This is a genomic window from Pseudomonas psychrophila HA-4 (assembly GCF_000282975.1).
Taxonomy (GTDB): Bacteria; Pseudomonadota; Gammaproteobacteria; order Pseudomonadales; family Pseudomonadaceae; genus Aquipseudomonas; species Aquipseudomonas psychrophila_A.
Genome location: NZ_ALJC01000038.1, coordinates 55,461 through 113,131 on the forward strand (window position 1 = coordinate 55,461; position 57,671 = coordinate 113,131).

Consider the following 57,671-nt stretch of genomic DNA (forward strand, 5'->3'; position numbering starts at 1 on the left):
GCCAATCCGCGCTCGCGCAGCGCTGTCATGCGCGTCGCGGAGAAGCTTCGTTGAACAAGCTTTACGCCAAACCACTTCCCGGCGGAAGTTTCTTCATGCTGCTGCTGTTTGTTGCCGTGCTGGTTTCGGCGGTGGGCGTTGCTTACAGCGCGCACTGGAACCGTCAATTGCTCAATACCCTGTACGGGGAGCTGAGTGTGCGTGACAAGGCTCAGGCCGAATGGGGGCGTTTGATCCTGGAGCAAAGCACCTGGACGGCGCATAGCCGCATCGAAACCCTGGCCAGCGAACAACTGAAAATGCACATTCCAAGTGCAGCAGAAGTTCGGATGGTGGCGCCATGATCAAACTCGAAGGCGCACTTTATCCGTGGCGTTTTCGCGTGGTGCTGGCACTGCTGGCACTGCTGGTGGGCGCGATTGTCTGCCAAATCGTCTACTTGCAGGTCATTGATCACGACTTCCTCAAAGGCCAGGGCGATGCCCGTAGCTTGCGTCACATCACCATCCCGGCGCACCGCGGGCTGATTACCGACCGCAATGGCGAGCCGTTGGCGGTCAGTACGCCGGTCACCACGTTGTGGGCTAATGCCAAGGAAATGCAGGCAGCAAAAGATCGCTGGCCCGCGTTGGCGCACGCGCTTGGCCAAGATCCGAAGGTGCTGACTGCGCGCCTTGAGCAACAAGCCAATAAAGAATTTATCTACCTTGTGCGGGGCTTGACCCCTGAGCAGGGTCAAGTCGTGCTCGACCTGAAAGTGCCGGGTGTATACGGCATTGAAGAGTTCCGCCGCTTTTACCCGGCGGGTGAAGTAACCGCGCACATGGTGGGCTTTACCGACATTGACGACAAAGGGCGCGAAGGCGTCGAACTGGCCTATGACGAGTGGCTGGCTGGCGTACCGGGCAAGCGACAAGTCATTAAGGACCGACGTGGGCGTCTGATCAAAGACATCCAAGTGACCAAAAACGCCAAGGCAGGGAAGACCTTGGCGTTGTCGATTGACCTGCGCCTGCAATACCTGGCTAACCGTGAGCTGCGCAATGCGCTGGTCGAAAACGGTGCCAAGGCTGGCAGCCTAGTGATCATGGATGTGAAGACCGGCGAAATTCTGGCCATGGTCAACCAACCGACTTACAACCCGAACAACCGTCGCAACCTGCAACCGGCGATGATGCGTAACCGCGCCATGATCGACGTGTTTGAACCGGGTTCGACGGTAAAACCGATTTCGATGAGTGCGGCCCTGGAAACCGGCCGCTGGAAACCGACTGACAAAGTCGAGGTCTACCCGGGCACGCTGCAACTGGGCAAATACACCATTCGTGACGTATCGCGTACCGAAGGTCCGGTTCTGGACCTGACTGGTATTTTGATCAACTCCAGTAACGTGGGCATGAGTAAAGTGGCCTTCGATATTGGCGGCGAAGCGATTTTCCGTCAGATGGCCAAATTGGGCTTGGGTCAGGACACCGGCCTTGGCTTCCCAGGCGAGCGCGTCGGCAACCTGCCGAACTACCGCGAGTGGCGCAAGGCCGAAACGGCAACCTTGTCTTACGGCTACGGCGTCTCTGTGACCGCGATCCAATTGGTTCACGCGTTCTCGGCGTTGGCCAACAACGGCAAGCTGGCGCCGCTGACCTTACTCAAGACAGATAAGGACAAGCCAGTCCAAGCCACGCAAGTGATGCCGGAGCAAGTCGCCAAAACCTTGCAGGGCATGCTTCAGGAAGTGATCGAAAACCCGCGTGGTGTTTGGCGCGCCAAGGTTCCGGCGTACCACGTGGGTGGCAAGTCCGGTACTGCGCGTAAAACATCTTCCGGCGGGGTCAAAGGCTACGCCGTTAACTCATACCGCTCCCTGTTCGCCGGCTTTGGCCCGATGAGCGACCCGCGTTACGCGATCGTGGTCGTGATCGATGAACCGAGCAAAGCGGGCTACTTCGGTGGCCTGGTATCGGCGCCGGTGTTCAGCAAGGTGATGTCGGGTACGTTGCGCCTGATGAACGTCACCCCTGACAACCTGCCAACGGCAGCAGAGCAACAAGCGGCGGCAACCGCTGCGGCAGCCAAAGGAGGGCGCGGCTAATGTCCCTGAGCCTGAATAAGATTTTCCCTCACGCCGGTCACGACTTGCTGATCCGTGAATTGAGCCTCGACAGCCGCAATGTACGCGCGGGTGATCTGTTCCTCGCGGTGCCGGGCGGCAAGCTCGATGGTCGTGAACACATTAGCGACGCCTTGAAGCGCGGCGCTGCAGCGGTTGCCTATGAAGTAGACGGCGCTTCTGTGCTGCCTATTACCCATGTGCCGTTGATCCCGGTGAAAGGTCTGGCAGCACAGCTTTCAGACATCGCCGGACGCTTTTATGGCGAGCCGAGCCATCACCTGAATTTGGTGGGCGTCACCGGCACCAACGGTAAAACCAGCGTGACCCAGTTGGTTGCCCAAGCCCTGGATTTGCTCGGCCAGCACTGCGGCATCGTAGGCACCCTGGGCACCGGTTTTTATGGCGCGCTGCAAAGCGGTCGCCACACCACCCCAGACCCGATTGCCGTGCAGGCCATGTTGACCGACCTGAAAAAGGCCGGTGCCAAAGCCGTGGCCATGGAAGTGTCGTCCCACGGTCTGGATCAGGGTCGAGTCAGCGCACTGGCGTTTGATGTGGCAGTGCTGACCAACTTGTCCCGCGATCACCTGGACTATCACGGCACCATGCAGGCTTACGCCGCCGCCAAGGCCAAGCTGTTTGCCTGGCCAAACCTGCGTTGTCGGGTGCTCAATCTGGATGATGATTTCGGTCGCCAACTGGCTGCTGAAAAACACGAGTCGCGCCTAATCAGCTACAGCCTCGAAGACAGCAGCGCCTATTTGTATTGCCGCGAAGCGACTTTTGATGACGATGGCGTGCGCGCCACCCTGGTCACGCCGCAAGGTGAGCACCATCTGCGCAGCGCGTTGCTCGGGCGTTTCAACCTGAGCAATGTGCTGGCGGCTATGGGTGCGTTGCTCGGTCTCGACTACGCACTCGACGAAATTCTTAACGTGCTGCCTAAACTTGAAGGCCCAGTTGGGCGCATGCAGCGCTTGGGCGGCGGTGTGAAGCCGTTGGTTGTGGTTGATTACGCCCATACCCCGGATGCGCTGGAAAAAGTGCTGCTCGCACTGCGCCCTCATGCCAAAGGCCAGTTGCAGTGCCTGTTCGGCTGTGGCGGCGACCGTGATCGCGGCAAGCGCCCCTTAATGGCTGAGGTGGTTGAGCGTTTGGCTGACGCGGTACTGGTGACCGACGACAACCCGCGTACTGAAGATCCAGCGCAGATTTTCACAGACATTCGTGCTGGTTTTGCGGATGCAGATAAGGTGGTTTTCGTCGCCGGTCGAGGCGCAGCCATTGCGCAGATCATCGCCAATGCGCGCGCTGAAGACGTCATAGTGCTAGCCGGTAAAGGTCACGAGGACTATCAGGAAATCAACGGCGAGCGCCATGACTTCTCTGACCTGGTCGAAGCCGGGAAAGCCTTGGCTGCTTGGGAGGTTGCCCATGCTTAAGCCTCTTTTGTTGAGCGAAATCGCTGCCACCCTTAACGGCCGTCTGGTCAGCGTGGACAGCCGATTCAATGGCGTCAGCATCGACAGCCGTGCCATTGCTCAGGGCCAGTTGTTTATCGCTCTGACGGGCCCGCGTTTTGATGGTCATGACTACTTGAATGAAGTTGCAGCCAAAGGCGCTGTTGCCGCGCTGGTAGAGCGCGAAGTGCCTGAGTCAGCGTTGCCGCAATTGGTGGTCAAGGATACGCGTGAAGCGTTGGGCCAATTGGGTGCGCTGAACCGTGCCGGCTTCGACAAACCCGTCGCCGCAATTACCGGCTCCAGCGGCAAAACCACCGTCAAAGAAATGCTCGCCTGCATCCTGCGCACCCGTGGCCCGGTGCTGGCGACCAAAGGCAATTTGAATAACGATCTGGGCGTGCCGCTGACCCTGCTCGAACTGACGCTGGAACACACGGCGGCAGTGATCGAATTGGGCGCATCGCGCGTCGGCGAAATTGCCTACACCGTAGCTATGACCAAGCCTCGTGTCGCGGTGCTGAACAATGCCGGCACCGCGCACGTGGGTGAGTTCGGCGGCCCTGAGAAAATCGTCGAGGCCAAAGGTGAAATTATCGAAGGGCTGGATGCCGATGGCGTCGCCGTTCTAAATCTGGACGACAAGGCGTTCGGCATTTGGCAGGCCCGTGCGGCAGGTCGCAAGGTGCTGAGTTTCTCGCTGGACAATGCCCAGGCTGACTTTTACGCAAGCGCTCTGGTTCGCGATGCACGCGGCTGCCAAGGCTTCAAGATGCACACTCCGCTGGGCGTTGAGCAGGTTCAACTGAACTTGCTGGGCAGCCATAACGTGGCGAACGCTCTGGCCGCAGCCGCGGCTGCTTATGCGTTGGGCGTGTCCTTGTTCGGGATCAAAACCGGCCTCGAAGCCGTGTTGCCAGTCAAAGGGCGCGCTGTCGCGCAACTGACTAGCACAGGTTTACGAATTATTGATGACACTTACAACGCAAACCCCACCTCAATGTGTGCTGCCATTGATATACTCGCCGGCTTTTCCGGTCGTACCGTCCTGGTACTCGGAGATATTGGCGAGCTGGGTGAGTGGGCAGAGCAAGGACATCGTGAAGTTGGCGCTTATGCCGCCGACAAGGTTTCAGCGCTCTATGCGGTGGGACCACTGATGGCTCATGCCGTCGCTGCATGTGGACACCAGGCTCGTCACTTCGCCAATCAGGCTGACCTGATCCAGGCGCTTCGCACCGAGCACGAAACAAACACCACTATTTTGATCAAGGGCTCGCGCAGCGCAGCGATGGAAAACGTCGTTGCGGCGCTGTGCGGTTCCAGCGGGGAGAAACATTAATGCTGCTGCTTCTAGCGGAGTATCTACAACAGTTCTACAAGGGCTTTGCAGTCTTCCAGTACTTGTCCCTGCGCGGGATTCTTGGCGTACTCACTGCGTTGTCGTTGTCGCTGTGCCTGGGGCCGTGGATGATCCGCACCCTGCAAAACCGTCAGATCGGACAATCGGTTCGTAACGACGGCCCGCAATCGCACCTGTCCAAATCTGGCACGCCTACCATGGGTGGCGCACTGATCCTGTCGGCCATTACCGTCAGCACCTTGTTGTGGGCTGATCTGAGTAACCGCTACGTGTGGGTGGTGATGCTAGTGACCCTGCTCTTCGGTGCCATTGGCTGGGTAGACGACTACCGCAAGGTCATCGAAAAGAACTCTCGCGGCCTTCCAAGCCGCTGGAAGTATTTCTGGCAGTCGGTGTTTGGTCTCGCCGCTGCGATTTTCTTGTACATGACGGCACCTAGCGCAGTCGAAACCACCTTGATCCTGCCGTTCCTTAAAGGCGCCAGCATCCCGTTGGGCATCGGTTTTGTGGTCTTGACCTATTTCGTGATTGTGGGGTCGAGCAACGCAGTCAACCTGACTGACGGCCTCGACGGTCTGGCGATCATGCCAACCGTGATGGTCGGCGGTGCGTTGGGTATTTTCTGCTACCTGTCGGGTAACCTGAAATTCGCGGACTACCTGCTGATCCCGTATGTACCGGGCGCAGGTGAGCTGATTGTGTTCTGCGGCGCACTCATTGGCGCCGGGCTTGGGTTCCTGTGGTTCAACACCTACCCCGCACAAGTATTTATGGGTGACGTCGGTGCACTGGCGCTGGGTGCCGCCTTGGGCACCATCGCGGTCATCGTGCGTCAGGAAATCGTGCTGTTCATCATGGGCGGTGTGTTCGTGATGGAAACACTGTCGGTGGTGATCCAGGTCGCGTCGTTCAAGTTGACCGGCAAGCGGGTGTTTCGCATGGCACCGATACATCACCACTTTGAACTCAAGGGCTGGCCCGAGCCGCGCGTGATTGTCCGTTTTTGGATTATCACCGTGATCCTCGTGTTGATCGGTCTTGCCACACTGAAGCTGAGGTAGAACCTGTGTCTCTGATCGCTTCTGACCACTTCCGCATCGTTGTCGGCCTCGGCAAGAGCGGCATGTCCCTGGTTCGCTTTCTAGCGCGCCAGGGCGTGTCGTTTGCTGTGGCTGACACGCGGGAAAATCCACCGGAGCTGGCCACGCTGCGCCGTGACTACCCGCAAGTGGAGGTGCGTTGTGGCGAGCTGGATGTCGAGTTCCTGTGCCGTGCCGACGAGCTTTACGTGAGTCCTGGTCTGGCATTGGCGACGCCTGCGCTGCAAGCGGCCGCTGCCCGTGGCGTGAAGCTCTCGGGTGACATCGACCTGTTCGCGCGTAACGCGAAAGCGCCTATCGTGGCAATCAGTGGTTCCAACGCCAAAAGCACCGTGACCACGCTGGTCGGTGAAATGGCAGTGGCCGCGGGCAAGCGCGTGGCGGTCGGCGGCAACCTGGGTACCCCAGCGTTGGACCTGCTTAGCGATGACATCGAGCTGTACGTGATGGAGCTGTCGAGCTTTCAGCTCGAAACCACCAATCACCTAGGCGCTGAAGTCGCCACTGTACTTAACGTCAGTGAAGACCACATGGACCGCTACAGCGGCCTGCCGGCGTATCACTTGGCCAAACACCGGATTTTTCGGGGTGCGCGGCAAGTGGTGGTCAACCGTCAGGATGCACTGACCCGTCCGCTGATGGGCGAAGGTTTGCCGTGCTGGACCTTCGGTCTCAGTGCGCCAGATTTCAAAGCATTCGGCCTGCGTGAAGAACATGGCGAAAAATACCTCGCCTTTGAATTCCAGAACTTGATGCCTGTACGCGAATTGAAAATTCGTGGTGCCCACAACCAAGCTAACGCTCTGGCTGCATTGGCGCTGGGCCATGCCGCGGGCCTGCCGTTCGACGCGATGTTGTCGAGCCTGCGCACGTTCACCGGCCTTGAGCATCGCTGTCAGTGGGTCCGCGAACTGGATGGCGTGAGCTACTACAACGACTCCAAAGCCACTAACGTCGGTGCAGCCCTGGCGGCTATTGACGGCTTGGGTTCAGACATGGACGGCAAGCTGATACTGATTGCCGGCGGTGACGGCAAAGGCGCCGATTTCAGCGGCCTGCGTGACTCGGTGGCCAAGCATTGCCGCGCCGTGGTGTTGATGGGGCGTGATGCCGACCTGATCGCCGCCGCCTTGGGTGATTCGGTTGCGCAGATCCGTGTGGGTTCGCTCGACGAAGCCGTTGCCCGCAGCCGTTCGCTGGCCTATAGCGGTGACGCGGTGCTGCTGTCGCCTGCGTGTGCGAGTTTTGACATGTTCAAGAACTACGAAGAGCGCGGTCATCTATTTGCTCGCGCAGTGGAGGCCTTGGCATGATCTTCGGCTTCCTGAAACCTTACCCTTCACCGCTGATCACGGGCCGTGGCATTGACCTCGACTTTCCGTTGCTGGCCGGTTGCCTTGCGTTGCTTGGCCTCGGTCTAGTGATGATCACCTCGGCCTCGTCCGAAGTGGCTGCCTTGCAGTCGGGTAACACGCTGTACCACATGATCCGTCACCTGTTCTACATCGTGCTCGGGCTGGGCGCGTGCATCATGACCATGATGGTGCCGATAGCCACGTGGCAGCGCTTGGGCTTCATGTTGCTGATCGGCGCGTTCGGCTTGCTGGTCATGGTATTGCTGCCGGGCATTGGCCGTGAGGTAAACGGTTCGATGCGCTGGATCGGTTTCAGCTTCTTCAACGTACAGCCTTCTGAAATCGCCAAGGTGTTCGTGGTGATTTACCTCGCCGGTTACCTAGTGCGCCAGCAGAAGGAAGTCCGCGACAGTTGGATGGGGTTCTTCAAGCCCTTCATCGTGTTGCTGCCCATGGCTGGTCTGCTGCTGATGGAGCCCGACTTTGGCGCCACCGTGGTAATGATGGGCGCTGCGGCGGCCATGTTGTTCCTCGGCGGTGTTGGCCTGTTCCGCTTCGCGTTAATGGTGGCGTTAGCGGTGGGCGCGGTGTTCGTGCTGGTCCAAGCCCAGCCATATCGGATGGCACGTCTGATTACGTTTACCGACCCATGGTCTGACCAGTTTGGTTCCGGCTACCAATTGACCCAGGCACTGATCGCGTTTGGTCGCGGCGAGTGGTTGGGGGTGGGGTTGGGCAACAGCGTACAGAAGCAGTTCTACCTGCCGGAAGCGCACACCGACTTCGTGTTCTCGGTGTTGGCTGAAGAGCTGGGCGTTGTCGGTTCGTTGCTGACCGTGGCGTTATTCGTGTTTGTCTGCGTGCGTGGCATGTACATAGGCATGTGGGCAGAGCGTGCCAAACAATACTTTTCGGCTTACATGGCGTACGGCCTGTCGTTCCTGTGGATCGGCCAGTTCCTGATCAACATCGGGGTAAACGTCGGCTTGCTGCCGACCAAAGGTCTGACCTTGCCATTCCTCAGTTATGGCGGCAGTTCGTTGGTGATTTGCTGCGTGTGTATGGGTTTGTTGCTGCGCATCGAGTGGGAGAGTCGAACCCACTTGGGCAGCGAAGAGACCGATTTCAAAGAAAGCGACTTCGCAGAGGAGCCGAACCATGGGCGCTAATGTGCTGATCATGGCAGGCGGCACTGGCGGGCACGTGTTCCCTGCGCTGGCGTGTGCGCGTGAGTTTGAAGCACGTGGCTACACCGTGCACTGGCTCGGAACACCGCGTGGCATCGAGAACGAACTGGTTGAACCAGCGGGCTTCACCTTGCACCGGATCAACGTCGCGGGCTTGCGTGGCAAAAGCAAACTGTCGCTGCTCAAAGCGCCGTTTGTGTTGATCAATGCCTTGTTTCAGGCGCGAAAGATTATCCGTCAGCTCAAGCCCGTGTGTGTGCTCGGCTTTGGTGGCTACGTGACCGGGCCTGGCGGCCTGGCAGCCAAGACCTGCGGCGTGCCGGTGATCATTCATGAGCAAAACGCGGTTGCCGGTACGGCTAACCGCTTGCTGGTACCGATGACCCACCGTGTGTGTGAAGCCTTCCCGCAGACTTTTGCGGCCAGCGACAAACTTCGCACCACCGGCAATCCGGTGCGTCCTGAGTTGTTCACCCTCGCACCTCGCGCGGCACTCGAAGGGCGCAAGGCGCGCCTGCTGGTGTTGGGCGGCAGCTTGGGGGCTGAACCGCTAAACAAGCTACTGCCTGAAGCCTTGGCCAACGTGCCGGTCGAGGTTCGCCCTGAGGTGTTTCATCAGGCGGGTAAGCAGCACGATCAGATTACCGCCGAGCGCTACACCGCGGTCGGCGTCGAGGCTGATGTACAGCCTTTTATCAAAGACATGGCCCACGCCTATGGCTGGGCCGACCTGGTGGTTTGTCGCGCAGGCGCACTGACCGTCAGTGAACTGGCTGCGGCCGGTCTGCCTTCGTTGCTGGTGCCATTGCCCCACGCGATTGACGACCATCAGAGCCGTAATGCCGACTTTTTGGCACGTGAAGGCGCGGCCTTCGTGATGCCACAAGCAACAACTGGCGCAGCCGAACTGGCTGCACGCCTGACAGAGGTTTTGATGCAACCGGAACGACTGAACAGCATGGCGAGCAATGCGCGCCGCTTGGCTAAACCCGATGCCACCCGCAACGTCGTAGACATCTGCCTGGAGGTGGCCAATGGTTGAGAATCAGAAAGCCATGCCACAACCGGAAATGCGCCGCATCCGTCGTATCCACTTCGTCGGTATCGGCGGTGTGGGGATGTGCGGTATCGCTGAAGTGCTGCTGAACTTGGGCTATCAAGTGTCGGGTTCTGACCTGAATGCATCGGCTGTGACCGAACGCCTTGAATCGTTCGGCGCGCAGATCTTTATTGGTCACCGCGCCGAAAACGCGGTCAATGCCGATGTACTGGTGGTGTCGAGCGCTGTCAACACGTCCAACCCGGAAGTGGCCAACGCGTTGGAACGCCGTATTCCGGTCGTCCCGCGGGCCGAGATGCTGGCTGAACTGATGCGCTATCGACATGGCATCGCCGTTGCCGGTACGCACGGTAAAACCACCACCACCAGTTTGCTGGCGTCGGTGTTCGCGGCCGGTGGCCTGGACCCAACGTTCGTGATCGGTGGTCGGCTGAATGCAGCGGGCACCAATGCACAACTGGGTACCAGCCGTTACCTGATTGCCGAAGCAGACGAAAGCGATGCCAGCTTCTTGCACTTGCAGCCGATGGTTGCGGTGGTCACCAACATCGACGCCGATCACATGGCAACCTACGAAGGTGACTTCAACAAACTGAAGAAAACCTTCGTCGAGTTCCTCCACAACCTGCCGTTCTACGGCCTGGCTGTGCTGTGCCTAGACGACCCGGTAGTGCGTGAAATTCTGCCACTGGTCAAGCGTCCGACCGTGACTTACGGCTTCAATGAAGGCGCTGACGTTCGCGCAATCAATGTGCGCCAGCAGGGCATGCAAACCTTCTTCACTGTTCTGCGCCCTGACCGCGAGCCGTTGGATGTGTCGGTCAACATGCCGGGCAACCACAACGTGCTGAACGCCTTGGCCACCATTTGCATTGCCTCGGATGAAGGCATCAGCGATGAAGCCATCGTTCAAGGCCTGTCGGGCTTCCAAGGCGTGGGCCGACGCTTCCAAGTCTACGGCGAGCTGCCAGTTGAAGGCGGCAACGTGATGCTGGTTGATGACTACGGTCATCACCCAACTGAAGTCGCAGCAGTGATCAAAGCGGTGCGCGGTGGCTGGCCGGATCGTCGACTGGTCATGGTTTACCAGCCGCACCGTTTTAGCCGCACCCGTGATCTGTACGACGATTTCGTGCAGGTTCTGGCCGATGCCAACGTGCTGTTGTTGATGGAAGTCTACCCAGCGGGCGAAGAGCCTATTCCGGGTGCTGACAGCCGTCAGCTGTGCCACAGCATTCGTCAGCGCGGCCAGTTGGACCCGATCTACATTGAGCGCGGCGTTGAGCTGGCGCCGATCGTCAAGCCGCTGTTGCGCGCTGGCGACATTCTGTTGTGCCAAGGAGCGGGCGACATCGGCCGCCTAGCGCCACAACTTATCAAGAGTCCGTTGTTCGCCGGCGCTGTTATCGCTGCCAACGAGGGGAAGCTGAAATGACTGCTGCTTACGCCAATCTGTTCTCGACCATCGCCCCAGCCGAATTCGGCCGGGTAGCGGTGTTGTTCGGCGGTAAAAGCGCCGAGCGTGAAGTGTCTTTGAACTCGGGCAATGCCGTACTCAAGGCCTTGCAGGGTGCTGGCGTCAACGCCTTCGGTATCGATGTGGGCGATGACTTCATCAGCCGTATCACCTCCGAAAAAATTGACCGCGCCTTCATTATTCTTCACGGCCGTGGCGGCGAAGACGGGAGCATGCAAGGCCTGCTGGAATGCCTGGGCATTCCTTACACCGGCAGCGGCATCTTGGCTTCGGCACTGGCCATGGACAAGCTGCGCACCAAACAAGTGTGGCACAGCCTAGGGATTCCAACCCCGCGTCACGCCGTACTGAGCAGCGAAGCCGATTGTATTTCTGCGGCGAAGGAACTGAGCTTCCCTTTGATCGTCAAACCGGCGCATGAAGGTTCAAGTATCGGTATGGCCAAAGTGAGTAACGTGGACGAGTTGATCGCCGCGTGGGCCGATGCCATCAAGTACGACTCGCAAGTTTTGGTTGAGCAGTGGATCTCGGGTCCCGAGTTCACCATCGCCACTCTGCGTGACCAGGTGTTGCCTCCGATTGCCCTGGGTACGCCCCACACCTTTTACGACTACGACGCCAAGTACGTGGCCAACGATACCCAGTATCGAATCCCGTGCGGCCTTGATAGCGACAAGGAACAAGAGCTTATGGAACTCACGGCGAAAGCCTGTGAGGCGATTGGTATTGCCGGTTGGGGCCGTCTGGACGTGATGCAAGACACCGATGGCCAGTTCTGGCTGCTGGAAGTCAACACCGCGCCGGGCATGACTGACCACAGCCTAGTGCCGATGGCGGCCAAGGCTGCTGGCCTGGATTTCCAGCAACTGGTGCTGTCGATTTTGGCAGCCAGTGTTGAGGCGCGAGGTTAAGACCATGCAAGGCGCATCGCTTCGTCATCAGCAACCCGTACCCGGCCGCAAGCCGGTGCCACGGGGTGCCAGCCGAATGGTGGCTAAAGAGCCGATGTCCGCGCGTGTGCCAAAAGCCAACTTTGGTTTTTTGAAAGTGCTGTTTTGGCCGGTGTTGCTGGTGGTGCTGGGGTTCGGTACGTACGAAGGCGCACAACGCCTGATGCCGTACGCGGATCGACCGATCACTAACATCAATGTGCAGGGTGATTTGACCTACATCAGCCAGCAGGCCGTGCAACAGCGTATTGCTCCTTATATGGCCGCGAGTTTTTTCACGGTCGATCTGGAGGGCATGCGCACCGAGCTTGAACAAATGCCATGGATTGCCCACGCCGAAGTCCGTCGGGTGTGGCCGGACCAAGTGGTGATTCGCCTTGAAGAGCAACTGCCGGTGGCACGTTGGGGCGATGAAGCACTGCTGAACAACCAGGGTCAGGCGTTTACCCCGCGTGAGCTGGCCAACTACGAACATTTGCCGCAGCTGTTTGGCCCACAACGGGCTCAACAACAAGTGATGCAGCAGTATCAGGTGCTGAGCCAGATGCTGCGTCCAATGGGCTTTTCGATTGCCCGTTTGGAATTGCGTGAGCGCGGTAGCTGGTTCCTGACCACCGGAGCTGGCAGTGCAGGGCCTGGAATCGAGCTGCTGTTGGGGCGCGATCACTTGGTAGAGAAAATGCGTCGTTTCATAGCCATCTATGACAAGACGCTGAAAGATCAGATTACAAACATAGCGCGCATTGATTTGCGTTATGCCAACGGATTGGCCGTCGGCTGGCGGGAACCTGTGGCACCCACGGCAGCCCAACCCGCTGTCGCGAAGAATTAAGAAGAGGCAGGACCCATGGCAAACGTGCAAAGCGGAAAAATGATCGTCGGTCTCGATATCGGCACCTCCAAAGTGGTGGCGCTGGTGGGCGAGGTCGGGGAAGACGGCACCATCGAAATCGTCGGTATTGGCACGCATCCGTCCCGTGGCCTGAAGAAGGGCGTGGTGGTGAACATCGAGTCCACCGTGCAATCGATCCAGCGCGCTATTGAAGAAGCGCAGCTGATGGCCGGTTGCCGGATTCACTCGGCGTTCGTTGGCGTTGCGGGCAATCACATCCGCAGCCTGAACTCCCACGGCATTGTTGCGATCCGCGACCGTGAAGTCAGCACTGCCGACCTTGAACGCGTTCTCGACGCTGCCCAGGCGGTTGCGATTCCGGCTGACCAGCGCGTATTGCACACCTTGGCGCAAGACTACGTGATCGACAACCAAGAGGGCGTTCGTGAGCCTCTGGGCATGTCGGGCGTGCGTCTGGAAGCCAAAGTGCATGTGGTCACGTGTGCGGTAAACGCTGCGCAGAACATCGAAAAGTGCGTACGCCGTTGCGGGCTTGAAGTCGATGACATCATCCTCGAGCAACTGGCGTCGGCGTATTCGGTACTGACCGATGACGAGAAAGAGCTGGGCGTGTGCCTGGTCGACATCGGTGGCGGCACCACCGACATCGCGATCTTCACCGAAGGCGCGATTCGTCACACGGCTGTGATCCCGATTGCCGGTGATCAAGTGACTAACGACATCGCGATGGCGTTGCGCACACCGACTCAATATGCCGAAGAAATCAAAATCCGTTACGCCTGCGCACTGGCCAAACTGGCCGGCGCGGGTGAAACCATCAAAGTACCGAGCGTGGGCGATCGTCCTCCGCGCGAGCTGTCCCGCCAGGCCTTGGCCGAAGTGGTCGAGCCGCGTTACGACGAACTGTTCACCCTGATCCAGGCGGAGCTGCGTCGCAGCGGCTACGAAGACCTGATCCCGGCCGGCATCGTGCTGACTGGCGGCACTTCGAAAATGGAAGGCGCAGTCGAGCTGGCAGAGGAAATCTTCCACATGCCGGTTCGCTTGGGCGTGCCGCACAGCTTCAAAGGTTTGACCGACGTTGTGCGCAATCCGATTTACTCCACCGCTGTGGGCTTGTTGCTGTACGGGCTGCAAAAGCAGTCAGACGGTATCTCCATATCGGGTATCAGCAACCGCGACAACTACAGCAGTGATGAACAAAAAGCCCCTGTCTTCGAGCGCCTCAAGCGTTGGGTTCAGGGCAATTTTTAAAGCTTGAGCAGTAAAAGATTCAAAAGCAGTAGAAGTAGGCGAAAAAAACTAGAGAACTGAAAGGAGAGGGACCATGTTCGAACTCGTAGACAACATCCCGCAAAGCCCGGTAATTAAAGTTATCGGTGTTGGTGGTGGCGGTGGCAATGCTGTTAACCACATGGTTAAGAGCAACATCGAAGGTGTGGAATTCATCTGCGCCAACACTGACGCGCAAGCGCTGAAAAGCATTGGCGCGCGTACCATCCTGCAATTGGGCACTGGCGTGACCAAAGGTCTGGGTGCCGGCGCAAACCCTGAGGTCGGTCGTCAGGCCGCTCTGGAAGACCGCGAGCGCATCGCAGAAGTGCTGCAGGGCACCAACATGGTGTTCATCACCACGGGCATGGGCGGAGGTACCGGTACCGGTGCTGCGCCGATCATCGCTGAAGTGGCCAAGGAAATGGGGATTCTCACCGTTGCGGTGGTGACTCGTCCGTTCCCGTTCGAAGGTCGCAAGCGCATGCAGATCGCTGACGAAGGTATTCGTCTGTTGTCCGAAAGCGTCGATTCGTTGATCACGATTCCGAACGAAAAACTGCTGACCATCCTCGGTAAAGACGCAAGCCTGTTGTCGGCGTTCGCCAAGGCCGATGACGTACTGGCCGGTGCCGTTCGCGGTATCTCCGACATCATCAAGCGTCCGGGCATGATCAACGTCGACTTTGCCGACGTACGTACGGTGATGAGCGAAATGGGCATGGCGATGATGGGCACTGGCTGCGCCAGCGGTCCGAACCGTGCACGTGAAGCAACTGAAGCGGCGATTCGCAACCCGTTGCTTGAAGATGTGAACCTGGAAGGCGCTCGCGGCATCCTGGTTAACATCACTGCCGGTCCTGACCTGTCTCTGGGTGAGTACTCCGACGTGGGTAGCATCATCGAAGCCTTCGCGTCGGAACACGCCATGGTCAAAGTCGGTACCGTTATCGATCCGGACATGCGCGACGAACTGCACGTGACCGTGGTTGCTACTGGTCTGGGCGCGAAAATCGAGAAGCCGGTCAAAGTGATCGACAACACCGTTCAGGCGTCGTACGCGGCTCAATCGGCCCAGTCGGCTCCATCGCGTCAAGAAACCCGTGTAGAGCGCCAGGAACTGCCAGCGGTTAACTACCGTGATCTGGATCGCCCGACCGTGATGCGTAATCAGGCTCAGCATGGCGCTACTGCGGCGGCCAAACTGAATCCACAAGATGACTTGGACTACCTGGACATCCCGGCATTCCTGCGTCGTCAGGCTGATTAATGAAATCAATCAGGGGGATTAAGGTGATTGGTGTTCAGCAAAGGTTCGGTCTGCTATTATCGCCAGCCTTTGTTGATACCAGTTCGCAATTTGCGCTGAAGCGGCCAATGCCATGATTAAACAACGCACCCTGAAAAATATTATCCGTGCCACAGGTGTCGGCCTGCACTCCGGTGAGAAGGTCTATCTGACCCTCAAGCCTGCGCCTGTGGACACCGGCATTGTGTTTTGTCGTGCAGACCTTGACCCTGTTGTGCAGATTCCTGCCCGCGCGGAAAACGTCGGCGAGACAACGATGTCGACCACGTTGGTCAACGGCGATGTAAAAGTAGACACGGTAGAGCACTTGCTCTCGGCCATGGCTGGCCTGGGGATCGATAACGCCTACGTCGAACTCTCCGCGTCTGAAGTCCCGATTATGGACGGTAGCGCCGGACCTTTCGTGTTTCTGATTCAATCTGCCGGCCTGGAAGAACAGGACGCGCCGAAGAAGTTCATCCGTATCCTGCGTGAAGTGACAGTGGAAGATGGCGACAAACGCGCCACTTTCGTCCCTTTCGAAGGCTTCAAGGTGAGCTTCGAGATCGATTTCGACCACCCTGTTTTCCGTAACCGCACCCAAAGCGCAACCGTGGATTTCTCAAGCACTTCGTTTGTAAAAGAAGTCAGCCGCGCGCGTACCTTTGGCTTCATGAGTGACATCGAGTACCTGCGCAAGCACAACCTCGCACTCGGTGGCAGCGTGGAAAACGCGATCGTAGTCGATTCGGATGGTGTGCTGAACGAAGACGGTCTTCGCTACGAAGACGAATTTGTGAAGCACAAAATCCTCGACGCCATTGGCGATCTCTACCTGTTGGGCAATAGCCTGATTGGTGAGTTCAAGGGCTTCAAGTCTGGCCATGCACTGAACAACCAGCTGCTTCGCAAGCTGATTGAGCAGAAAGATGCGTGGGAAGTCGTGACCTTTGAAGACGCCAGCACTGCACCGATCTCGTACATGCGTCCGGTTGCGGCAGTTTAAGTAAAACTTCTTTCTCTAGTTTTTGAAGGCCACCCTCGGGTGGTCTTTTTTTTTGTGCGCTCTCGCAGGCTATTCCGTTTATTAAAGCGCTGCACGCAGTCCAACTGGAGGAGGGAGCTTGCTTCGCGCTCTTTTGCTCTTTTAAGCGATCGCCAGGCAAGGGCTTAGCTGGCTGGTTTGGGCTTCAGCGCATTTAGCCCCGTCTCATTGATGTTCACCACTCGGTTTCGTCCACCTTTTTTGGCCTGATACAGCGCTTTATCGGCAGCGCTGAGCAGAGTGTCCTGATGTTCCCCAGGTTTTGCATAACGGGTGCACGATCCCACGCTGACAGTCAGCGTTCGATGGCCCGGCATCACCGGCGGCATGTACTCAACGGCTAGGCGAATTTTCTCGGAGAGCTGCCGTGTGCCAGCAGCGTCAGTTTCTGTCAGCACCAGCGCGAACTCTTCACCTCCGTAGCGGGCTGTCAGGTCTGCTGGGCGTCGTACGTGGGCCTTAATGACCTGCGCCACTTGGCGTATCGCCTCATCACCTGCTTGATGCCCGTAGCTGTCATTGAAGGTTTTGAAGTGGTCTATGTCGATCATGATCAGCGAAACCGGGTTACCCGTGCGTTGCACTCTGCGCCATTCCAGATCCAGGATCCGATCTAGGGTGCGACGGTTAGCCAGCCCCGTCATAGGGTCGGTCGATGCCAGTGCCGCGAGTTCGTGTTCTGCATAATGGCGCAGATGCAGTTCGCGAATCAGGAGCCAAGTCAGCCACAGTAAACCCAGGCACAACATCAGCGTTACGCTGCCGATTATCAGGGCGGTGTGCTGCCAGTTGTCAAAAATACTCCAAGCCGAGACTGCCACCACTACGATGATGGGCAGGTCGCGAACTTGGGCAAAGTTGAACAGGCGTTTATGGTGGTAGACCCCCGAAATGGCCATAAAACTGCCATAACGATCGTTTATAAGCCGAATAAAGTTCGATGCATGGCTAAGGTCTTGGCCGATAGCGAGTACGGTGGTTGGCGGGTATTGCATCATGAGTGTGCCGTCCGTGTTCAGGATGCTGATGTTGCCCGTCGGCCCAATGTCCAAGCCCCGAAACAGACTTTGAAAATAGGCCAGCTTCATTTCCCCTGCAGCAACCCCCGCAAACGCACCGTCTGGCGCCGAAACTCTACGGCTGAGAATAATGACCCAGTCCTGGGTGTCCGGGTTGGCTAGGTAAGGATGGCTGATGTTCAGGTCGGTGCTGGTGCTGTTCAAATGAGCTTTGAACCACGGCTGTTGGTTGGCGTTGTCTGGAATGTGTATGTCTGGTTTGGAGCGGGTTATCAGCTTGCCTTGAGCGTCCAGCACAAAGAACCCGGCATTAGATGGAGTCTCATTGGTCCTGTCAAAGAGCAATGAATGCTGGGTTTGCGTCGGTAGCGTGGACAAAGCCTTGGTTTGCAGCAATTCGATCAGGCTGCTGAGCGCCGAATCATAGATGGAGAAGGTGTTGCGAATATCGCGATTGATCAATTGCACAATGTTTAGCGCTGAGCGCTTTGCATCTTCTTCGGTATTGCGGTACTCGCGGACCAGTAAAAAGCCGACGATGCTGAGAATCACAACAACCGTGCACACGGCTGTCCCGATCAACATGCCTCGAGTAATGATGGGTGTACGCAAAGAGTATTTAATGGCATTTCCCTCGCGGCGGTAAATCGTACACGCCCTTAGGTACAGCCCTTTAGGCACAAGGCCAGCTAAAAAGCTGGCCTTTTGGTCACGATTTAAAACACATCGAGAGGATAGTCAATAATCACGCGGTACTCATCAACGTCATGGTCGACTGTTTGATAAACCGCATTGCCCCGGTTGGTTGCCCAGCGCAGGGTCAGGCCCAGGTTTTTGGCTTTGCCTTCCTGAACCACATACTTGAGGCCCAGGTCTCGCTCCCAGTGATGGGCGTTTTTGCCGTCGGGGTTGTACCAGTTGCTGTAGCCGATGCTGTTGGGGGCGGCTTTGGTCAGGTCCAACTCACCGCGTGAGTACGAGGCAGTGCTGGTTAGGCCGGGAATACCGAGGCCGGCGAAGTCATACTCGTATTGCAGTTTCCAGGAGCGCTCGTTCGGGCCGTTGAAATCCGAATACTGCTGCGAGTTGTCGAGGTAAATGCTGTCGCCTTGGTTGATGTAGTCAAACGGGGTATTGCCGTTGACCCGCTGATACACCGCTGTCACTTTGTGCCCGTCAATCCCCACCGCCATGTGCAGGCTGAAGGTGTTGTTGCTGATGTCACCCAGAAGCGCCTTGCCGCTGTCCTGCGTGTGATAGAAATGCAGGCCGGGGTTCAGGGTAACGCTGTCGCTCAGGGTGTGGGTGTAATCCAGATCGTAGTAGTACTGGTTCCACACATCCTTGAGTTGCGCCGCGTACAGGTTGCTGGTGATCTCGGGCATGCCGCTGAACGCCGCGCCCGCCCAGGTCAGGTGTTTAGTGGTCTGGTCGCCCAAATCGCCGTAGGTAGTGGTCAGGCGCCTCATGCCGCTCTGGTTGTAAGGCTTGTCGAAACTGACCTGGCCACCCTCGAACATCCACCCAGCGAAACTGTGGTTGGTCAGGCTAATGCCTTGGAAGGTCTGCGGCAGCATGCGTGTTTCACCGCCCGCAATTACCGGGTTGGTTAAAAACAGGTCACCGGCTTTGAGTTCGGTATCAAACGCTCGCATTTTAAACGCGGCACCACCCGACGAAAAATCGGTGGGTGCTTTGCCGTTGCCACTGCCGACCGGCAGGATGCTGCTGCCATCTGTGCCGCCACCACCGTCCAGTTTCAGGCCCAGCATGCCATAGGCATCCAGTCCAAAACCGACCACGCCGGGCGTGAAGCCTGATGAGAACTTGGCGATGAAGCCTTGGCCCCATTCTTTGCTGTCATCAAGATGGGAGCTGCGGATGTCGTGGTTCATGTAGTAGTTGCGCAGGTGCAGGTTCAGGCTTGAACCGTCGATAAAACCGTCTTTGGGCGTGTCGTCGTCAGCGTGTGCAAGTACCGGAATCATTGCAGTTAATGCGATGAATAAAGGACTGAGCTTAAGGGAGTGCTTCACCATTGGGAGGCTCCTTGATAGTGGCGGCAGTTTTTATTTTCTTTACGTATTCAGTTCTTATTTGCAGGCATCCCTACGGAGGTAATGCCTTTTTTTAAAACAAAAAAAAGCCGCTAGCATAGCGGCTTTTGAAACAATCAGTCACATATGAGGCCTGAGACTGACTGTGTCGGGAGTTTCTTGCACGTGAAATCAGCTGTCTTTTGATTCATTCGACACGCTGGTTTTAACCTGCGTTTGCTGGGGTTTTGCATCATTTTTATGGCTGGCTGCGAGTTCCGTTTGGTGCTCTTCAAAGGCGGCTGCGCGGGCTGCATTTTGAGCGATAAACGCAGGTGATTCTTCCGCCATTGCCAAAGGTGACAACAACAAAGACGACAAAACGAAAACGCTAGCCATACCCATACTGGTGGACATTTCAGGACCTTCTTGCTTAGCAAGTGCTGTGTGATGGCGCTAATTTATAGCGCCAGCTGCACACGAAACAGAGCGTATTCGTACAAGGACTGTTGCGTTTTGAGTAACAAAGGAAAGCACTGAACTATGGAGGCGAGGTTGTCAGACCGGTAAATACAGCCCAAATGTATTGCGCCCGTCAGCGCTGCGTACAAACACATCCCCGCCATGCATCAGCGCAATGGCTTTGACAATGGCCAGCCCAAGGCCGTGATTGGCGCCGCTGTTATGGCGGGCGGCATCTACCCGGTAGAAACGCTCAAATAAGCGCGGCAAATGCTCTGCGCTAATCGCTTGCCCAGGGTTACTGATGCTGATACTTGCTCGTTTGCCGGTGTGCTCGATCAATACCTCAATCTGCTGCCCGGCTTCGGTGTGCTGCACGGCATTGCTCAGTAAGTTGATCAACGCCCGGCGCAAATGGGCCGTTTCGATGTTGACCTCGGCATCGCCGCTCACCTGCACCGTGACTTGCGCGTCCTCAAGAATGAACTCCAGATAATCCAACGTGGTTGCCACTTCGCCCGCCAGTGACGCACGGGTAAGTTTGCTGGCCTTGCTGCCTTGATCTGCGCTGGCCAGAAACAGCATGTCATTGATGATGCTGCGCAGCCGTTCGAGCTCCTCTAGGTTGGATTGCAGCACTTCAAAATAATGTTCGGCGGAGCGCCCGCGGGTCAGCGCTACTTGGGTCTGGCCGATCAGGTTAGTCAACGGTGAGCGCAGTTCGTGGGCCACGTCGGCATTGAAGGACTCAAGGCGCGTATAGGCCTGTTCAACCCGGTCCAGGGTTGAATTGAAGGCACTGACCAATTGCTCAAGTTCAGGTGCCAGCGGCGACAACTTGAGCCGACCGGACAAGCGCGGGGGCGCCAGTTTTTGCGCTTCCTGCGACAGTTTGATCAAGGGCTTGAGGCCGATATGCGCCACCCAATAACCCAAGGCGGATGCCAGCAGTACGCCAATGATTGCGAGGCTGATCAAGGCAACCAGCAAATGGTGTTGGGTCTGACGAAAGGTTTCGGTGTTGATGGCGATTAAAAATCGCAGCGCCGGGCGTTGCTCCTTGGCCGGGATTTGATTGATCAGCACCTTGTAGGGGGCCGCCTTGCCGGGTATGTATAAGTCGCGAACGCCTGTCGGACTCTGGGCAAAGGCGCGTATTTGCGCGTCGGGCGCGCCGTATTCGTAGTGAGGGTCGCCGCTCACGGCCCAAAATCGGATGCGTTTGTCTTCTTCGCTGAGCAGGGTGAGTTTTGCGCTGATCTTGGCCCAGTGATCCGGGTTGCCAAAACGGTTGATTGACGACTCCAGCACGCTGAACCGCGCATCCAATTCGGCTTCGGGCAACAGGCCTATACCCTTGTCGACCTGCTGATACAGCGCCCCGCCGATCAATACAAACACCAGCAAGGCCACCAGCGTGAACATCGCACTCAGACGCAGGGCGATAGAGTTCAAGCCGTTGGGCCGTTTAAACACTGCGCCGCTCCAACACGTACCCCATGCCACGAATGGTGTGCAGCAACTTGTGCTCGAAAGGCCCGTCTAGCTTAGCGCGCAGGCGCTTGATCGCGACTTCGACCACGTTGGCGTCACTGTCGAAATTGATGTCCCAAACCATCTCGGCAATCGAAGTCTTCGAGAGAATTTCGCCCTGACGCCGTGCCAGCACGCTGAGCAATGCGAATTCTTTAGCGGTCAGGTCCAGGCGACTTCCGGCGCGACTGGCTTTGCGGCTGATCAAATCTATCCACAGGTCATCGACAGTCACTTGCACGGGCTCATGACCGCCACTGCGCCGGGTCAAGGCTTGCAGGCGGGCGACCAGTTCTAAAAACGAAAACGGCTTGCCCAAATAATCGTCCGCGCCTTCGCGCAAGCCGCGAATCCGGTCTTCAACACGCTCGCGGGCAGTCAGCATGATCACCGGCGTTTGTTTGCGTGCGCGCAAGGCCCGCAGCACACCAAAGCCATCGATGCCCGGCAACATCACGTCGAGCACTATCACGGCGTAATCGCTTTCGAGCGCCAGGTGCAAACCCTCGACGCCGTCGCGTGCCACATCCACCGTATACCCTTGCTCTGTTAGCCCACGATGCAGGTAGTCGGCGGTTTTTTCTTCATCTTCAATAATTAGAACGCGCATAAACCGCCTCAGTGATCCGCCGCCAGTGAGCGGGCAGGTTGGGATCGATGGAACAATCGTTCGAGCCACAAGTATATGACGGGCGTGGTAAACAGCGTCAGCGCTTGGCTCACCAGCAAGCCGCCGACCACGGCAATCCCCAATGGCTGGCGCAGTTCGGCGCCGGTGCCGTAGCCGAGCATCAGCGGCAGCGCGCCGAGCAAGGCGGCGAGGGTGGTCATGATGATCGGTCGAAAACGCGTGATGCAGGCTTCATAGATCGCGGCTTCTGGGCTTAGGCCACGGCTGCGCTGGGCGTCGAGCGCGAAGTCGATCATTAGAATGCCGTTTTTCTTGACGATCCCGATCAACAGCACCAGCCCGATCAGAGCCATGATCGAGAAGTCCTGGCCACATATCCACAGCATCAACAGCGCGCCCAGACCCGCAGAAGGCAAGGTCGAGATGATCGTCAGTGGGTGCACAAAGCTTTCGTACAGCACCCCCAGAATGATGTACACCGCCACCAGCGCTGCCAGAATCAGCCACGGTTGGCTGGCCAATGAGCTTTGGAAGGCTTGCGCGGCGCCCTGGAAGTTGCCGCTGATGGTGCTCGGCATGCCGATTTCATTCTTCGCCTGATTGAGCATTAGCACTGCATCGCCCAAGGCCACGCCGGGGGCCAAGTTGAACGACAGGTTAGCGGCCGGAAACATCCCGTCATGGCTGATCGACAGCGGGCCGCTGGTGGGGGCATCCACCTTGGCCAGGGCCGACAGCGGCACCATCTCGCCCGTTAGCGGTGAGCGCAGGTAGAAGTAGTTCAGGCTTTCGGCCTTGCCGCGCTGCTGGGTGTCGACCTCAAGAATCACGTTGTACTGGTTGATTTCGGTCTGGAACTCATTGATCTGGCGCTGACCGAAGGCGTCGTACAACGCTTCGTCGACGTCGGTGGCGGTCAGGCCAAAGCGTGCCGCGGCTTTGCGATCGATGTTGATGTGGGTGATGCTGCCGCCCAGTTGCAGGTCGTTGGACAGGTCGCGGAAGGCGGGGTTGGCGCGCAGTTTTTCCGTCAGGCGCTGCGTCCAAGTCGTGAGCGTCGGCCCGTCGTTACTCTTGAGCACGTACTGGTACTGGCTGCGACTTGGCCCGGAGCTCAAGTTGATGTCTTGCCCTGCTCGCAGGTACAGCACGATGCCCGGTACCTTGGCCAGTTGCGGGCGGATACGGTCGATAAACTCGCTGGCCGACACATCACGATCCCCCCGGTCCTTTAGGGCAATCCAGAAGCGGCCGTTGGCGATGGTCTGGTTGCTACCGGTGACGCCCACCGAGTGCGAAAAAGCCTGCACGGCCGGGTCTGCGCTGACAATTTTGGCCAGGGCCAAGTGTTTTTGCTTCATGTCCGCGAATGAAATATCAGAGGCTGCCTCGGTGGTGCCCAGCACAAAGCCGGTGTCTTGTACCGGGAAGAATCCCTTGGGGATCAGTACATAGCCGACGATGGCCATGGCCAGCGTCACGCCGAAAACCCCCAGCATCAGCCGCTGGTGGGCCAAGGCACGCTTCAAGCCTTTTTCATATAGCGCCAGCAAGCGTTCGCCAAAACCGGGTTTGGCGTCGGGGTGATGCACGGGCGAGCGCATAAACAGCGCAGCCAAGGTGGGCGCCAGGGTCAACGACACCAGCACCGAAATCATGATGGTCGAGGTCGCGGTCAGGGCGAACTCTTTAAACAGCCGCCCGACCACGCCGCCCATAAACAATAGCGGGATAAAGGCCGCCACCAGCGAGAAGCTGATCGAGACCACGGTAAAGCCAATCTCGCTGGAACCCTTGATCGCCGCGTCGCGCATGCTTTCGCCGGCTTCGAGATGGCGATGGATGTTCTCCACCACCACAATCGCATCGTCGACCACAAACCCCACGGCCACCACAATCGCTACCAGCGTCAGGTTGTTCAGGCTGAACCCGAGCACGTACATCAGGGCGAAGCTGGCGATCAGCGATACGCCGAGTACCGCCGACACAATTAAGGTGGCCGACCATTGGCGCAAGAACAGCGCCATCACCGCGACCACCAGCAGCACCGCGATCAGCAGGGTGATTTCAACTTCATGCAGGGAGGCGCGAATAGTTTTGGTCCGGTCGCTCAGCACCGTCACCTCAACCGAGGCCGGGAGCATGGCTTGCAAGCCGGGCAGGGCGGCTTGAATTCGGTCCACGGTGTCTACGATGTTGGCCCCCGGCTGGCGTGAAATCACCAGGTTGAGCCCCGGCTGGTGCCCGGACCAGGCTTGCACGTAGTCGTTCTCGGAACCGTTGATCACCCGCGCCACGTCGCGTAGCTGCACCGGCGCGCCGTCTTTGTACGAGACGATCAACTGGCCGTACTCCTCGGCATCGAACAACTGGTCGTTGGTCGACAGCGTGGAAATGCTCGATGGCCCGTACAGCGCGCCCTTGGCCAGGTTGAGGCTGGTTTGTTGCAGGGCTAGGCGGATGTCGGCCAAGGTCAGGCCGATGGCGGCCAATTTGTCGGCTGAGGCTTGCACCCGGATTGCCGGACGTTGCTGGCCGGTAATGTTGATCAGGCCCACGCCGTCGATCTGGCTAATTTGCCGGGCAAGCAGGGTTTCGACGTAATCACTGAGTTCAGTGCCGGGCATCAGAACCGAACTGATGCTCAGAATCAGCACCGGGCTGTCAGCCGGGTTGACCTTCTTCCAGGTCGGCAGTGTCGGCATGTCTTTAGGCAGTTTGCCGGACGCGGTGTTGATCGCGGCTTGGACTTCTTGAGCGGCGGTATCGATGCTTTTTTCAAGGGTGAATTGCAGGGTCAGCGTGGTCGAGCCCAGCGCGCTGCTGGACGTCATTTGCGTCATGCCGGGAATGGCGCTGAACTGCACCTCCAGCGGCGTTGCGACCGACGACGCCATGGTGTCCGGGCTGGCGCCGGGCAGTTGCGCCGAGACCTGAATGGTCGGGAACTCCGCCTCGGGCAACGGGGCAACCGGCAGGCGCGGAAAGGCAATCACCCCCAACAACACCAGGGCGAACGTCAACAAAACCGTGGCAACCGGATGGTCAACGCACCAGGCCGAAAGTGAACGGCTAGGGGTCATGGTTGCACCGGTTTAACGTTGTCCGCGTTACCAAGGGTTGGCTCGCTCAAGGTTTCTATCCGTGAGCCGGGTTTAAGCCGCGACTGGCCATCGCTGACCAGCGTATCGCCCACATTGACGCCGCTGACGATAGTTAGCTCGGTGTCTTGATACACCACTTGCACGGGCACGGTTTCGACCTCATCGCCTTTGACCCGGTACACGAAATAATTGTCCAGCCCGCGCTGCACCACTTGCGGCGGTACAACCAGCGCGTGTTGATCGAGGCCGGTCTGAACCTCGATATTCACCAACTGCCCCGGCCACAGCGTGTGTGTAGGGTTGTCGAACTGAGCTTTGACTTTGATCGTGCCGGTCGTGGCCGACACCTGGTTATCAATCAGGCTCAAGCGGCCTTCGCCCAGCAGTGTGCTGCTGGGATCGGCGTCACCCACGAAGGCTTTGACCCGCGCAGGGTCTTTGGCGGCGAGTAACGCGTGCAAGGTTGGCAACCATTGCTGAGGCAGCGAAAACTCAACGGCAATCGGGTCGAGTTGGGTGACGGAAAACAGCCCTTGGGTATCGCTGACCCGTAGGAAGTTACCCGGATCGACCGCGCGAATTCCCACGCGTCCCGTCACCGGAGAATGAATCTGCGTATACGACAGCTGCACTTTGGCGGCCTCAATGGCCGCCTGATTGCCCTGCGCGGTGGCTTTTAGTTGATTAACCAGCGCTTGCTGTTGATCAAGTGTTTGTTTGGAGACACCGTTGTCGACGCTGAGCAACTGGTAACGTTTGAGATCGATCAGTGCGCCTTGCAACTGCGCTTGATTTTGTCCCAGTTGCGCGTTGGCCTGAGCGAGGCTGGCTTTGATCGAGCGATCATCCAAGGTGGCCAACAGATCACCGGCGTTGACGGTCTGACCTTCTTTTACCAGCAACTGAGTGAGGATGCCGTCAATCTGCGGGCGAATCATCACACTGTGCAGCGACAGCACGGCGCCGATTCCGTTGACATAGCGCGGCACATCGTGCTGCACCACTTGAATAACGCGCACCGGGACAGGCATGCCCGCGACTGATTTGTTCGGTATGGGGCGTTTGAACTGCCATATAACGGCGCCTATCAGGACAATAACCAACGTGCCCACTAGTATTTTTTTAGCTTGAATGCCCATGCCGTAAAGACGCCGTGTGCGTGGAAAAGGGATGTGACGGTTATAGCGTTTCGACCCGGTCAGCAAGGTGACAGCAAACTGACATTACGGACAGGCGGGTAAAAAAAGTGTCATGGGTGTCAAGAAAGATCCGCCCGCGTCGATAGCTTTTATAGGAAGGGCTGAAGCCTTTCCTTTAAAGAGGATGGGGTGAATGACGAACTGGGTGCTGGGTTTTACGGCTTGCACGATTTTTCTGTTCTCGGGTGAGGTAAACGCACAATCGGTGGTGAGTGGCGGGGTGATTCGCTTTCACGGTGCAATTACTGAGCCGTCTTACGATATAAGGCCAGCCAATGGCGTGGATTTGGGGGAGGCAACAAACCTCATCGAAGTGATCCCAGGCGTTGTGATTGCCGTTCACATGCCCTTCGCAGGTCTCCTTGGCACAGAGCCGCAGATTGATACCTCATTTGAAGAACTGAAAACCAGCGCCAACCCGTCTGGCGGCAAAAGAGGCCTATTGACGATTTCCTACCGGTGAGTGCTCCGCGGGGTAGATCGGGCAGGTATACTGCGCCGTCTTGTGCCCACTGGCCTGATCCTTACCCGTATTCCGGAGCTTTCATGACTACTCCTACACAACCGACTGCTCCTGATGCCGTGAGCGCTGAACAGGCTGAAAACGAAACTGCTGTGAACACCCCGCAAAAGCCGGTGATTCCAGCGTTCACCTTCCCGTTCAAACCTTCTGAGTTTGCCAAGGCCAAGGGCAACACCGAAGGGCAGACGCATTACAAAAAGGGCGAAGGTCATGGCCACCGTAAAACCCCTGGCGCAGCCCCTGCTGGCACGCGTCGTTCGATGGGTAAGCGCTAATTTAAGGTCCTTCCAAACTGCCGGCGGCTTATAGCGCTTCGCGGCGGATTACCTGCATGCCGTGCCGCAGGTAAAGGCGACGGGCTGGGTGATTGTGTTCCATGACCTTCAGGTCGACGCTGGGCTCCCCACGTTGCTTGAACACGCGGAACACATGGCTGAGCAATGCACCGCCCACGCCGCGCCCCTGCAAGCGTGGATGCACCACCAGGTCTTTGAGATAAGCGCTGGTCCAGGCTTGAGCCACGCCCGCCACTTCATCGTTGAATAGGCTGACAAAGCACAATTGCGGGTCATATTCGGCGTCATGCAGCAGGGCGTGTTGCCAGTCCAGCAGCGATTCAACACTGCCGTGCCCGGTGGCATAGCCCTGTTCGAGTAAGGCGTGTACGCGCGGCAACAGCTCATCGTTCAGTGGCGTAAGCCGAATACCTTTTGGCCACTGCACAGGGGCCAAGGGCTGGCGCAGGTCTTTGCGCAACAACAGGCAATACTCGCTCATCGAGGTCAGTAACCTTGCTCTGTCACCGTGCGTGCGGCGAGGATCAGGCATTGCGTCAACTCAGGCGACGAAAACTTGGTGAGTACCGCATTGGCTCCGGCCAGACGGGCTTTCTCGCTGTTCATGGCGCTGTTGAGCGAGGTGTGCAGCAGCACATACAAATGCGCAAAGTCTGGGGTTTCGCGCACGGTGCGGGTGAAGGCGTAGCCGTCCATCTCGGACATTTCGATGTCTGAGACCAGCACATTGATTTGCTCCGAGGTGCCATGCAGTTCCAGTAGACGGTCGATGGCTTCCTTGGCGCTGCGAGCGGTGTGGCAGTGCAGGCCGAGATTGCGCAAGGTCAGCACTGATTGTTGCAGCGCCACCTGGCTGTCATCGACCACCAAAATCCGTGCGTTGGCCAGCAGCTTAGTGTCTTCGCGACTGAGGGTTTGAGTGTGTTGTTCAATGCGGGCAGGGGTGATGCCGTGAATCACTTTTTCGATGTCCAGCACCTGGACCAATGCGCCATCGACTTGAGTCACGCCAGTGATGTAAGAGCGCTTGCCAGAGCCGTAGGGCGGCGGACGAATATCGGTGCTCAGGCAATGCACGATCTTACTCACGGCCTGCACGTGTAATCCCTGCTTGGAACGGCTGACATCGGTCACGATCAAGCAGCCACCGTCGGGATCCAGCAACGGTTGCTCACCAATAGCGCGACTCAGATCGATGACCGACAGCGACGCTCCGCGTAACACGGCAATGCCTTTCACGTGTGGGTGCGACTCGGGCATTTTGGTCAAGGGCGGGCACGGAATGATCTCACTGACCTTCAGCAGGTTGATTGCCATCAGTTTGCCGCTGCGCAACGTGAATAACAGCAAAGACATCGAGTCGGCGCGGGCGTGGGTGGATGACATAAAATCCTTCCGTTGTAGGGGCAGCGATTCCGGGTTATCGACCTTATTACCGATTCCTGTAGGCAGAGCCAATCGAAGCTTCACAGGGGTATTTATTTCAAGCCCAGGCGCTTGGCCATTCGTCCCAGATTTGCCCGGTCTAGCCCCAGCTCTCGCGCGGCGCTGGCCCAGTTGTGCTGATGGCGTTCTAGGCAGGCGCTGATGAGCTGGCGCTGGTAGTTCTCGGTGGCCAAGCGCAAGTCGCCCACGGCAAGCGGCATGACCTGGGGCTCAATCACGGCTGCGTTTTGAGGGGTGGCGGGCAAGTCCAGATCCGCCGCAGTCAAGGTCAGGATCCGTGGCCGGGTTTTGCAACTGCCTAATGCCTTAAGGGCGCTGCGGCCGATCAAATGCTCCAGTTCGCGCACATTGCCCGGCCATGAGTAGTGCGTCAGTGCGGCCTGTGCGTCCGGGCTCAGGCGCAAACTGCCCAGGCCCATGCGCGAGCGGTTTTGCTCCAGAAAGAAACCGCTCAACAACAGCACATCGCGCCCGCGTTCACGCAGGGCAGGCACGTTTAGCGGGTAGACGCTTAGTCGATGGTAAAAGTCTGCGCGGTAGCGACCACTGCGCACCTCTTCGGCTAGGTCGCGGTTGGTTGCGGCGATCAGGCGCACATCCACTTGATGCTCCTGATCCGAGCCTAGGCGCTGCAACTGCCCGCTTTGCAGCACGCGCAGTAATTTGGCCTGTACGGTCAGTGACAGTTCGCCCACTTCATCCAAAAACAGCGTGCCGCCATTGGCCAGTTCGAACTTGCCGCGCCGATCGCTGGTTGCGCCGGTAAAGGCGCCTCGCACATGGCCAAACAACTCGCTCTCAACCAAGGTGTCGGGCAGCGCGGCGCAGTTCAGGCTGATCATCGGTTTGTCCGCACGGGGCGACGCCGCATGAATCGCTTGTGCCACCAACTCCTTTCCGACTCCGGTTTCGCCGGTGATCAATACCGTCAGGTCGCTGCTGCCCACCAGGGCAATTTCTTCGAGCAAGCGTTTATGGGCTTTGCTCTGGCCGATCAGCTCTCTATTAGGCGTGTGATGGGCTTGGCGATATAGCTCGGCTTTTTGCTGTTCGTCAGCCACCCGCAACGCCAGGCGCTCAATACGTTGAGCCACGTTGACCGTGGCAGCTGCGAGGCTGGCAAAGGCTTGCAGGGCATCCAGTTCAATAGGCTCAAAGCGTTTCGGGTCTAGCGCATCAAGGGTCAGCAGGCCCCAGGGACGCTCATCGACAAACAGCGGACAGCCCATGCAGTCGTGAATTTCCAGGTGTTCGGCCAGCCCGTCGACCAGTCCGTCATAAGGGTCTGGCAGTTCGCAGTGGTTGGGAAAGCGCGTCGGACCAGGGCTGCTGAGCAGCACTTCAAAGCGCGGGTGCTCGCTGACCTTAAAGCGCCGTCCCAGTGTGTCTAGGCTCAAACCGTCTACCGCGAGCGGCACCAGCCATTCGCCGTCAAGGCGCAGCAGTGCGGCAGCATCGCAGGGGAGTACGGCACGCATGGCTTCAAGCAAGCGTCGGTAGCGCTCGCTTTCGGGCAGTTCGCGAGACAAGTCCGCGACCAATGGCAGCAGGGCAGTAAGCAACAGTTTTGCAGTCATTTTGACCTCATGTAGTCGAAGTGACTATAAATCAGCTTGAGTCATAATGACTATATTGTATTTAAGTTGCTGTTTTTAAAGGACTTTAAAGTTGGCATGAAAACTGACTACTCAATAGGTAATTAGCTTTTATCTCTACGTTTAGGAGTCAACCTTATGCTTAGTGCTCAGGATCGTGCCATCGTTAAATCCACTGTGCCGCTACTTGAGAGTGGTGGCGAGGCGTTGATGACGCACTTTTACACCATGATGCTTACCGAGTACCCACAGGTTAGACCGCTGTTTAACCAAGCCAACCAAGCGAGTGGCGACCAGCCACGAGCATTGGCCAATGGCGTGTTGATGTACGCGCGGCACATTGACCAGTTGGATCAGTTGGGCGACTTGGTTGCACGCATTATTAACAAACATGTTGCGTTGCAAATCTTGCCTGAGCATTACCCGATTGTCGGCACTTGCCTGCTGCGTGCCATTGAGGAAGTGCTGGGCAGTGACATTGCGACCCCGCAAGTGCTCGCGGCTTGGGGCGCAGCCTACAACCAGTTGGCGGATATTTTGATCGGGGCTGAAGGTGCCATCTATGACGAAAAAGCCGCCGCACCTGGCGGCTGGCGCGGTGGGCGAGCATTTCAACTGGCGGCCAAGCTAGACGACAGCACCGAAATCACCTCGTTCTACTTCCGCCCGGTCGATCAGCAACCGATCCTTGAATTTGAACCCGGCCAATACATCGGCATCAAACTCAATATTGATGGCGAAGAAGTACGCCGCAACTACTCGTTGTCGGCATTAGCTCAGCTCGGCCGCTATCGCATCAGCGTTAAGCGCGAGGCGGGTGGAGTGGTGTCGAACTACCTGCATGACCGCCTACAAGTGGGCGACGTTGTTGAACTGTTCCCGCCAGCGGGGGAGTTCACCCTGACTGCCAGTGAAAAACCGCTGGTGCTGATCAGTGGTGGCGTGGGTATTACCCCGACCTTACCGATGCTGGAAGCCGCGCTGGCCACGCAACGCCCGATTCGTTTTATCCACTGCGCGCGCAATGCTCACGTGCATGCATTCCGTGACTGGATCGATGAACTGGCCGCGCAGCACCCTCAACTGCAACGGTTCTACTGCTACCAAGAAGCCGATGCGCTGGCTGACCATGTCGGGCTGCTGTCTGAGGAGCTACTGGGCGAATGGCTGGGACAAGAGCGCGATGTGGATGCGTACTTCCTGGGGCCTAAGGGCTTTATGGGCGCAGTCAAACGCCATTTGAAAGCGCTGGGCGTACCTGAGCAGCAAAGCCGCTACGAATTCTTCGGCCCGGCTGCCGCCCTGGAATAACCCGCAAATCCCCTGTAGGAGCGAGCTTGTCTCGCGATCTTTTGATCGTTTAAAAGATCGCGAGGCAAGCTCGCTCCTACGCCGTTCACGAGCTCTGCCGATCAATATCGCGTCGCAGCACCACAGCGGTGGTGATGTCTTCGACCGTTTCGTGGCTGGCGACGGCATCTCTGACTCGGTTCAAGTCATCAATCGTTCGTGACTCGATCTCTATGACCAGATCGAGCTGGCCACTCACGGACGAGACGCGTCGCACCTGCGAGTTTTGCGCAAGCAGGTCTAGCAGGCTGATGGCCGGTGTACGTTTGAGGCTGACGAGCAATATGGCGCGAATCACGTTGGCATCGATTTCGCCAATGTCAGCCCGGTAGCCGCGGATTACGCCATTGCGTTCAAGGTTGATCACGCGCTCGCTGGTGGCACTTCTTGAAAGCCCGATTCGCGCCGCCAAGGCTTTAAGGGCAATTCGAGCTTCTTTAGACAGAATTTCGAGTATTTCGCGGTCTTTCGTGTCCAGGTCACGCATCAGAACCCCCTTTTTTGCTACCGAATTTGTGCCGGTCAATTCCGGCAATATGCAGGCTAAAGTCGACCGCATACCTACTGCTGACCAAGACTTCGCGTGCCAAGCTAACTGAAAAAAATGGCTTGGAAAACAATTACTATGACGAACCTTTCCCACCCCGCTCCCCAGTTCTCGACGGGGGATGCCGAAAAGCTCGGTGCGCAGCTTTTCAACGTTATCGCGACAGCCTCGCCGCTGGATGGCGAACGTGATCGCAACTACCGGTTGAGCACGGGAACCGATGCGGGGTGGATTCTTAAAGTCGTCAACTCGACTGAGCCGCGTGTTGAAAGCGAGTTTCAGACGGCGATTCTCAGCCATCTCGCCCGCCATAATCCCGAGCTTGCCGTGCCTTTTCTCAAAAAAAGCCTGGCCGGTGAGTTTCTGGCCAGCGCTGTGGCGCCTTCGGGCGAAACCCATGCGGTGCGCTTGGTCAGTTGGTTGCACGGCACGCCACTTGCCGAGGTCGAGCGTACGTTCGAGTTGATGCGCAGCCTGGGTCAATCATTCGGTGAGGTAGACCGTGCACTTCAAGGCTTCATGCACCCGGGAGCGGTACGAGACATGGACTGGGACTTGCGCCACGCCGCACGTTCGCGGTCACGTCTGCATTTCATTAAAGACCCTGCCAGAAGGGCCATTCTGGAGCGCTTTATTGATCGCTTTGAAGCCACGGTCGAACCGAAGCTGGCGCGCCTGCGTGCCCAAATTATTCACAACGACGGCAATGACTGGAACATTCTGGTCGACCCCAGCAACCATCAGAAAGTCTCAGGCATCATCGACTTTGGCGACGCGATCCATACTGTTCTGATCGCTGAAGTGGCCATCACCTGTGCCTACTCCATTCTCGACATGCAAGACCCGATGGGTGCTGCCGCAGCCCTGACGGCTGGTTTCCACGAGAAGTACCCTTTGCAGCCGGAAGAGTTGGATGTGCTCTTCAATCTCATTGCGATGCGCTTGGTCACCAGTGTCACCTTGTCAGCCTCGCGGCACGACCAGACTCAAGACAATCCCTACCTTGCTATCAGCGAAGCGCCTGCCTGGCGCCTGCTGGAAAGAATGGACCGCATGAACCCCCGACTGGCGACGGCGATCTTGCGTAAAGCCTGCGGTTTTGACGCCATCGAAGGCGCGGGTGCGATTCGTCGCTGGGTGGCCGACAACAGTAAATCCTTCGCCGACATCGTGCATCCATCGGCGGCAACCATGAACAAGGTGATTGCGCCTTTCGGTGATGCCTCGCACGTCATGACCATCGCTTCAGCCGAGCAACGGCCAGGGGAGGCTACTCAATGGTGGGATGATTTTTCGGCTGAGCACAACGTACCGCTGGGCATTGGGCCATGGGGTGAGGAAAGAACCATCTACACCGACACGGCGTTTGAGTCGCGGTTCATCGAAGGGCAGCGTCGCGTCCTGCACATCGGTGTTGACTTGATCATGCCGGCTGGAACGCCGCTCTATACACCGGTTGCCGGGGTCGTGCAGAGCGTTGAAGTCGAGCGCGAACCACTGGGTTATGGGGGGGTGATTATGCTCAAACACTCGCCCGAAGGATGCCCGCCGTTTCTGACGCTGTGGGGGCACATGGCCCATGAAGCCCTGGCGCGACTCAAGCCCGGTGATCATCTAGAGGCGGGCGCATTGGTCGGACACATGGGCGCCGACACGGAAAATGGTGGGTGGATCCCGCATGTGCATTTTCAGATGTCTACGGACACTGAGTTAAACGCGAGCGAGTTCATCGGCGTCGGCGAGCAGGCTTATCTTGAGGTGTGGGCCGACCTTTTTCCCGACACCTCGGCGCTGGCCGGAATTCCACCCGAAACCTACCGCCAGGACGGGCGCACTAAAGCTGAGATTGTGGCCAAGCGTAAAGAGTTGCTGCTTCCAAATCTGTCGATCTCGTATTCAGACCCGATCAAGTTCGTTCGCGGCGATGGGGTGTGGTTGATCGACAACTTTGGTCGGGCGTATCTGGATTGCTTCAATAACGTGTGCCACCTCGGCCATTCCCACCCAGACGTGGTGCAAGCGCTTTCGCGGCAAGCTTCTCGCTTGAACACCAACACGCGTTACCTGCACGACACTATTGTGGAGTACGCCGAGCGGCTCACCGCGACGCTGCCTGAAGGGTTGGCCGTCGCCTCTTTTGGCTGCTCAGGCAGTGAAGCCAACAGCCTCATGCTGCGGATGGCGCGCAATCACACCGGGCGCAACGATGCCATCGTGCTGGATTGGGCCTATCACGGCACCACCCAGGAACTGATTGACCTCAGCCCTTACAAGTACAAGCGCAAAGCGGGCAAAGGACGTGCAGATCATGTGTTTGAGGCCACTGTGCCGGATGCTTACCGAGGTGTGGATCAGTGGGCTTTTGAGGAACTTGGCAAGCGGTATGCCGAAAGCGTGGCGGAGCAAATTGAACTCATGCGTAAGCAGGGCAGGTCCCCGGCGTTCTTTTTGGCAGAGTCCATTCCGAGTGTCGCTGGGCAGCTGTTCTTCCCGGAAAACTACCTGAAAGAAGTCTACGCAATGGTGCGTGCCGAGGGCGGGCTGTGCCTGGCGGACGAAGTTCAGGTCGGTTTTGGCCGTGTGGGCAGTCACTGGTGGGCCTTCGAAACCCAGGGCGTAGTGCCTGATGCCGTGTCCATGGGTAAGCCCATTGGCAACGGGCATCCGATGTCGGCGGTGGTGACCACGCGTGAGATTGCAGACAGCTTCAACAATGGCATGGAGTACTTCAATACCTTTGCCGGGAGCCCGGTCTCCTGCGCCGTTGGGCTCAGCGTGCTCGATGTTATTGAGCGCGACGACTTAAAACTCAACGCACTGACAATAGGTAACTACTTGTTGGACGGCTTTCGCAAGTTGCAACAGCGATACGAGGCTATAGGTGACGTGCGCGGGCAGGGGCTTTTCTTGGGGATTGAGTTGGTCTCTGATCGCAAAACCAAGGCTCCCGCCACGGGGCTGGCCAAGAAAGTCGCGGATGGCGCCAGGGAGCGAGGCATTTTGCTCGGCACAGAAGGCCCGCATGACAACGTCCTGAAAATGCGCCCATCAATGATCTTCAGCCAGGCCAATGCTGATTTCCTGCTTGAGGTACTGGACGAAAGCTTTAGAGCTGCGCAGCAGTAGAAAAACAGCTTCAAGCTTCAAGCTGCAAGAGAGAGCGGTGCGCAGCAAACTTGTCGCTTGAGGCTGACCTTACATAGTGTCGGTCAACTCCGGCAATGTGTCAGGCAGGCTGACACCTTGCTGGGTGCTTTCCAAAAGTGTCTATGCAAAGCTCTTCGTGAAGGCTGGGTGAATAGCCCTTCTAAAAAAATAATAATTCTTCCAAGGTGCATCCGATGCTCACTAAAAAGCTCAAGGGTTTGATTATCGCTTCCACTGTTGCAGCCTCGGCGCTGCTCTCGACCTTCACCGTTCAGGCCGATGATTTGAAATCGATCCAGGACGCCAAAGAGATCCGCATCGCGATGAGCGGTCAATATGCGCCCTTCAGTTTTGCTAACGAGCAAAACCAAGTGGTCGGATTCGACGCGTCCATCAGCGAGGCATTGGCTGAGCGGCTTGGGGTGAAAGTGAAGATCATCACCACGCCATTCGACGGGATCATTGCAGGCCTTCGCGCCAATAAATATGACGCGATTATCGCTTCCACGACCATTACCCCGGAGCGCCTCAAGGCCGTGGACTTTGTCGGTCCGTATTACCGGGCGGGCCGCACCATCGTGGTGAGGGAAGACTCACCGATCAAAAGCCTTGATGACCTTAAAAACGTGTCGGTTGGCGTGACGCTCGGTGATGCCCACGACAAATGGGCCAGGGAGCGCGGCAATTTAAAGGTTAAAAGCTATAAAGGCCTGCCCGAAATGTTGGTCGATCTGGATGCGGGTCGTCTCGACGCTTTGGTGATGGACAGTGTTCCGGTACTGGTTGCCGTCAAGAAAACCGGGCAAAAGGTACGCATCATTACGCCACCCGATAGCGAAGGTGGCATTGAGGACATGGGCATCGCGCTGCGCAAGAACAACCCTGAACTCAAGGCTGCGTTGCAACAAGCGTTGGCAGACATACTCGCCGACGGCACCTACGAAAAAATCTCGATGGAGTGGATTGGCAGCGACATCCGCTAATTCATCTTCAGCCTGGCCCGGCGGATCGTCGGGCCAGTCAATTTGACTTTTCTGGGTGTTCCCATGGATCTGGATCTCATACAGCGTACCTTTCCGTTTTTTCTGGAAGCGGCCTGGATAACGGTGCAAGTCTCGGTCCTTGCACTACTACTGGGGTTTGTGGTCGCCATCGTGCTCGTGGCTGCGCGGTTGTCGACGGTGTTCATCTTTCGATGCCTGTCACGGCTGTACGTAAGTGTTTTTCGCGGCACGCCTTGTCTGGTTCAACTGTTCATCATTTATTTCGGCGGACCGCAAATCGGGCTTGAGTTGGAGCCGTTAACGGCGGGCGTCATCGGTTTGGGGCTGAATATTGCCGCCTACATGGCTGAATCTATTCGTGGCGCTATCGCCAACGTTGATCCTGGGCAGGTAGAAGCTGCACGTTCAATTGGTTTCGGCAGAGGGCAAACCTTATTGCTTATTACCCTGCCGCAAACAGCAAAATTAATGATACGGCCGCTGGGCGTTAACGCTGTCGCACTGATCAAAGGGTCTGCTTTAGTGTCGACGATCTCAGTGGTTGAACTGTCCTATACCGCGCAACGCTTTATCAGCTCTACGTACAAGCCTTTTGAAATCTTTATCGTGTCTGCGCTGCTTTATATTGTGATGGTCTACTCGGTCAGGTTAGTGGTTGACTATCTCGATAATCGCTTCGCCGCTAGGTGAGAGTATTCATATGCAGAGTCTGGACCTTAGTATAGTTGCGCCTTATTCCGAGTTGCTGGCGACGGGGCTGGGGTGGACAGTTGTTATGTTCATCAGCTCCAGCCTATTGAGTGTGATCGCGGGAATAGCATTTGCACTGATCGTGCTCTATGCCCCTAAACTTTTGGCGTTGCCCGTGCGCTTTATGACGTGGTTGCTAATGGGAACGCCACTGTTGCTTCAGTTGTACGTGATTTATTACGGACTGGTGCAAGTTGGAATTGATATTCCTGCGCCGGTGGCCGGCATTATTGGTCTTAGTTTGCACTTCGCGGTCTACAACGCTGACGTTATTCGTGCCGGGGTGTTATCTGTAGACCCTGGGCAGATTGAAGGTGCCCGATCTATCGGCCTTAGCCGTGGGCAGACGCAGTGTTACATCGTGGTTCCGCAAGCACTTCGCAAGACCATAGCGCCGCTCGGAAACAACCTAATAGTTCTATTAAAAGACACGTCTCTGGTGTCTATCATCGGCATTGCCGAGTTGGTCTACAGCGCGCAGCTCGCCGTGAGTGAAACCTACAGCCCGTTTGAGTTTTATCTGGCTGTTGCGGTTATTTATTATGCAGCCAACCTTGTTCTCGAAGCCGGCCTGCACCTTCTCGAAAAAAAGGTAGAGATGTCACGATGATCAAAAAAGAATTCATGATTGAGGTCAAAGGCGCGCGCAAGGCTTATGGCGCACTTGAAGTTCTTAAAGGCATCGACCTTCGCGTATCGCGCGGACAAATCATCGCGATCATCGGCCCAAGTGGATCAGGAAAAAGCACGCTACTGCGCTCAATCAACCACCTGGAAGTGCTAAACGACGGTGAAATATGGTTAGAGGGTGAGCAAGTCAATCGGCCTTTGAAAGGTCGTGCCTTTGAACAGCACATTAATGCGGTGCGGCAGCAGATGGGGATGGTATTTCAGCACTTCAATTTATTTCCACACTTGACCGTGTATGAAAACATCGCACTCGGCCCGGTAAAACTTAAAGGCCTTACGAAAAAAGCCTCCCGCGAGTTGGCCATGGAATATCTGGCAAAAGTGGGGTTGTCCAACAAATTCGATGAATACCCGTCTCGCCTGTCCGGTGGGCAAAAACAGCGGGTTGCGATTGCAAGGGCTTTGGCGATGCAGCCCAAGGTGATGCTGTTTGACGAAGCGACATCGGCCTTAGACCCGGAGTTGGTTGAAGAGGTCAACCTGGTCATGAAGCAACTCGCTGCCGAGCACATGACCATGCTCATCGTCACCCATGAGATGCGCTTTGCAGGGGAGGTGGCAGACCGGATTGTCTTCATGGACGGTGGCGTAGTGGTAGAAGAAGGCGCCCCGCATGACATTCTGCAAAACCCGACTCAGGAACGAACCCGATCATTCTTGAAAAACCACCTGCACGCCTGAGCACGACTTGCGCGGTATGTCGTATACGTAACCTCGTAGCAGTTGCCGCGCTGTGCCCATCGCGCGGCATTTGTTAATTCTGCATTAATCCCCCTGCGACACTTTCCCTACACAGTCTCCTACATCCAGATCAAAGACCTGGGTGTAAACTGCGCGCCTTGTGACAGCGGCTAAACTCCATACATAACCTGGCAAAGGGAAGCAGGATGACAGATGAAATGATACGACTGAGCCGCGAGAAGCGCTTTTTGGTCTTGCTCGGGCTGATCTGTCTGGCACTGATTGGCGGCGCGTTGTACATGCAAATCGTGCTTGGCGAAGCGCCTTGTCCGCTGTGTATCCTGCAACGCTACGCATTGCTGCTGATTGCGATCTTTGCCTTTATAGGCGCCGCAATGCCGACGCGGCGCAGCCTCACGGTGTGTGAGGTGCTGGTGGTGCTGAGCGCCATTGGCGGTGTGATCGCCGCCGGGCGTCACGTCTTTATCCTTGCGAACCCGCAAGTGAGCTGCGGCATTGATGTGTTGCAGCCGATCGTTGACGGCTTGCCGCTGGCGACGGTTTTCCCGCTGGGCTTTCAGGTCGACGGCTTCTGTTCCACCCCTTATCCGCCGGTGTTCGGCCTATCGTTGGCGCAGTGGGCGCTGGTGGCCTTTGTGCTAACCAGCGTTCTAGTACCGTTGGGGATCTACCGCAATCGGAAAAAACACAGCTGAGTTGTGAAATTTGGCTTGAGCCGCCCCGCACTTTTCTTGAGAATGCGGGGCGTTTTTTTGGCCTCGCAAAAATGTCAACAGGATGTGAATCCACGCACTAAAGTTAGAGGGCGCTTGTGCGACATATTGTCACGCACAAAGTGTCGCAGATGGCGTTTTCTGTAGGACTCAAGCGTACAAAACGGTTTAGTCAGGTTTTATCGGCTTAGACATTTTTTTGCGGATCAGGCGCTTGAAGTTGCCCTTTGCTGGCTCCATGCAAACTGGCTGAAAGCCTGTTTGTTTGGGCGTTTGCAGGGTTTTGCGCCCTATTTTGGTGCGCTAAAAAGGGGTGTGTCAGTGTCGGGGGATTGCCGTGCTACAGGCTTTTTAAGGAGCATGTCTGACCCCGATACGTAACAATAGTGAGGGATTGTTACTGGAACCGAGAAGAATTATTTCTGGATGAGACATGGTGTGTAGAGAGCTTCCTATCTACAATCGCCTGCACTGAACGTCCAGCCTGCTCGTCCCTGAGCCCAAGCGGGTAGTCGGCGGTCGCCTGGGCAGTTCATGGCAGGTGTCCCGTGCGGCTTCCAGGTACTGGCAACCCTTCTAAGTTCTGCACCAAATGGAATTGGTCTGTGACAAGGCCATTGACCACGTATCGAATAAGAAATCACTGCTAACCCGGGATTTGCGAATTCACCTGATGGTGATGAGCAGGCATTTATTCAAGCCCGGAAAAGAGCCAACCCTTGGTAGGGCGAAGTGTTGGCGAAAAAAACCAACTGCATTGTGCAAGCTGTTTTAGAGGTCGTGAGATGACTAAAAAAAGGTACCCCAGACTCCTTGGCTTATTGCCACTTTTCGGCACGTTGCTGCTGGGAGGCTGCAATATGACATTGCTCGATCCGGTGGGGCAGGTAGGGATCGAAGAGCGGAATCTGATCATCACTGCAACATTGCTGATGCTTCTGGTCGTGGTTCCGGTCATCTTGATGACCCTGATCTTCGCGTGGAAATATCGCGCGTCGAACAAAGACGCCACATACGCACCGAAATGGTCGCACTCCACCAAGATCGAAGTCGTGATCTGGACTGTGCCAATTCTCATCATCATCGCCTTGGGCGTGATTACCTATAAGTCGACTCACGCGCTGGACCCATATCGTCCGCTCGAGTCTGATGTTAAGCCGATTACCATTGAAGTGGTTTCTCTGGACTGGAAGTGGATGTTCATCTACCCGGAACAGGGCATCGCCACGGTCAACAAGATTGTGTTCCCGGCTAACACCCCAATCAATTTCCGCATTACCTCCGACGCTGTGATGAACTCGTTCTTCATCCCGGGTCTGGGCGGCCAGATCTACGCCATGGCCGGCATGACGACCAAGCTGCATTTGATTGCCAACAAAAACGCCGAAATGGATGGCATCTCTGCCAACTACAGCGGCGCGGGTTTCACTGGCATGAAATTCAAAGCGATCGCCACTTCTCAGGCTGACTTCGACGCCTGGGTAAGTGAAGTCAAAGCGTCACCTAAACAGCTTGATAACGCTGAATACGCGGCCTTGACCAAACCTAGCCAGAACAACCCTGTTGAACTCTATTCTTCGGTCACACCGAACCTGTTCCAGACCATCATCGACAAGTATGAAGGTATGAACCCAGGCAAGCCTGTGAAGCACGAGAAGAAAGAAGTGTCCGGGACCCAAGGTTTGGACAACACCTCGAATTCAGCTGCCGGGGCAGAGGAGTAAACGATGTTAGGTAAATTAAGTCTGGACGCCATACCGTTCCACGAGCCGATAGTGATGGTTACCGTCGCTATGATTCTGCTCGGCGGGTTGGCGCTCGTCGCTGGTATTACGTATTTCAAAAAGTGGACCTACCTGTGGACCGAATGGCTAACGTCAGTCGACCACAAGAAGATTGGCGTGATGTACATCATCGTCGCCATGATCATGCTGCTGCGCGGCTTTGCCGACGCCGTCATGATGCGTACCCAGTTGGCCATGGCCACCGAGGGTTCGCCGGGCTACTTGCCGCCTGAACACTATGACCAGATCTTCACCGCTCACGGTGTGATCATGATCATCTTCATGGCGATGCCATTCTTCACCGGCCTGATGAACCTTGCAGTGCCGCTGCAGATCGGCGCGCGTGACGTTGCCTACCCATTCCTGAACTCCCTGAGCTTCTGGCTGCTGGTGTCCGGTGTGGTACTGGTTAACCTGTCGCTGGGCGTCGGCGAGTTCGCCAAGACCGGTTGGGTTGCGTATCCGCCGCTGTCGGGCTTGCAGTACAGTCCGGGCGTGGGTGTCGACTACTACATCTGGGCGCTACAGCTATCGGGGCTAGGTACGACGTTAACCGGGGTTAACTTCCTGGCGACCGTGCTGAAAATGCGTGCTCCAGGCATGAAACTGATGGACATGCCGATCTTCACCTGGACCTGCACCTGGGCAAACGTTCTGATCGTGGCTTCGTTCCCGATCTTGACCGCTACCCTTGCTCTGCTGACGCTTGACCGTTACATGGATTTCCACATTTTCACCAATGAACTTGGTGGCAATCCAATGATGTACGTGAACTTGTTCTGGGCGTGGGGTCACCCTGAGGTATACATCCTCATTCTGCCGGCGTTCGGGATCTTCTCTGAAGTCATCTCGACCTTCACTGGCAAGCGTCTGTTCGGTCACCACTCGATGGTCTACGCTTCCGGCGCGATCTCGGTACTGGGCTTCATGGTTTGGCTGCACCACTTCTTCACCATGGGTTCGGGTGCAAGCGTCAACGCCTTCTTCGGCTTGGCGACGATGCTGATTTCTATCCCGACGGGTGTGAAGTTATTTAACTGGCTATTCACCATCTACCGTGGCCGTCTGCAGTTCACCAGCCAGGTTCTCTGGACCCTGGGCTTTATGGTGACCTTCGCCATCGGTGGTATGACCGGCGTACTGCTGGCCATTCCGGGTGCTGACTTCGTACTGCACAACAGCCTGTTCGTAATTGCTCACTTCCACAACGTGATCATCGGCGGCGCAGTATTCGGTTACATCGCTGGTTTCAGCTTTTACTTCCCTAAAGCCTTCGGCTTCAAGCTGCACGAAGGTTGGGGCAAGGCAGCATTCTGGTTCTGGATCGTCGGCTTCTTCGTTGCCTTCATGCCGCTCTATGCACTGGGCTTCATGGGCATGACGCGTCGTCTGAACGCCACTACCAACCCTGAATGGGTGCCTTACCTGTACGTTGCTGCGGTCGGTGCTGCACTGATTGCCGTAGGTATCGCTTGCCAACTGATCCAGCTGTACGTATCGGTACGTGACCGCAACAAACCAGAGAACGCCTGCGAATTTGGCGATCCATGGAATGGCCACACCCTGGAATGGTCGACTTCGTCGCCACCTCCGTTCTACAACTTCGCTGTTGTGCCAACCGTAAACGGTATTGACCCGTTCACCGAGGCCAAAGAAGAAGGGACTGCGTACAAGGTTCCAGCCAAGTACTCGCCGATCCACATGCCTAGCAACACCGCTACCGGTTTGGTAATGGGCATGCTGCTGACCGTATTCGGTTTCGCAATGATCTGGCACATCTGGTGGTTGGCGATCGTCAGCCTGGTTGGCACTGTAGGGTATTTCGTCCTGCACGCTGCCCGTGATGACCAAGGCTACATGGTGCCGGTGGAAACCATCGAGCGCATCGAAGCCGAGCAGCACAAGCGTCTGTTGGCCGCCAAAGCAATACCGGCTGACCGTGTTGAAACCAAGTTGGGACAGGCATAAACCATGTCGAATATAGCGACCAATGCTGGACACGCTCATGGCCACGACCATGAGCACGATGAGCACCACCACGACGCGGGCGAGACAACCGTATTTGGTTTCTGGCTCTACCTGATGACCGACTGCATCATCTTTGCATCGCTCTTCGCGGTATACGCAGTACTGGTAGGTAACGTAGCCGGTGGCCCGTCGGGCCACGACATCTTCGAACTGCCGTACGTGTTGGGTGAAACCGCACTGCTGTTGTTCAGTTCGATCACGTATGGCTTTGCCATGCTGGCGTTCTACAAAGGCAACAAGAGCGGTGTGCTGACCTGGCTGGGCATCACCTTCCTGCTGGGTGCCGGCTTCATCGGCATGGAAATCAACGAGTTCCACCTGTTGATCTCTGAGGGCTACGGCCCGCACCGCAGCGGCTTCCTGTCAGCGTTCTTCACCCTGGTCGGTACCCACGGTCTGCACGTGACCTGTGGCCTGATCTGGATGGCGATCATGATGTATCAGGTCCAGAAAAAAGGCCTGACCTCGACCAACAAAACGCGTCTGAGCTGCCTGAGCTTGTTCTGGCACTTCCTGGACGTGGTGTGGATCTGCGTATTCACCGTTGTTTATCTGATGGGGACTCTGTAAATGGCTAACGCACATTCTGACGGCGCGAACCACGGCAGCGTGAAGTCCTACGCAACTGGCTTCATCTTGTCGGTGATCCTGACCGCAATTCCGTTTTGGCTGGTGATGAACCCAATCCTGGCTAAATCGACCACCTTGGCTATCGTGCTGTTGACTGCGGTGATTCAGGTCGTTGTTCACCTGGTGTACTTCCTGCACATGGACCGTTCGCCAGAACAACGCAACAGTGTTGCAGCGTTGGTGTTCTCGGCGCTGGTGATTGTCCTGCTGGTGGGCTTGTCCCTGTGGATTATGTTCAGCATCCACGCTGAAATGATGGCGAAGTGAGGTAAACCCGATGTCCTTTAAGCACTTTATCCAAATCACCAAACCGGGGATCATTTTCGGTAACGTGCTTTCTGTGGCAGGCGGGTTCTTCCTGGCCTCGAAGGGGCATTTTGATCTTGCCCTCTTCCTGGCCGCGGTAATCGGCACCTCTTTGGTCGTTGCGTCTGGTTGCGTGTTTAATAACTGCATAGACCGTGACATCGACATCAAGATGGACCGCACCAAAAATCGCGTACTGGTTCAAGGCCTCATCTCCCTCAAAGTGGCGTTGATTTATGCCACCTTGCTGGGGGTTGCAGGGCTTGTACTGCTGTATCGCGTGGCCAACCCGTTGGCGGCCTTGTTCGCCGCGATTGGCTTCGTGATCTACGTGGGTTTGTACAGCCTGTACTTTAAGCGCAAGTCGGTTCACGGCACGCTTATAGGCAGCCTGTCGGGTGCAATGCCGCCGGTCATTGGTTACGTTGCAGTGAGCAATCACTTCGACATGGCCGCGCTGACCTTGCTGGTGATGTTCAGCCTGTGGCAGATGCCGCATTCCTACGCTATCGCGATCTTCCGCTTCAATGATTACCTGGCCGCATCGATTCCAGTGTTGCCAGTGAAGCGCGGGATCAAAGTCGCCAAGAAGCACATCCTGCTCTACATCCTCGCGTTCCTGATCGCGACCCTGATGCTCACCCTCGGCGGATACGCCGGCATGAGCTACATGGCCGTCGCAGCCGCGATGGGCATGTACTGGCTGTACATGGCGTGGACCGGCTACAAAGCCGTTGACGACAAGGTGTGGGCGCGCAAGCTGTTCGTGTTCTCCATCTTCACCATCACCGCCCTGAGCGTCATGATGTCCCTGGACTTCAAAGTGCCGACCGAGTTGTTACTGACCTACGCGCACTAAGACAGCCAGACAAAAAAACCGCCCTTCGATAAGAAGGGCGGTTTTTTTCGTTTTTACAGGGTATTAAGCCCAGGAGTGTTCGTTTCCAACTTCGATAATGTATTTTGTTGCAAACGGAAAGTAGTGGTTGGTGCAGTCAATCGCATGTTTGTAATGTACGGGGTCATAGATGCCTTGTGTCTGGAACGTTCCGTACTTGGGCATCAACTGAAACACCGTTCTATACACATCAGGTACCTTATCCATCAGTACATCATTCATCAGGGCGGGGCCGGTGAGTTGAAAATATTTCTTATGATAGGTTTTGAAATCGGCCTGGTTTTTGATCAATGCTTCACCCGTCAGGGTCACATCAAGTATGGGCTTAGGCTGTAAGTAAAAAGCCTTGTTGTCTAGAAAGCGATTATGCATTTCGGCAGAGATAGCGGTTAACAGGTTGTTGTTCGGATGTGATGCGAAGTGGCTGGTGTTATAGCCTTCAAAGTCCAACGTTTTTTCCGTGACGATGCCACCTAGCAAAAGGTCATGCGGTGCTGCTTTAATATCGTCGGCAACGAGCGGGATGATCAATACATCATCCAAGTCCAGATACAGACCACCGTAATAGTTAACCAGTGGAAAACGCATAACGTCGCTGGCCGCAGACCAGGTTTTATAGTCGGCCTCTACAATGCTTGTGTATTGCTCGGCATTCGAACTGTTTTTAAATACATCGTAAAAGGCTTCCTCTCTGATGTTAGAGAGCTGTAACTTGGGTGCGTATAACGCACATGCCAGTTTTATTTTTTCGAACAGATCGGCGCTAACATCGAGATGCAAGGTCGAGGTGAACTCAGTGGACAGCCTCAAGTTTTGAGCAATGATATTAATCAAATGGTTACCCGGTGCTTGGTTGCCGATCCAGAGGTAATGAATTTGATTCGGAATGGCCACGGGATTTTGAGGCAGTTGAGGTAATTGGGGCAGGGTCAAGGGCACAAGATTTTTGGCAGGCGGGAGTGACGACTTAAGGGCGTTTAAGGTTTCAATACTGCCTTTCTGCCATTTCCCCGCAGCATTAAGCCAAAGCGGATCGCCGAAACTCATATCAACTTCGACGTTTGTCCCGGGTATTTTAAGCAGGGTACGTTCACGCCAATGGCCAAGGTTGGCGTCATACGCAACCGGAACCGCGTAGTGGCTCAACATGACTGTATAGTCGGGCGTTTTGTCAGGTGCGTTGAGATTAAGCACTTCATCCATGGGCACATTTAGACTGCGTTGAAAGAACGTGACGGTCGAGGATGTTTCCATTCCTCCTGCTAGTCCGCCACGGGCAAGTTCCCACACGTTTTCAGCTGCATTGAAGTGAACCTCTGGGCCTATGACGGTGCCCTTATATACCTTGAGTGAGGCACTGCCGGCAGGGCGTGTCACAGCAAAAATATTTCCCTGCATACTTATGTAGGTTACCCCCGCTACTTGGTAACGGTTATCGACTCGCGGAACGCTAGATAAGTCAACATCGTCGATATGAAATTGATGCTGTTGAGCAATATTCAGTTTTCGTGAACCCCATGAAAAATCAGGGTTGAAGGGAACCAGAGGTCTACTAACGAGTGGGCTGTTAAGTGTTTTTTGCTGGATTAAAGGGGCCGTTAGAAATGAGGAATAGGCGGCCTCGGGGTTCAGTGTGGTTTTAAGTTCTACCAATGAAATGACGTTATTCAGCGACATTCCGGCTTGCAGTTTTCGCTGAATGAATGCCACCCCTTTGAGGCCGCCTCGGAACAAAAGCCCCGCCAGTGCCAAGGGATTGGCGGCAGAAATCACGCCTTTGCCCAACGTCGTGGCAAAGACTTTGCTGGCATAAAGCGTTTTCATGGACGTCAGTGCAAACCTGGATACGCCGAACGATGTACTGCGCACCACAATCTTGCCCAGTGTGATTGAGGCCCTGAACCCGCTGTAAGCCGCTTTGCCGAAGGGCACAACAAACGCCAGAACTTCCAGTGCGCCAAATATCACAGTCCATGCGCTTACGTTCTTGCTCTCGATGTCTCTATAGAGGAAGTAGAACGGAATAATAACTCTGAAAATGGCTTCGGTTCGGCCGACCAACTCATCTTTGTACGACTCGTAAGGAGTGGTGCCCCTAAATGCAGGACGCAGACTCGATAGGCTCTGGCTGAAGATTGAGCCGATCAGTTTTTCGCACAGTTGGTGCACACGCACCTCCTCGCTAATCTCGGTCGGGTTAGTCCACGTAAAGCTCAACTTCAATGCTGGCGTGACCTTCAGAGCACCGGGCGTGCCTGTTAGGTAGGCTTCTTGATCCAGTTCAGGTACGCCAGTGACGTACCGCTTTGAATCGGTCGGTGCCCACTCATCCGCGTCAAACAGGACGTGTGCGTTGCCCTCAGCCCTTATTTTCCTGATGGTCCCGGAAGGGCAAAAAACTTCATAAAAGTCGGTGGTTTGCGGGTCTGCTGAAAATGCCAGTACACCATAGAAGCCAGGTACTTCTGCGCCCTCAACCGTGAAAGAGACCCTCAGGAAATAATCGACATTGAGCAGGCCGTGACGCAGTTCTGGGCTTAAGTCATTGATCGCTTGTTTGAGCAACACCATCAGTGCCGCGTTGTTTTTTTGTTGAAAGGCATCGAACTGTTCATTGAATGCTTTCAATAGCGTGCAGCCGCCTAATCCCTTGGACTCCAAGCCCAGCACGCTGTCGGATAAGGCACGATCCTGCCCGCAGGTCATATAGCGCTCCAGCAGAGACATGTTCATGTTTCGGCCGCGAGTTTTGAAGCGGGGGACGAAGTATTCATGGATTTCAGCGTCAGTAAATGGCCTCTTTTTGTGCACATCGATGAGCGGGTGTTGGTCTGACAATTGCTGAAGTGCCATCTTTTTGCGACCCGGCGGGAGTTGCACCAGTGTCGTCATGGCCAAGGCCTTTTGCTCTTCAAGGTCGATGACGTATTGCAGGGCGATCATCACGTCTTCAGATTCCACCTCTGCCGTATCGGTGATGGGGATTTTCCCGCGGCACATTGCAAAATGCAGAACCGGCTCTCGACGTAGCACGCTTATGGCCAGTTGTTCATCGTGGCTCAGCGATTGAGTGAGGGTCGTGTTCAATAGCTCGACCAGTCGCTTATACCCCAGCGCTACCGCGGCGCCGATGTGGGCTGATTCGGCCAGTGCCACGGCGTGGCGAAAGGTGATGGCGTCGTGGGTATCGCCATAGCGCAGATCCTGCGGTACGTCATACACCATCAACTGCGGGCAGTAGCGCCCAGCAATCAACTCAAAAGCCAGACGCAGGGCGGGTTCGGTCGTGCATTGGAGCGTGCTGCGCAGATGCTCCATAACCAGGCGCCGGACCTCTCTGATCGAGTGACCGCCCATTGCAGGGGTATTCAAGTTAAGCCCGCAGACATAGCCTTCGCTGTGGTTCTCGGGTGGGCATAGGTAGTCTGTGATACAGGCCCGCGCCAGCGTCCTGGTCATACTGGGCGTTGCCTCCTTGCGCTCTTGCTCTGTCCATGAGGACGTGCCGACAACGGCCCGTTCCAACTGATGAAAAGCAGGTGAATCGAGCACTATGCTCATAACCGAGGAGAGTGTCGTATCGCCATGCAGCCCTGAGTCGGGAATTCTGGGGCTAGGGAAAAAAGTGGAGAACGCCAGATACGCCGTCAGCGCATTGATATCCGGCGTGCGCTCATCTGCTGAAATAAAGCTATTGATGTCCAGCGTGGAGGAGGGTACCGGTGCGTTGGCTGATGCCCTAAGGCGTGAGTTCATCGGCCCGGTGCTAGAGCTTTCTTTAGCAGCGCTGCCCAGCAACAAAAAGCACGACGTCAGGTAGTGATAGTCGGCGGGGAAAAACTTGTTTTTTCGAACCGCTTGCTGCGTCGCAATGATTACCCGGTGATTAATGCTATCAATCTCGGGTATTGCTCGAGTGTGGCTGACATATTTATGGACCAGCGTCAGGCCAATTTCGAAGGTGATCGGCACGCTTTCTGAAATCGGATCAAGTCCCTCGTCAAGCACCTTCCTCAGCAACGTTTTGTTGTGGGGCTTAGCCAGCAGGTCGCTGGCGAATGCTCTGAATTGGGCATCGGTGATCAGTGTTTGCAGCTCCTGCGATGGCTTCAGTTCGTTGGCAATATTGGGCATTGGCAGCGGGCGATGAAGGGGCAACTCCATACCCGGGTTTTGCTGGATAAAAAAAGCCTGAGCTATCGCTTCGGGGGGGATGCGTTTAATAACACGGTCAGCGCGGGCATTTAAAAAATCGACAATGGAGGGCTCCAATGTACGTCGTGTTGCTATGTCGAACACGGTGCTCAGGTGCGCCGCGTGTGTTTTGGTTTCAAGCGTACGGGACTGTTTAAAAACGGTGTTGATGTCCTGATAACTTTGTTCGAGCTCAAAAGCGATCAGCTCTTCAACGGTGTTTTTTCTGAGGGGGTCCGCTTTCACGGTTTTGTTTACGTGGTGACTGAAAAACGCCGTTTCAGCCTTATGACCAAAGGCCACCTGCTCAACCCAGGCTGGGAGCGTTTGGCGGTTGTTTAACTGCCGGTTTAGTGCGGCTCTTGCTTGCCGCATGTTGGCGAACACTTCAAAGCCGTTTTGCAGGGTGAACACATACGTGGTCAATGGCGGTGCACCGGTTGAAGTGCTGACCTTGAATGCCACGGCCAATGAGCAGCGCCGCGGTGTTAATGATGTGGCATTGCGTATGGCGATACGCGCAGCCCGCAGTGTATTTGGCGCTTGAGGAGTGTCTTGATAAATCAGGGAGCGGATGGCCATGTCATCGTCATGGTCAAGGCTGCCATCGGCGCACAAAAGCTGCAGTTGTGTTTCCAGTAACAACCTGAAGAGGGCCGTGTAGCTCTGCTCTCTTGTCGGGGCCTCGGCGCGGGTATCTATGGGGCTGCCCCAGTAGTGCTTTAAGCTTTCGATGTAGGTCGTGTTGAGATTTTTGATGCGCTCATAGAAGGCCCTGTACTGAGGCTCAGTGATCGACAGGTACTCTTCCTGGGATGAGTTCAGTTGCGTGCGAAAGCGAATTTCAAGGGGCAGATGCACCGGCTCTATGGGAGGGGAGGTCGCTAGCGATTGCCGAATCAGGCTCGATAGGCTTTGTTCAAGCACGTTGTCATCTGTTCTGTCGACAAACCACAGTGAGTCGAAGTTGGCGAGCAGCAGCGTATCCGGTAGGTCGGTAAAAGTGGCCTTGAGTTGCGCGTGTATACAGTCCATCAGGCTTGGTTGCCTGGCTAACAGCATCTCAATGCTGTTGTTAGTTATCAGTCTGTTGGTCAGTACTTGTTGAAGGTTGTTCAGGTGCTGGCGGTCGAGCAGAGTGGCGATGAAATGGGTGGTGCATTCGCTCATCACCCGGTTCAGCGGAAAACTGGATAGCGTCGCAACAATGGTCTCTCTGAACCTAGCGCGTGACGTTTGATGCGGCTGGAGCAGGGGGTAACTCAGTGACGTAAATTCGACGCGCCAAATCAGATTGGCCAATTTGCAAACAAGGTCCCGTACGTGCTGATGATCTGTTTTATCAAGATCAGTGCCAATGGCCTGCGCGGTTGTGCGGCGTGCACTGAGTTGTGTGCAAAACGCCTTAAGGAATAGTGGGTCAGCGCACTGTTCCTTCGAAAGATCAGTTACGGAGGACTCTCTGAGCAGTCCGGCAATGATTTTCATCGCCAGATTAAAAGCGGCTGAGTCGCTGCGGTCGGTCGTGCGGTAGCCTAAGTTATTAGCAATCTCATAGATATCAATGTTCGCCAATTTTTGGCTGCTGTGGGTGTTCATGGGATGTCACTTACTGGTGGGGAGTAACATCAAGGTAAGTCAAGAGTTCAGGGGCGGGTGGTAGATATGTATATATAAAGTTGTTTGGCTAATTAATTAAGATATAGTGCTTTACTAAAGTTTTAGGTCGTAGGCGTATTCTCTGGAGGGTGTATTTTATAGAAAGTATTTCTTTTTAATGCTATGAGGGCTCCTGTGTGTATAACGTGCCAATTAGACAGTTTTTATAATCTGTTCGGCACTAAGCGTTAAGGCTTTTTGAACGTTAGTGCAATGGAATGTGAGCACAAACAGTTCACACCTAGATAACTTCGCATAAAGGCTAAATCGCCACTTCTTTCCTAGCATTCGGCATCACCGGGAACACGTTCGCCACCCCGGATGCCCCTCCATAAGGGCGCAACACCAAGCAGAACTTCTTGGGCAGTAACCACCCAGCCCGCAAGAGTTTAGATGACGGCGGCGGGTGATCTATTTGGCAAGCCTGACCAAAAATCTGTTGTCGGACCTGCGTCTGGGGTTTATTGCGGCGGATCCCGAGTGACCGATTGGCGCGAGCAAGCTTGCTCCAAGGGCTGCGTTTGATTTAAGGGCCGCCGTCTTGATGGTTAACTACAAAACTTCGCGTCCCAAGGTGTCTTTGAGAATGTCAAACATCGCATCCAGATCCGCCCGCCCAGTCACCAGTGCCGGTGCAAAAATGATCGCGTCGCCCGTGGTTTTTACATGCAGCCCCGCGTCATACAACGCCCGCTGTGCCCGTGCGCCTTTGGCTCCCGGCGCCTGCCCAGGCGTCAGTTGAATCCCGCTGAGCAACCCGTAACCCCGCAAGTCACTGACCTGAGCCAAGCCCTGTAGAGCCCTTAATGACTCCAGAAAATACGGCGCCAGTTGCGAGCCTTTATTGAACACATCCTCGTCGCGGTAAATATCCAGCGAAGCCAACGCCGCCGCGCAGGCTACAGGGTGCCCGGAGTAGGTGTAGCCATGTAAGAGTTCCGGGCCGCCGTCTTTGCTGGCGTTGATTACCGTGTCGTAAACCCATTCGTCGACCGCCACCGCGCCCATCGGGATCGCCCCATTGGTCAAGGCTTTGGCCATGGTGATGAGATCGGGCTTAACCTCAAAGCTCTGTGCGGCAAACGCTTGTCCGGTGCGTCCAAAGCCGGTGATTACTTCATCGAAGACCAGCAAAATCCCATGTTTGTCGCAGAGCTCGCGCAAGCGTTTGAGATAGCCCACAGGCGGCACGTACACGCCAATCGAACCGGCAATCGGTTCTACAAAACACGCGGCAATGCTGTCTCCACCGTGCATGGCGATGATCCGTTCGAGGTCGCTGGCCAGGTCGGCGCCGTGCTGTGGTTCGCCCAACTGGTAGCGCTGATCTTCTTGCCAGGTATGGCGCATGTGGCTGACGTGGGGCAGCCCGCCCGCGGCAAACGCCTGGCGATTGCGCATCATCCCGGACAACGCGACGCCGCCGAAGTTGACCCCGTGGTACGCCCACTCGCGGGACACAAAACGGGTGCGCTGGGCTTCACCGCGTGCGCGGTGGTAGGCCAGGGCAATCTTCATGGCGCTGTCGACCGACTCGGAGCCGGAGTTGGTGAAGAACAGTTTGTTCAGGCCTTGTGGCAGCAACTCGCTCAGGCGCTCGGCCAGTTCAAAGGACAGCGGCGAGGCACGCTGAAAATGCGGGGTGAAATCTAAGGTCAGCAGTTGTTTGTACACGGCTTCGGCAATTTCGGTACGGCCATGGCCGGCGGCGCTGCAAAACAGCCCGGAGCTGCCATCGAGCAACTCGCGACCTTCGGCATTCCAGTAGCGCACGCCCTCGGCGCGGACAAACAACTGCGGTGCACGCTGGAACTCGCGGTTGTCAGTAAAAGGCATCCATTGGTGGTTCAGATTCGTCGCCATGCGGGTCACTCCTGAGTGAAAGGACTGGGCGGTCCAGTTGCTCGCAGACTAGTCACGCCGAGGCCTGCGGTTTAGATCCAGCGAGGGTTTTCTATAGGTCCAGTCTTGGCACCATCGAAAGCCGCGGCTGGATCTAAGCCCCAGGTTTGCGGCTGACTACAGTGGCGCTATTGAGCACGCCGGAGCTGTGTATGAACCCTGAAGTCTGTTGGGCCTTAAGCGCCGCGTGTGTGCTGATGGCGGCGATTGTTCGCGGCTTGACTGGCTTCGGTTTTGCCGCAATTGCAGTGGTTGGGCTGGCGATGCTCGGTTCATTGCCGCGGGCGGTTGCGCTGGTGTTGTTTCTGGAAGTCGCCTCCAGCGTGCTGTTGTTGCGCAGCGCTTGGCGCGAAGCGGATTACAGGTTGCTCAAGCGCTTGTTGCTGGCTGCCACCTGTGGCGTGCCCTGCGGGATTTGGCTGTTGACCGGACTCGACAGTGCAGGCCTAACGGTTGGGGTGTATCTGCTGGTGGGGTTGCTGGCGACTCTTGGGTTGGCGCGGATCCGCTTGCCGATGGGTGAGGGTCGCGTGGGCGCCTGGTTGATTGGCGGCAGCAGCGGCGCATTGATTGCCGCATTCTCGATTGGCGGCCCGCTGGTGGTGGCCTGGCTCAGCCATTGCGGGCTGCGGGCGCAGGCGTTGCGGGCAACCTTGATCATGTTTTTTTTCGCCGTCGATATTGCTGCTCTGCTCGGGTTGGCGGCCGCGTCGGCAATTCCAGCGGGCACCGCTTGGCAAGCCCTGCTGATGTTGCCCGCTTTGCTGATCGGGTTGTGGTTGGGCCAGCACTTATTCCTGCGGATTCAAGCCGAGCAGGCCGCACGTTTCACTCAATGGCTATTGCTGGTGCTGGCAGGCGTGGGACTGCTGGGCCGGGTGTGGTCCTAACGTTTTCAAAGGAGCCTTTTTATGACCTCGACTGTGTTTATCACCGGCGCCACCTCTGGTTTCGGCGAAGCCTGTGCCCGACGCTTTGCTGCTGCCGGTTGGTCGCTGGTGCTCACCGGGCGTCGGCAAGAGCGCTTGCATTCGCTAGCAGACGAACTTTCGGCGCGCGTTGAGGTGCTGCCACTTGTACTCGATGTTCGCGACCGCGCTGCCATGCAATACGCTATTGAGCAACTGCCGCCCAGCTTCAGCACCTTGCGTGGACTGATCAACAACGCCGGGCTTGCGCTGGGTACAACGCCAGCGCCGCAATGTTCGCTGGATGATTGGGAAACCATGGTCGACACCAATATCAAAGGCCTGCTGTTTAGTACGCGTTTATTGCTGGCGCGCTTGATCGCCTATGGTGCCGGGGCAGGGATCGTGAATTTGGGATCGATTGCAGGTAATTGGCCGTACCCCGGCAGTCACGTGTATGGCGCGAGCAAAGCGTTTGTCCGCCAGTTCTCGCTCAACCTACGTTGCGACTTGCAAGGTACGGGTGTGCGGGTCACCAACCTAGAGCCGGGGTTGTGTGAAAGCGAGTTTTCACGGGTGCGTTTTGCTGGGGATCAAGCCAAGTACGACTCGGTGTATGCCGGTGCTCAGGCCGTCCAGCCCGCCGACATTGCCGAGACCATTTTCTGGATTCTCAACCAGCCCAAGCACATCAATATCAATAGCCTTGAGCTGATGCCCGTGAGTCAGTCGTGGAGCAATTTTGCGATTGAGCGGGGTTAACACCCATCACTTGGAGCCGCAGCCTGCGGCAGCGGCCACTAAGTTAGTCAGCTTTCATGCCTGCTTTCCAGTGCGCTTACTCAACTCTCTGAAACAGGTTGGGTGTGAAGCCGCTCTGGGGGTTGGCCAGATTGCCTGCGCGACCCAATACGTTGCTGATGCGTTTTTCATAAACCACGAGTTGCGCTGCTTGCTCCTTTTTCTGGGTCGGAGTGAGCACGGTTGCATCGGGGTTTCTGGCGTTGGGAACAAAAGCCGGGGGCACCTTGGCGCCTCCGGCTAACCGCGATGGATCAGAACAGCCATTGGGCGCCGATGGAGTAGCCGGTCTGGCTGCCTTCATCGTTACCCATACGGCCGTTGATCTCGGCGAACAGTCCTAACTGCGGGGTGATGGCGAGTTGGCTGCCGACTTGGGCGCGGCCATAGCTCTTATCGACACGGCCCAAGCGAGCGCCGCGTGCCTGGCCGTCGGCCTGGCTGGTCAGCAGTATGTCGTCCAGACGTCCGTCACCCATTTCCTTGACCCAAGCAATGTCGCCATAGGGTTGCAGGCTCATGCCAGCAGGCAGCTCGAAGGCGCCACGGGCGCGCCAGCCGAGGCTGGCTTGCAGTGAGTCAAAGCTCTGCTCTTCATAGGTGAGAGCAGTGCGCAGGTCTTGTTTCTCATGGAATTTGTCGATGCGGTAGTGGCTGTAGTCCAGACCGGCGAACGGGCCGCTTTTGAGTGGGCCGAAGTCGAAGTCATAACCGCCGATCACCCGGGCGCCAAGGCTGAGGGCGTCAGTCTTGCCGGTCAGTTTCTGGCTCAGCAGCACAGGCCCGCCGTTGGCCTGAATCACCAGATTACGCTTGCTGTCGAACTGGGTGGTGCCTGCGCTCAGGTCACCGGCCAGCCAGAGTGGGCCGCCGTCATTGAGCAAGGCGTAGATCGCCGCCTGCCAGCTTTCGCTGTCGAGTTTGCCACCGCGCTCCAGTTTGTCGCGCCCGTTCAGGTAGCTGAGGCTGGCGCCCACGCTCAGGCTGGTGGTCAGTTGGTAGTCGCCCAATGCATGCAGGCCAAGGCGGCGCCCTTCATTGAACGGGCCGCTGTCAGCAGTGTATTGCCCATCAATACCGATTTCGCCGTCGAAGCTACCCACGTCACGGCTGGCGGCTTGCAGCGTCAACCAGCGGCGATCGAGCAGGTTGACCTGGGCCTGATGCTGGCGTTGCAGGTTGTCTTGTTGAGCACGCGCGACCGCGCCGCCCGATGCTGTGGAAGCCATCAAGTCAGCGTTGGTCAACTCCAGCACCAAACGGCTGAGCAGTCGCGAGTAGTCGCGCAGGCGTTGGTCGATACGCTCTTGACCGAAGGCGTTGGTGAGGACGGTTTCGTTGTCTTTTTTCGGGTCATGCCACGTCGAACCCCCAGGGATAGCCGGGCTGTCTGTTTGGGTGTAACCGTCCAGATCGCCGAGTTCCCAGTTGGTGGCTTCGATGTAGAGAATGGGGATTTTCAGCGCTTCGAACGCTTCACCATCACTGCAACAGCCGGTGCCGGCAGGGTAGGCGGCATCGAGCCCAGGGTTGGTGAACAGGTTGATATTGAGCTCTTTGGCGAGCTTGAACGCGTGTTCGCGCAACGAGGTCAGGCCCGGGTTGTTGACGCTGTTTTGGCCCGAGTGGGCGTACATCATGTCGCCGGTGATGAGGCTGTCGAGGTTGATCATGGCCAGCATGTTTTCGCGCTGACTGGCGTTCAAGCTTTTAACGAAGGCTTTGGAGCCTTGCAAGCCTTCTTCCTCAGCGCCAAAGCCGATGATTTGCAGGCCGTATTCCAACGGTACGCCGTTGAGGTTGCGGGCGATTTCGGTGAGTACGCTGGCGCCTGAGCCGTTGTCATCCAGGCCTTGTAGGGTTGGGCGGCCAAAGTAGGTATCGAAGTGGGCACCAACCACCACGTATTGCGGTTGGGTACCTGCTGCATAAGCAACCACGTTTTGCGAGCTGCGGCTGTTACCCGCGCCCCAGGAGAAATCCTGGCGGCTAATGCTGTAGGCATCGCCCATCTGGCTTTGCATCAAGTCGGCGGCACCGGCAAAACTGGCCGTACCCCGGTAGCGGCCAGGGTAGTCGTTTATCAGCTTATCGAGGGTAGTAGCGGCATGTTCGCCGTAGTTGTAAGCATGGCCTGAAGTTGACAACAGGGCGCCAGCAACACTGATAGCAAGTGCGAGGGGTTTAATCACAACGTCTTCCTTGGAGTTATAAGTAGTAGGCAAGTAATCCATTTGCAGGATGTGCGCCCTCTATTGGGCGTGTACGGCAGATTGACGCGCTGTATTAATCCTTTGTCGCTCCTGTATAAACTGGCGCAGTTTTTTGCGCCCGAACACGATCATTTAGATCAGGGCGTGGCTCGAAATTGGGCAGGATTATGCGTCAGCGCTGCGAAAAGTAGCACTTTGCTATTGGCCGTGAAGCCACAAGGTTGGATGGTTTTGGGAAGTGCTCGGCGAGAACGTAGCTTGTGTACTGCGTGGGAGCCGCAGCAGGCGGCGATCTGTTGAAGGTCAAAAGATCGCGAGCGTGCTCATACGGGGGGAGGGCGTTCGGTCAGTAGGCAAAAGCACTGCGGTGCTTGTGTATAAAGTCTTCCCAACGCACGGGCTGGCGGCCGGTGATGGCCTCGAAGTTGTCACAGGTATCCCGCACGCCGGGGATGGTGTCTGCGGCCATGCGCTTGAAGTTGTCGTGCACACAGTTCATGTAGGCCATCTCGGCTCCTGCCGCGCGCATGTTTTCCAAGAACACTTCAGGTGGCTGTGCGTCGTAGCGAAAGGGCTGACCCAGCAGGCGAGTCATGATGTTTGCGACGTCGCCGTAGGACTGAATGTCATAGCCCAAACGGTACGTTTGCCCCGCGTGTTTGTGCGGATGCAACAGGGTTTGCGCCGCTACTCGGGCAACGTCTTCGCCATCGACCCAATTGAACGCGGTGTCACCCGTGTATTGCTCAATTACCCCGGATTTAACGGCTTGAGTGCCGTCATAGCTCAGCAGGTTTTGCATAAAGCATTCTGGGCGCAAGTGGGTGAACGAGAAGCCCGACCATTCAATGTAACGTTCTACCAATTGGTGCCAGACCCAATGGCCAATGGTGGTGTCATCGCGCCCGCACGCACCGAGGTGCACGATGTGTTGCACGCCGGCTTTTTTCGCTTGGTCCAGAAACGCTTTGCTTTGGCGCAGCATGTCTACGGTGTAGCCGGTGACGAGAAAGGCGCGATCAATGCCTTGCAGCGCGGGTGCTAGGGTCTGTTCTTTGTCGAAGTCCATGATCGCTGTGCG

At 56.6% G+C, this 57,671-nt stretch carries 47 protein-coding genes (2 of these 47 cut by a window edge); 31 read left to right on the plus strand and 16 right to left on the minus strand.

Annotation, left to right across the window (positions count from 1 at the left end; genetic code table 11):
* The 15 genes from rsmH to lpxC form a co-directional block, all read left to right on the plus strand.
* Positions 1 to 54, plus strand: partial view of a 16S rRNA (cytosine(1402)-N(4))-methyltransferase RsmH gene (rsmH, locus tag B347_RS0104910; RefSeq protein ID WP_019408594.1) — the final stretch only. The gene continues 894 nt to the left of window position 1, outside the view; only the last 54 of its 948 coding nucleotides appear in the window; its start codon lies beyond the left edge, outside the window; the stop codon is at positions 52 to 54.
* Complete coding sequence (gene ftsL, locus B347_RS0104915; RefSeq protein ID WP_026013991.1) at positions 51 to 344, plus strand: cell division protein FtsL; 294 nt, start codon at positions 51 to 53, stop codon at positions 342 to 344. The genes rsmH and ftsL overlap by 4 nt, the downstream gene beginning before the upstream one ends.
* On the plus strand, positions 341 to 2,089 hold the full coding sequence (locus tag B347_RS0104920; protein ID WP_019408596.1) for a penicillin-binding transpeptidase domain-containing protein: 1,749 nt from the start codon (positions 341 to 343) through the stop codon (positions 2,087 to 2,089). The genes ftsL and B347_RS0104920 overlap by 4 nt, the downstream gene beginning before the upstream one ends.
* Complete coding sequence (locus B347_RS0104925; protein ID WP_019408597.1) at positions 2,089 to 3,552, plus strand: UDP-N-acetylmuramoyl-L-alanyl-D-glutamate--2,6-diaminopimelate ligase; 1,464 nt, start codon at positions 2,089 to 2,091, stop codon at positions 3,550 to 3,552. Before B347_RS0104920 ends, B347_RS0104925 begins: the two co-directional genes overlap by 1 nt.
* On the plus strand, positions 3,545 to 4,912 hold the full coding sequence (locus B347_RS0104930; RefSeq protein WP_019408598.1) for a UDP-N-acetylmuramoyl-tripeptide--D-alanyl-D-alanine ligase: 1,368 nt from the start codon (positions 3,545 to 3,547) through the stop codon (positions 4,910 to 4,912). Before B347_RS0104925 ends, B347_RS0104930 begins: the two co-directional genes overlap by 8 nt.
* Positions 4,912 to 5,994, plus strand: a complete 1,083-nt coding sequence (mraY, locus tag B347_RS0104935) for a phospho-N-acetylmuramoyl-pentapeptide-transferase (RefSeq protein ID WP_019408599.1) — start codon at positions 4,912 to 4,914, stop codon at positions 5,992 to 5,994. The genes B347_RS0104930 and mraY overlap by 1 nt, the downstream gene beginning before the upstream one ends.
* Before the next feature lie 5 nt (positions 5,995 to 5,999).
* Entirely contained in the window at positions 6,000 to 7,346 is a 1,347-nt protein-coding gene (gene murD, locus B347_RS0104940; protein WP_019408600.1) for a UDP-N-acetylmuramoyl-L-alanine--D-glutamate ligase, read from the plus strand.
* Positions 7,343 to 8,557, plus strand: a complete 1,215-nt coding sequence (ftsW, locus tag B347_RS0104945; protein WP_019408601.1) for a putative lipid II flippase FtsW — start codon at positions 7,343 to 7,345, stop codon at positions 8,555 to 8,557. The genes murD and ftsW overlap by 4 nt, the downstream gene beginning before the upstream one ends.
* Positions 8,547 to 9,617 carry an undecaprenyldiphospho-muramoylpentapeptide beta-N-acetylglucosaminyltransferase gene (gene murG, locus B347_RS0104950; RefSeq protein ID WP_019408602.1) on the plus strand — a complete coding sequence of 357 codons (1,071 nt, stop codon included), beginning with the start codon at positions 8,547 to 8,549 and terminating at the stop codon, positions 9,615 to 9,617. The genes ftsW and murG overlap by 11 nt, the downstream gene beginning before the upstream one ends.
* Entirely contained in the window at positions 9,610 to 11,070 is a 1,461-nt protein-coding gene (murC, locus tag B347_RS0104955; protein WP_019408603.1) for a UDP-N-acetylmuramate--L-alanine ligase, read from the plus strand. The genes murG and murC overlap by 8 nt, the downstream gene beginning before the upstream one ends.
* A complete protein-coding gene (locus B347_RS0104960; protein WP_019408604.1) occupies positions 11,067 to 12,023 on the plus strand; it encodes a D-alanine--D-alanine ligase in 957 nt (318 codons plus the stop codon). The genes murC and B347_RS0104960 overlap by 4 nt, the downstream gene beginning before the upstream one ends.
* 4 nt (positions 12,024 to 12,027) lie before the next feature.
* Entirely contained in the window at positions 12,028 to 12,894 is an 867-nt protein-coding gene (locus B347_RS0104965; RefSeq protein ID WP_019408605.1) for a cell division protein FtsQ/DivIB, read from the plus strand.
* Between the two features lie 15 nt (positions 12,895 to 12,909).
* Entirely contained in the window at positions 12,910 to 14,169 is a 1,260-nt protein-coding gene (gene ftsA, locus B347_RS0104970) for a cell division protein FtsA (RefSeq protein WP_019408606.1), read from the plus strand.
* 73 nt (positions 14,170 to 14,242) lie between these two features.
* On the plus strand, positions 14,243 to 15,457 hold the full coding sequence (ftsZ, locus tag B347_RS0104975; RefSeq protein WP_019408607.1) for a cell division protein FtsZ: 1,215 nt from the start codon (positions 14,243 to 14,245) through the stop codon (positions 15,455 to 15,457).
* Positions 15,458 to 15,569: 112 nt separating this feature from the next.
* Entirely contained in the window at positions 15,570 to 16,481 is a 912-nt protein-coding gene (gene lpxC / locus B347_RS0104980; RefSeq protein ID WP_019408608.1) for a UDP-3-O-acyl-N-acetylglucosamine deacetylase, read from the plus strand.
* Positions 16,482 to 16,645: 164 nt separating this feature from the next.
* On the opposite strand, the gene B347_RS0104985 is transcribed toward lpxC, so the two are convergent.
* The 7 genes from B347_RS0104985 to B347_RS0105015 all read right to left on the minus strand — a co-directional run bounded on the left by B347_RS0104985 (position 16,646) and on the right by B347_RS0105015 (position 26,444).
* A complete protein-coding gene (locus B347_RS0104985) occupies positions 16,646 to 18,124 on the minus strand; it encodes a sensor domain-containing diguanylate cyclase (protein WP_019408609.1) in 1,479 nt (492 codons plus the stop codon).
* Between the two features lie 131 nt (positions 18,125 to 18,255).
* Positions 18,256 to 19,575: an OprD family porin gene (locus B347_RS0104990; protein WP_026013992.1), complete on the minus strand. Its 1,320-nt coding sequence runs from the start codon at positions 19,573 to 19,575 to the stop codon at positions 18,256 to 18,258.
* 192 nt (positions 19,576 to 19,767) lie between these two features.
* Entirely contained in the window at positions 19,768 to 19,992 is a 225-nt protein-coding gene (locus B347_RS0104995) for a hypothetical protein (protein ID WP_019408611.1), read from the minus strand.
* 141 nt (positions 19,993 to 20,133) lie between these two features.
* On the minus strand, positions 20,134 to 21,513 hold the full coding sequence (locus B347_RS0105000; protein WP_019408612.1) for a heavy metal sensor histidine kinase: 1,380 nt from the start codon (positions 21,511 to 21,513) through the stop codon (positions 20,134 to 20,136).
* Positions 21,506 to 22,180: a heavy metal response regulator transcription factor gene (locus B347_RS0105005; protein ID WP_019408613.1), complete on the minus strand. Its 675-nt coding sequence runs from the start codon at positions 22,178 to 22,180 to the stop codon at positions 21,506 to 21,508. Before B347_RS0105005 ends, B347_RS0105000 begins: the two co-directional genes overlap by 8 nt.
* A gap of 8 nt (positions 22,181 to 22,188) precedes the next feature.
* Entirely contained in the window at positions 22,189 to 25,284 is a 3,096-nt protein-coding gene (locus B347_RS0105010; protein WP_019408614.1) for a multidrug efflux RND transporter permease subunit, read from the minus strand.
* Positions 25,281 to 26,444, minus strand: coding sequence for an efflux RND transporter periplasmic adaptor subunit (locus B347_RS0105015; protein WP_019408615.1), 1,164 nt, complete (start codon positions 26,442 to 26,444; stop codon positions 25,281 to 25,283). Before B347_RS0105015 ends, B347_RS0105010 begins: the two co-directional genes overlap by 4 nt.
* Positions 26,445 to 26,637: 193 nt before the next feature.
* Between B347_RS0105015 and B347_RS0105020 the strand changes: the two genes are divergently transcribed.
* A complete protein-coding gene (locus B347_RS0105020) occupies positions 26,638 to 26,967 on the plus strand; it encodes a hypothetical protein (protein WP_019408616.1) in 330 nt (109 codons plus the stop codon).
* Between the two features lie 83 nt (positions 26,968 to 27,050).
* Positions 27,051 to 27,302: a hypothetical protein gene (locus tag B347_RS0105025; protein WP_019408617.1), complete on the plus strand. Its 252-nt coding sequence runs from the start codon at positions 27,051 to 27,053 to the stop codon at positions 27,300 to 27,302.
* A 28-nt stretch (positions 27,303 to 27,330) separates the two neighbouring features.
* Here B347_RS0105025 and B347_RS0105030 read toward each other — a convergent pair whose 3' ends face one another.
* The 3 genes from B347_RS0105030 to norR form a co-directional block, all read right to left on the minus strand.
* A complete protein-coding gene (locus B347_RS0105030) occupies positions 27,331 to 27,804 on the minus strand; it encodes a GNAT family N-acetyltransferase (RefSeq protein WP_019408618.1) in 474 nt (157 codons plus the stop codon).
* Between the two features lie 5 nt (positions 27,805 to 27,809).
* A complete protein-coding gene (locus tag B347_RS0105035) occupies positions 27,810 to 28,709 on the minus strand; it encodes a chemotaxis protein (protein ID WP_019408619.1) in 900 nt (299 codons plus the stop codon).
* 92 nt (positions 28,710 to 28,801) lie between these two features.
* Entirely contained in the window at positions 28,802 to 30,346 is a 1,545-nt protein-coding gene (gene norR / locus B347_RS0105040) for a nitric oxide reductase transcriptional regulator NorR (RefSeq protein WP_019408620.1), read from the minus strand.
* Positions 30,347 to 30,502: 156 nt separating this feature from the next.
* Here norR and hmpA point away from each other — a divergent pair, with 156 nt between their 5' ends.
* Positions 30,503 to 31,675: an NO-inducible flavohemoprotein gene (gene hmpA, locus B347_RS0105045; RefSeq protein ID WP_019408621.1), complete on the plus strand. Its 1,173-nt coding sequence runs from the start codon at positions 30,503 to 30,505 to the stop codon at positions 31,673 to 31,675.
* 85 nt (positions 31,676 to 31,760) lie between these two features.
* Here hmpA and B347_RS0105050 read toward each other — a convergent pair whose 3' ends face one another.
* Positions 31,761 to 32,201 carry an Lrp/AsnC family transcriptional regulator gene (locus B347_RS0105050; protein ID WP_019408622.1) on the minus strand — a complete coding sequence of 147 codons (441 nt, stop codon included), beginning with the start codon at positions 32,199 to 32,201 and terminating at the stop codon, positions 31,761 to 31,763.
* 138 nt (positions 32,202 to 32,339) lie between these two features.
* Here B347_RS0105050 and B347_RS0105055 point away from each other — a divergent pair, with 138 nt between their 5' ends.
* The 11 genes from B347_RS0105055 (at position 32,340) to cyoE (ending at position 44,874) form a co-directional block, all read left to right on the plus strand.
* Positions 32,340 to 35,387 carry an aminotransferase class III-fold pyridoxal phosphate-dependent enzyme gene (locus B347_RS0105055; RefSeq protein ID WP_019408623.1) on the plus strand — a complete coding sequence of 1,016 codons (3,048 nt, stop codon included), beginning with the start codon at positions 32,340 to 32,342 and terminating at the stop codon, positions 35,385 to 35,387.
* A 215-nt stretch (positions 35,388 to 35,602) separates the two neighbouring features.
* On the plus strand, positions 35,603 to 36,391 hold the full coding sequence (locus tag B347_RS0105060; RefSeq protein ID WP_019408624.1) for an ABC transporter substrate-binding protein: 789 nt from the start codon (positions 35,603 to 35,605) through the stop codon (positions 36,389 to 36,391).
* 63 nt (positions 36,392 to 36,454) lie between these two features.
* Positions 36,455 to 37,102, plus strand: a complete 648-nt coding sequence (locus B347_RS0105065; RefSeq protein ID WP_019408625.1) for an amino acid ABC transporter permease — start codon at positions 36,455 to 36,457, stop codon at positions 37,100 to 37,102.
* Between the two features lie 10 nt (positions 37,103 to 37,112).
* Positions 37,113 to 37,772, plus strand: coding sequence for an amino acid ABC transporter permease (locus B347_RS0105070; protein ID WP_019408626.1), 660 nt, complete (start codon positions 37,113 to 37,115; stop codon positions 37,770 to 37,772).
* Complete coding sequence (locus B347_RS0105075) at positions 37,769 to 38,533, plus strand: amino acid ABC transporter ATP-binding protein (RefSeq protein ID WP_019408627.1); 765 nt, start codon at positions 37,769 to 37,771, stop codon at positions 38,531 to 38,533. Before B347_RS0105070 ends, B347_RS0105075 begins: the two co-directional genes overlap by 4 nt.
* A 206-nt stretch (positions 38,534 to 38,739) precedes the next feature.
* Positions 38,740 to 39,249, plus strand: coding sequence for a disulfide bond formation protein B (locus B347_RS0105080; RefSeq protein ID WP_019408628.1), 510 nt, complete (start codon positions 38,740 to 38,742; stop codon positions 39,247 to 39,249).
* 803 nt (positions 39,250 to 40,052) lie between these two features.
* Positions 40,053 to 40,991, plus strand: coding sequence for a ubiquinol oxidase subunit II (cyoA, locus tag B347_RS0105090; RefSeq protein ID WP_026013993.1), 939 nt, complete (start codon positions 40,053 to 40,055; stop codon positions 40,989 to 40,991).
* Positions 40,992 to 40,994: 3 nt separating this feature from the next.
* Positions 40,995 to 43,019, plus strand: a complete 2,025-nt coding sequence (cyoB, locus tag B347_RS0105095) for a cytochrome o ubiquinol oxidase subunit I (protein ID WP_019408630.1) — start codon at positions 40,995 to 40,997, stop codon at positions 43,017 to 43,019.
* Between the two features lie 3 nt (positions 43,020 to 43,022).
* Complete coding sequence (locus tag B347_RS0105100) at positions 43,023 to 43,649, plus strand: cytochrome o ubiquinol oxidase subunit III (RefSeq protein WP_019408631.1); 627 nt, start codon at positions 43,023 to 43,025, stop codon at positions 43,647 to 43,649.
* Entirely contained in the window at positions 43,650 to 43,976 is a 327-nt protein-coding gene (cyoD, locus tag B347_RS0105105; protein ID WP_019408632.1) for a cytochrome o ubiquinol oxidase subunit IV, read from the plus strand. It begins immediately after the preceding gene.
* Between the two features lie 10 nt (positions 43,977 to 43,986).
* Positions 43,987 to 44,874: a heme o synthase gene (gene cyoE / locus B347_RS0105110; RefSeq protein ID WP_019408633.1), complete on the plus strand. Its 888-nt coding sequence runs from the start codon at positions 43,987 to 43,989 to the stop codon at positions 44,872 to 44,874.
* A 63-nt stretch (positions 44,875 to 44,937) separates the two neighbouring features.
* Here the strand turns inward: cyoE and B347_RS0105115 are convergent, their stop codons facing one another.
* Both B347_RS0105115 and B347_RS0105120 read right to left on the minus strand, forming a co-directional pair.
* Positions 44,938 to 50,706, minus strand: a complete 5,769-nt coding sequence (locus B347_RS0105115; RefSeq protein WP_019408634.1) for a glycosyltransferase — start codon at positions 50,704 to 50,706, stop codon at positions 44,938 to 44,940.
* A 612-nt stretch (positions 50,707 to 51,318) separates the two neighbouring features.
* A complete protein-coding gene (locus B347_RS0105120) occupies positions 51,319 to 52,629 on the minus strand; it encodes an aminotransferase class III-fold pyridoxal phosphate-dependent enzyme (RefSeq protein WP_019408635.1) in 1,311 nt (436 codons plus the stop codon).
* 191 nt (positions 52,630 to 52,820) lie between these two features.
* Between B347_RS0105120 and B347_RS0105125 the strand changes: the two genes are divergently transcribed.
* Both B347_RS0105125 and B347_RS0105130 read left to right on the plus strand, forming a co-directional pair.
* Positions 52,821 to 53,558, plus strand: coding sequence for a sulfite exporter TauE/SafE family protein (locus tag B347_RS0105125; protein WP_019408636.1), 738 nt, complete (start codon positions 52,821 to 52,823; stop codon positions 53,556 to 53,558).
* Between the two features lie 21 nt (positions 53,559 to 53,579).
* Positions 53,580 to 54,338 carry an SDR family oxidoreductase gene (locus B347_RS0105130; protein ID WP_019408637.1) on the plus strand — a complete coding sequence of 253 codons (759 nt, stop codon included), beginning with the start codon at positions 53,580 to 53,582 and terminating at the stop codon, positions 54,336 to 54,338.
* A 76-nt stretch (positions 54,339 to 54,414) separates the two neighbouring features.
* Here the strand turns inward: B347_RS0105130 and B347_RS0105135 are convergent, their stop codons facing one another.
* The 3 genes from B347_RS0105135 to B347_RS0105145 all read right to left on the minus strand — a co-directional run.
* Positions 54,415 to 54,603, minus strand: coding sequence for a hypothetical protein (locus B347_RS0105135; protein ID WP_019408638.1), 189 nt, complete (start codon positions 54,601 to 54,603; stop codon positions 54,415 to 54,417).
* Positions 54,604 to 54,631: 28 nt separating this feature from the next.
* Positions 54,632 to 56,569, minus strand: a complete 1,938-nt coding sequence (locus B347_RS0105140; protein ID WP_019408639.1) for an autotransporter domain-containing protein — start codon at positions 56,567 to 56,569, stop codon at positions 54,632 to 54,634.
* A 367-nt stretch (positions 56,570 to 56,936) separates the two neighbouring features.
* Positions 56,937 to 57,671 carry the 3' portion of an SDR family oxidoreductase gene (locus tag B347_RS0105145; RefSeq protein ID WP_019408640.1) on the minus strand. Its footprint extends 153 nt past the window's final position, so 735 of the gene's 888 nt are visible here — the last part of the coding sequence; the start codon falls outside the window, past its right edge; the stop codon is at positions 56,937 to 56,939.

Excerpts from the sequence above, each read along its gene's own strand:
- B347_RS0104920 (WP_019408596.1), top strand. The coding sequence starts at position 341 with ATGATCAAACTCGAAGGCGCACTTTATCCGTGGCGTTTTCGCGTGGTG.
- B347_RS0104925 (WP_019408597.1), top strand. The coding sequence starts at position 2,089 with ATGTCCCTGAGCCTGAATAAGATTTTCCCTCACGCCGGTCACGACTTG.
- B347_RS0104930 (WP_019408598.1), top strand. The coding sequence starts at position 3,545 with ATGCTTAAGCCTCTTTTGTTGAGCGAAATCGCTGCCACCCTTAACGGC.
- mraY (WP_019408599.1), top strand. The coding sequence starts at position 4,912 with ATGCTGCTGCTTCTAGCGGAGTATCTACAACAGTTCTACAAGGGCTTT.
- ftsW (WP_019408601.1), top strand. The coding sequence starts at position 7,343 with ATGATCTTCGGCTTCCTGAAACCTTACCCTTCACCGCTGATCACGGGC.
- murG (WP_019408602.1), top strand. The coding sequence starts at position 8,547 with ATGGGCGCTAATGTGCTGATCATGGCAGGCGGCACTGGCGGGCACGTG.
- murC (WP_019408603.1), top strand. The coding sequence starts at position 9,610 with ATGGTTGAGAATCAGAAAGCCATGCCACAACCGGAAATGCGCCGCATC.
- B347_RS0104960 (WP_019408604.1), top strand. The coding sequence starts at position 11,067 with ATGACTGCTGCTTACGCCAATCTGTTCTCGACCATCGCCCCAGCCGAA.
- B347_RS0104965 (WP_019408605.1), top strand. The coding sequence starts at position 12,028 with ATGCAAGGCGCATCGCTTCGTCATCAGCAACCCGTACCCGGCCGCAAG.
- ftsA (WP_019408606.1), top strand. The coding sequence starts at position 12,910 with ATGGCAAACGTGCAAAGCGGAAAAATGATCGTCGGTCTCGATATCGGC.
- ftsZ (WP_019408607.1), top strand. The coding sequence starts at position 14,243 with ATGTTCGAACTCGTAGACAACATCCCGCAAAGCCCGGTAATTAAAGTT.
- lpxC (WP_019408608.1), top strand. The coding sequence starts at position 15,570 with ATGATTAAACAACGCACCCTGAAAAATATTATCCGTGCCACAGGTGTC.
- B347_RS0104985 (WP_019408609.1), bottom strand. The coding sequence starts at position 18,124 with ATGTTGATCGGGACAGCCGTGTGCACGGTTGTTGTGATTCTCAGCATC.
- B347_RS0104995 (WP_019408611.1), bottom strand. The coding sequence starts at position 19,992 with ATGTCCACCAGTATGGGTATGGCTAGCGTTTTCGTTTTGTCGTCTTTG.
- B347_RS0105005 (WP_019408613.1), bottom strand. The coding sequence starts at position 22,180 with ATGCGCGTTCTAATTATTGAAGATGAAGAAAAAACCGCCGACTACCTG.
- B347_RS0105010 (WP_019408614.1), bottom strand. The coding sequence starts at position 25,284 with ATGACCCCTAGCCGTTCACTTTCGGCCTGGTGCGTTGACCATCCGGTT.
- B347_RS0105015 (WP_019408615.1), bottom strand. The coding sequence starts at position 26,444 with ATGGGCATTCAAGCTAAAAAAATACTAGTGGGCACGTTGGTTATTGTC.
- B347_RS0105020 (WP_019408616.1), top strand. The coding sequence starts at position 26,638 with ATGACGAACTGGGTGCTGGGTTTTACGGCTTGCACGATTTTTCTGTTC.
- B347_RS0105025 (WP_019408617.1), top strand. The coding sequence starts at position 27,051 with ATGACTACTCCTACACAACCGACTGCTCCTGATGCCGTGAGCGCTGAA.
- B347_RS0105030 (WP_019408618.1), bottom strand. The coding sequence starts at position 27,804 with ATGAGCGAGTATTGCCTGTTGTTGCGCAAAGACCTGCGCCAGCCCTTG.
- B347_RS0105035 (WP_019408619.1), bottom strand. The coding sequence starts at position 28,709 with ATGTCATCCACCCACGCCCGCGCCGACTCGATGTCTTTGCTGTTATTC.
- norR (WP_019408620.1), bottom strand. The coding sequence starts at position 30,346 with ATGACTGCAAAACTGTTGCTTACTGCCCTGCTGCCATTGGTCGCGGAC.
- hmpA (WP_019408621.1), top strand. The coding sequence starts at position 30,503 with ATGCTTAGTGCTCAGGATCGTGCCATCGTTAAATCCACTGTGCCGCTA.
- B347_RS0105050 (WP_019408622.1), bottom strand. The coding sequence starts at position 32,201 with ATGCGTGACCTGGACACGAAAGACCGCGAAATACTCGAAATTCTGTCT.
- B347_RS0105055 (WP_019408623.1), top strand. The coding sequence starts at position 32,340 with ATGACGAACCTTTCCCACCCCGCTCCCCAGTTCTCGACGGGGGATGCC.
- B347_RS0105060 (WP_019408624.1), top strand. The coding sequence starts at position 35,603 with ATGCTCACTAAAAAGCTCAAGGGTTTGATTATCGCTTCCACTGTTGCA.
- B347_RS0105065 (WP_019408625.1), top strand. The coding sequence starts at position 36,455 with ATGGATCTGGATCTCATACAGCGTACCTTTCCGTTTTTTCTGGAAGCG.
- B347_RS0105070 (WP_019408626.1), top strand. The coding sequence starts at position 37,113 with ATGCAGAGTCTGGACCTTAGTATAGTTGCGCCTTATTCCGAGTTGCTG.
- B347_RS0105075 (WP_019408627.1), top strand. The coding sequence starts at position 37,769 with ATGATCAAAAAAGAATTCATGATTGAGGTCAAAGGCGCGCGCAAGGCT.
- B347_RS0105080 (WP_019408628.1), top strand. The coding sequence starts at position 38,740 with ATGACAGATGAAATGATACGACTGAGCCGCGAGAAGCGCTTTTTGGTC.
- cyoA (WP_026013993.1), top strand. The coding sequence starts at position 40,053 with ATGACTAAAAAAAGGTACCCCAGACTCCTTGGCTTATTGCCACTTTTC.
- cyoB (WP_019408630.1), top strand. The coding sequence starts at position 40,995 with ATGTTAGGTAAATTAAGTCTGGACGCCATACCGTTCCACGAGCCGATA.
- B347_RS0105100 (WP_019408631.1), top strand. The coding sequence starts at position 43,023 with ATGTCGAATATAGCGACCAATGCTGGACACGCTCATGGCCACGACCAT.
- cyoD (WP_019408632.1), top strand. The coding sequence starts at position 43,650 with ATGGCTAACGCACATTCTGACGGCGCGAACCACGGCAGCGTGAAGTCC.
- cyoE (WP_019408633.1), top strand. The coding sequence starts at position 43,987 with ATGTCCTTTAAGCACTTTATCCAAATCACCAAACCGGGGATCATTTTC.
- B347_RS0105115 (WP_019408634.1), bottom strand. The coding sequence starts at position 50,706 with ATGAACACCCACAGCAGCCAAAAATTGGCGAACATTGATATCTATGAG.
- B347_RS0105120 (WP_019408635.1), bottom strand. The coding sequence starts at position 52,629 with ATGGCGACGAATCTGAACCACCAATGGATGCCTTTTACTGACAACCGC.
- B347_RS0105125 (WP_019408636.1), top strand. The coding sequence starts at position 52,821 with ATGAACCCTGAAGTCTGTTGGGCCTTAAGCGCCGCGTGTGTGCTGATG.
- B347_RS0105130 (WP_019408637.1), top strand. The coding sequence starts at position 53,580 with ATGACCTCGACTGTGTTTATCACCGGCGCCACCTCTGGTTTCGGCGAA.